Source organism: Rhodococcus sp. WB9 (assembly GCF_007558985.1).
GTDB classification, from domain to species: Bacteria; Actinomycetota; Actinomycetes; order Mycobacteriales; family Mycobacteriaceae; genus Rhodococcus_F; species Rhodococcus_F opacus.
Genome location: NZ_CP041769.1, coordinates 4,383,574 through 4,441,244 on the forward strand (window position 1 = coordinate 4,383,574; position 57,671 = coordinate 4,441,244).

44 protein-coding genes and 9 pseudogenes (2 of these 53 only partly in view) are annotated in these 57,671 nt (G+C 66.1%); 24 read left to right on the forward strand and 29 right to left on the reverse strand.

What is annotated here, in order from left to right; genetic code table 11:
* Positions 1-175: the beginning of a cyclase family protein gene (locus FND50_RS20230; RefSeq protein WP_144286860.1), read on the reverse strand. It extends 752 nt beyond the left edge of the window; only the first 175 of its 927 coding nucleotides appear in the window; its start codon is at positions 173-175; its stop codon lies off the left edge, out of view.
* A gap of 152 nt (positions 176-327) precedes the next feature.
* On the opposite strand from FND50_RS20230, the pseudogene FND50_RS20235 reads away from it, so the two are divergent.
* The 3 genes and pseudogenes from FND50_RS20235 to FND50_RS20245 all read left to right on the forward strand — a co-directional run bounded on the left by FND50_RS20235 (position 328) and on the right by FND50_RS20245 (position 3,466).
* Positions 328-1,264 (forward strand): annotated as a pseudogene (locus FND50_RS20235) (GlxA family transcriptional regulator).
* A 149-nt stretch (positions 1,265-1,413) separates the two neighbouring features.
* Positions 1,414-2,071, forward strand: a pseudogene (locus FND50_RS20240) (HD domain-containing protein).
* Between the two features lie 381 nt (positions 2,072-2,452).
* Positions 2,453-3,466 carry an alcohol dehydrogenase catalytic domain-containing protein gene (locus tag FND50_RS20245; protein ID WP_144286861.1) on the forward strand — a complete coding sequence of 338 codons (1,014 nt, stop codon included), beginning with the start codon at positions 2,453-2,455 and terminating at the stop codon, positions 3,464-3,466.
* A 30-nt stretch (positions 3,467-3,496) separates the two neighbouring features.
* Here FND50_RS20245 and FND50_RS20250 read toward each other — a convergent pair whose 3' ends face one another.
* Positions 3,497-3,928 carry a DUF5313 family protein gene (locus tag FND50_RS20250; RefSeq protein ID WP_037202753.1) on the reverse strand — a complete coding sequence of 144 codons (432 nt, stop codon included), beginning with the start codon at positions 3,926-3,928 and terminating at the stop codon, positions 3,497-3,499.
* Positions 3,929-3,978: 50 nt separating this feature from the next.
* Positions 3,979-4,455: a MarR family winged helix-turn-helix transcriptional regulator gene (locus FND50_RS20255; RefSeq protein ID WP_005571768.1), complete on the reverse strand. Its 477-nt coding sequence runs from the start codon at positions 4,453-4,455 to the stop codon at positions 3,979-3,981.
* Positions 4,456-4,527: 72 nt separating this feature from the next.
* Between FND50_RS20255 and FND50_RS20260 the strand changes: the two are divergent.
* Positions 4,528-5,202, forward strand: a pseudogene (locus FND50_RS20260) (nitrite/sulfite reductase); the annotation flags it as partial.
* Between the two features lie 76 nt (positions 5,203-5,278).
* Here the strand turns inward: FND50_RS20260 and FND50_RS20265 are convergent.
* From FND50_RS20265 to FND50_RS37820, 4 genes are all read right to left on the reverse strand, one after another.
* Entirely contained in the window at positions 5,279-5,605 is a 327-nt protein-coding gene (locus FND50_RS20265; protein ID WP_005571774.1) for an ANTAR domain-containing protein, read from the reverse strand.
* Between the two features lie 175 nt (positions 5,606-5,780).
* Positions 5,781-5,921 (reverse strand): hypothetical protein, encoded by a 141-nt coding sequence (locus FND50_RS36480; protein WP_260850552.1) that lies wholly within the window; start codon positions 5,919-5,921, stop codon positions 5,781-5,783.
* A complete protein-coding gene (locus tag FND50_RS36485) occupies positions 5,915-6,259 on the reverse strand; it encodes a class I SAM-dependent methyltransferase (protein WP_222105579.1) in 345 nt (114 codons plus the stop codon). Before FND50_RS36485 ends, FND50_RS36480 begins: the two co-directional genes overlap by 7 nt.
* On the reverse strand, positions 6,256-6,354 hold the full coding sequence (locus FND50_RS37820; protein WP_397492199.1) for a hypothetical protein: 99 nt from the start codon (positions 6,352-6,354) through the stop codon (positions 6,256-6,258). Before FND50_RS37820 ends, FND50_RS36485 begins: the two co-directional genes overlap by 4 nt.
* A 176-nt stretch (positions 6,355-6,530) precedes the next feature.
* Between FND50_RS37820 and FND50_RS20275 the strand changes: the two genes are divergently transcribed.
* Positions 6,531-6,989 carry a hypothetical protein gene (locus tag FND50_RS20275; RefSeq protein ID WP_144286862.1) on the forward strand — a complete coding sequence of 153 codons (459 nt, stop codon included), beginning with the start codon at positions 6,531-6,533 and terminating at the stop codon, positions 6,987-6,989.
* 50 nt (positions 6,990-7,039) lie between these two features.
* On the opposite strand, the gene uvrA is transcribed toward FND50_RS20275, so the two are convergent.
* The 6 genes and pseudogenes from uvrA to FND50_RS37825 all read right to left on the reverse strand — a co-directional run bounded on the left by uvrA (position 7,040) and on the right by FND50_RS37825 (position 15,189).
* Complete coding sequence (gene uvrA, locus FND50_RS20280; protein ID WP_144286863.1) at positions 7,040-9,577, reverse strand: excinuclease ABC subunit UvrA; 2,538 nt, start codon at positions 9,575-9,577, stop codon at positions 7,040-7,042.
* 123 nt (positions 9,578-9,700) lie between these two features.
* A complete protein-coding gene (locus FND50_RS20285) occupies positions 9,701-11,881 on the reverse strand; it encodes a thiamine pyrophosphate-dependent enzyme (protein WP_397494206.1) in 2,181 nt (726 codons plus the stop codon).
* Positions 11,882-11,983: 102 nt separating this feature from the next.
* Positions 11,984-13,150, reverse strand: a complete 1,167-nt coding sequence (locus FND50_RS20290; protein ID WP_144286865.1) for an FAD-binding oxidoreductase — start codon at positions 13,148-13,150, stop codon at positions 11,984-11,986.
* A gap of 157 nt (positions 13,151-13,307) precedes the next feature.
* Positions 13,308-14,447, reverse strand: a complete 1,140-nt coding sequence (locus FND50_RS20295) for a Glu/Leu/Phe/Val dehydrogenase (RefSeq protein WP_144286866.1) — start codon at positions 14,445-14,447, stop codon at positions 13,308-13,310.
* A 35-nt stretch (positions 14,448-14,482) separates the two neighbouring features.
* A pseudogene (locus tag FND50_RS20300) lies at positions 14,483-14,854 on the reverse strand (aldehyde dehydrogenase family protein); the annotation flags it as partial.
* Between the two features lie 65 nt (positions 14,855-14,919).
* The gene (locus FND50_RS37825; RefSeq protein ID WP_144286867.1) at positions 14,920-15,189 is read right to left on the reverse strand and encodes a transposase; all 270 of its coding nucleotides are present in this window, start codon (positions 15,187-15,189) and stop codon (positions 14,920-14,922) included.
* Between the two features lie 106 nt (positions 15,190-15,295).
* On the opposite strand from FND50_RS37825, the gene FND50_RS20310 reads away from it, so the two are divergent.
* On the forward strand, positions 15,296-16,297 hold the full coding sequence (locus FND50_RS20310; protein ID WP_186301091.1) for an alpha/beta fold hydrolase: 1,002 nt from the start codon (positions 15,296-15,298) through the stop codon (positions 16,295-16,297).
* 394 nt (positions 16,298-16,691) lie between these two features.
* Entirely contained in the window at positions 16,692-17,195 is a 504-nt protein-coding gene (locus FND50_RS20315; RefSeq protein ID WP_260850553.1) for a hypothetical protein, read from the forward strand.
* A 201-nt stretch (positions 17,196-17,396) separates the two neighbouring features.
* On the opposite strand, the gene FND50_RS20325 is transcribed toward FND50_RS20315, so the two are convergent.
* The 3 genes from FND50_RS20325 to FND50_RS20340 all read right to left on the reverse strand — a co-directional run bounded on the left by FND50_RS20325 (position 17,397) and on the right by FND50_RS20340 (position 20,657).
* Positions 17,397-18,617: an NAD(P)/FAD-dependent oxidoreductase gene (locus tag FND50_RS20325; protein ID WP_144286870.1), complete on the reverse strand. Its 1,221-nt coding sequence runs from the start codon at positions 18,615-18,617 to the stop codon at positions 17,397-17,399.
* A gap of 384 nt (positions 18,618-19,001) precedes the next feature.
* On the reverse strand, positions 19,002-20,156 hold the full coding sequence (locus tag FND50_RS20335) for a PIN domain-containing protein (RefSeq protein ID WP_260850554.1): 1,155 nt from the start codon (positions 20,154-20,156) through the stop codon (positions 19,002-19,004).
* Between the two features lie 45 nt (positions 20,157-20,201).
* Positions 20,202-20,657: a helix-turn-helix domain-containing protein gene (locus tag FND50_RS20340; RefSeq protein ID WP_186301093.1), complete on the reverse strand. Its 456-nt coding sequence runs from the start codon at positions 20,655-20,657 to the stop codon at positions 20,202-20,204.
* 685 nt (positions 20,658-21,342) lie between these two features.
* Between FND50_RS20340 and FND50_RS20345 the strand changes: the two genes are divergently transcribed.
* Positions 21,343-21,948, forward strand: coding sequence for a hypothetical protein (locus FND50_RS20345; protein WP_144286873.1), 606 nt, complete (start codon positions 21,343-21,345; stop codon positions 21,946-21,948).
* Between the two features lie 130 nt (positions 21,949-22,078).
* On the opposite strand, the pseudogene FND50_RS20350 reads toward FND50_RS20345, so the two are convergent.
* Both FND50_RS20350 and FND50_RS20355 read right to left on the reverse strand, forming a co-directional pair.
* Positions 22,079-22,911 (reverse strand): annotated as a pseudogene (locus tag FND50_RS20350) (NmrA/HSCARG family protein).
* 287 nt (positions 22,912-23,198) lie between these two features.
* Positions 23,199-24,812 (reverse strand): CdaR family transcriptional regulator, encoded by a 1,614-nt coding sequence (locus tag FND50_RS20355; protein ID WP_144286874.1) that lies wholly within the window; start codon positions 24,810-24,812, stop codon positions 23,199-23,201.
* 272 nt (positions 24,813-25,084) lie between these two features.
* On the opposite strand from FND50_RS20355, the gene pruA reads away from it, so the two are divergent.
* A complete protein-coding gene (gene pruA, locus FND50_RS20360; protein WP_144286875.1) occupies positions 25,085-26,740 on the forward strand; it encodes an L-glutamate gamma-semialdehyde dehydrogenase in 1,656 nt (551 codons plus the stop codon).
* A complete protein-coding gene (locus FND50_RS20365; RefSeq protein WP_144286876.1) occupies positions 26,740-27,720 on the forward strand; it encodes a proline dehydrogenase family protein in 981 nt (326 codons plus the stop codon). The genes pruA and FND50_RS20365 overlap by 1 nt, the downstream gene beginning before the upstream one ends.
* Before the next feature lie 288 nt (positions 27,721-28,008).
* Here FND50_RS20365 and FND50_RS20370 read toward each other — a convergent pair whose 3' ends face one another.
* Both FND50_RS20370 and FND50_RS36915 read right to left on the reverse strand, forming a co-directional pair.
* Positions 28,009-28,311 (reverse strand): hypothetical protein, encoded by a 303-nt coding sequence (locus tag FND50_RS20370; RefSeq protein ID WP_144286877.1) that lies wholly within the window; start codon positions 28,309-28,311, stop codon positions 28,009-28,011.
* A gap of 190 nt (positions 28,312-28,501) precedes the next feature.
* Complete coding sequence (locus tag FND50_RS36915) at positions 28,502-28,717, reverse strand: hypothetical protein (RefSeq protein ID WP_260850556.1); 216 nt, start codon at positions 28,715-28,717, stop codon at positions 28,502-28,504.
* 299 nt (positions 28,718-29,016) lie between these two features.
* Here FND50_RS36915 and FND50_RS20380 point away from each other — a divergent pair, with 299 nt between their 5' ends.
* Entirely contained in the window at positions 29,017-29,478 is a 462-nt protein-coding gene (locus tag FND50_RS20380; protein WP_144286878.1) for a MerR family transcriptional regulator, read from the forward strand.
* Positions 29,479-29,590: 112 nt separating this feature from the next.
* Positions 29,591-30,631: an NAD(P)-dependent alcohol dehydrogenase gene (locus tag FND50_RS20385; RefSeq protein ID WP_144286879.1), complete on the forward strand. Its 1,041-nt coding sequence runs from the start codon at positions 29,591-29,593 to the stop codon at positions 30,629-30,631.
* Between the two features lie 141 nt (positions 30,632-30,772).
* Here the strand turns inward: FND50_RS20385 and FND50_RS36195 are convergent.
* Positions 30,773-31,235: pseudogene (locus tag FND50_RS36195) on the reverse strand (zinc-binding dehydrogenase); the annotation flags it as partial.
* A 66-nt stretch (positions 31,236-31,301) separates the two neighbouring features.
* Positions 31,302-31,997: pseudogene (locus FND50_RS37605) on the reverse strand (transcriptional regulator); the annotation flags it as partial.
* An 87-nt stretch (positions 31,998-32,084) separates the two neighbouring features.
* On the opposite strand from FND50_RS37605, the gene FND50_RS20400 reads away from it, so the two are divergent.
* Positions 32,085-32,426 carry a nuclear transport factor 2 family protein gene (locus FND50_RS20400; RefSeq protein ID WP_144286880.1) on the forward strand — a complete coding sequence of 114 codons (342 nt, stop codon included), beginning with the start codon at positions 32,085-32,087 and terminating at the stop codon, positions 32,424-32,426.
* 28 nt (positions 32,427-32,454) lie between these two features.
* On the opposite strand, the pseudogene FND50_RS36925 reads toward FND50_RS20400, so the two are convergent.
* Positions 32,455-32,565 (reverse strand): annotated as a pseudogene (locus FND50_RS36925) (enoyl-CoA hydratase); the annotation flags it as partial.
* A gap of 493 nt (positions 32,566-33,058) precedes the next feature.
* Here FND50_RS36925 and FND50_RS20410 point away from each other — a divergent pair.
* The gene (locus FND50_RS20410; RefSeq protein ID WP_186301339.1) at positions 33,059-33,946 is read left to right on the forward strand and encodes a bifunctional 2-polyprenyl-6-hydroxyphenol methylase/3-demethylubiquinol 3-O-methyltransferase UbiG; all 888 of its coding nucleotides are present in this window, start codon (positions 33,059-33,061) and stop codon (positions 33,944-33,946) included.
* A gap of 125 nt (positions 33,947-34,071) precedes the next feature.
* Positions 34,072-34,497, forward strand: a complete 426-nt coding sequence (locus FND50_RS20415) for a YciI family protein (protein WP_144286881.1) — start codon at positions 34,072-34,074, stop codon at positions 34,495-34,497.
* Positions 34,498-35,035: 538 nt separating this feature from the next.
* On the opposite strand, the gene FND50_RS20420 is transcribed toward FND50_RS20415, so the two are convergent.
* A complete protein-coding gene (locus FND50_RS20420) occupies positions 35,036-35,641 on the reverse strand; it encodes a TetR/AcrR family transcriptional regulator (RefSeq protein WP_005560648.1) in 606 nt (201 codons plus the stop codon).
* A 113-nt stretch (positions 35,642-35,754) separates the two neighbouring features.
* Between FND50_RS20420 and FND50_RS20425 the strand changes: the two genes are divergently transcribed.
* Positions 35,755-36,528 (forward strand): SDR family NAD(P)-dependent oxidoreductase, encoded by a 774-nt coding sequence (locus FND50_RS20425; RefSeq protein WP_144286882.1) that lies wholly within the window; start codon positions 35,755-35,757, stop codon positions 36,526-36,528.
* 336 nt (positions 36,529-36,864) lie between these two features.
* On the opposite strand, the gene FND50_RS20430 is transcribed toward FND50_RS20425, so the two are convergent.
* Entirely contained in the window at positions 36,865-37,185 is a 321-nt protein-coding gene (locus tag FND50_RS20430; RefSeq protein ID WP_144286883.1) for a hypothetical protein, read from the reverse strand.
* 604 nt (positions 37,186-37,789) lie between these two features.
* Between FND50_RS20430 and gvpO the strand changes: the two genes are divergently transcribed.
* Positions 37,790-38,134: a gas vesicle protein GvpO gene (gene gvpO / locus FND50_RS20440; protein ID WP_144286884.1), complete on the forward strand. Its 345-nt coding sequence runs from the start codon at positions 37,790-37,792 to the stop codon at positions 38,132-38,134.
* Positions 38,135-38,387: 253 nt separating this feature from the next.
* Here the strand turns inward: gvpO and FND50_RS36200 are convergent, their stop codons facing one another.
* Positions 38,388-45,497 (reverse strand): non-ribosomal peptide synthetase, encoded by a 7,110-nt coding sequence (locus FND50_RS36200; protein WP_186301097.1) that lies wholly within the window; start codon positions 45,495-45,497, stop codon positions 38,388-38,390.
* 271 nt (positions 45,498-45,768) lie between these two features.
* On the opposite strand from FND50_RS36200, the gene FND50_RS20450 reads away from it, so the two are divergent.
* Positions 45,769-46,731 (forward strand): NAD(P)-dependent alcohol dehydrogenase, encoded by a 963-nt coding sequence (locus FND50_RS20450; protein ID WP_144286885.1) that lies wholly within the window; start codon positions 45,769-45,771, stop codon positions 46,729-46,731.
* Positions 46,732-46,817: 86 nt separating this feature from the next.
* Positions 46,818-47,192: an ANTAR domain-containing protein gene (locus FND50_RS20455; RefSeq protein ID WP_144286886.1), complete on the forward strand. Its 375-nt coding sequence runs from the start codon at positions 46,818-46,820 to the stop codon at positions 47,190-47,192.
* Positions 47,193-47,219: 27 nt separating this feature from the next.
* Here FND50_RS20455 and FND50_RS20460 read toward each other — a convergent pair whose 3' ends face one another.
* Positions 47,220-47,825 (reverse strand): TetR/AcrR family transcriptional regulator, encoded by a 606-nt coding sequence (locus FND50_RS20460; protein ID WP_144286887.1) that lies wholly within the window; start codon positions 47,823-47,825, stop codon positions 47,220-47,222.
* A gap of 254 nt (positions 47,826-48,079) precedes the next feature.
* On the opposite strand from FND50_RS20460, the gene FND50_RS20465 reads away from it, so the two are divergent.
* Together FND50_RS20465 and FND50_RS20470 are read left to right on the forward strand one after the other, a co-directional pair.
* Positions 48,080-49,030, forward strand: a complete 951-nt coding sequence (locus tag FND50_RS20465) for a metal-dependent hydrolase (protein ID WP_144286888.1) — start codon at positions 48,080-48,082, stop codon at positions 49,028-49,030.
* Positions 49,030-50,190: a hypothetical protein gene (locus FND50_RS20470; RefSeq protein ID WP_144286889.1), complete on the forward strand. Its 1,161-nt coding sequence runs from the start codon at positions 49,030-49,032 to the stop codon at positions 50,188-50,190. The genes FND50_RS20465 and FND50_RS20470 overlap by 1 nt, the downstream gene beginning before the upstream one ends.
* 88 nt (positions 50,191-50,278) lie before the next feature.
* On the opposite strand, the gene FND50_RS20475 is transcribed toward FND50_RS20470, so the two are convergent.
* Together FND50_RS20475 and FND50_RS20480 are read right to left on the reverse strand one after the other, a co-directional pair.
* Positions 50,279-51,736, reverse strand: coding sequence for a catalase (locus FND50_RS20475; protein WP_144286890.1), 1,458 nt, complete (start codon positions 51,734-51,736; stop codon positions 50,279-50,281).
* A gap of 113 nt (positions 51,737-51,849) precedes the next feature.
* Positions 51,850-53,474 (reverse strand): annotated as a pseudogene (locus FND50_RS20480) (sigma-54-dependent Fis family transcriptional regulator).
* Between the two features lie 365 nt (positions 53,475-53,839).
* Here FND50_RS20480 and FND50_RS20485 point away from each other — a divergent pair.
* The 3 genes from FND50_RS20485 to FND50_RS20495 form a co-directional block, all read left to right on the forward strand.
* Entirely contained in the window at positions 53,840-55,474 is a 1,635-nt protein-coding gene (locus FND50_RS20485) for a methane monooxygenase (protein WP_005264697.1), read from the forward strand.
* An 85-nt stretch (positions 55,475-55,559) separates the two neighbouring features.
* A complete protein-coding gene (locus FND50_RS20490) occupies positions 55,560-56,603 on the forward strand; it encodes a 2Fe-2S iron-sulfur cluster-binding protein (RefSeq protein ID WP_144286891.1) in 1,044 nt (347 codons plus the stop codon).
* A 50-nt stretch (positions 56,604-56,653) separates the two neighbouring features.
* A protein-coding gene (locus FND50_RS20495) for an aromatic/alkene monooxygenase hydroxylase subunit beta (RefSeq protein ID WP_144286892.1) crosses the window boundary here: on the forward strand, positions 56,654-57,671 show its 5' portion. Its footprint extends 89 nt past the window's final position; 1,018 of the gene's 1,107 nt are visible here — the first part of the coding sequence; its start codon is at positions 56,654-56,656; its stop codon lies beyond the right edge, outside the window.

Here is a 57,671-nt window from a genome sequence, read left to right on the forward strand (position 1 = left end):
CGTCGAGTGGGATGCCCAGTTCGAAGATCTTGCCGGTCCGAATCAGCGCCGCGGCAGCCGCCACACACTGGGGCGTGATGAGATTCGTGGTCCCCCGCTCGTCGTCGGCGCCCCAGCGACCCCAGTTGCTCACCCGTCGGCCCAACTCTCGCATATCGGATATGGACGTGGTCATCCTGCCTCCTCGGGCACTCGAACAAAGTATGACGTGACAGTCATGTCAACTATGCGAATTGTGACCTCCAGCACCCCCGGTGTCAACACCGGGCCTACCGAAGGGTCCGAGCAGGCGGGCCGTTGAAAGCATCAGGCGAGGAAGATGAGCTCATGGATGTGACCCACCGTGTCGGCGTGCTCGTGTTCGACGGCGTGAAGATGCTCGACGTCGCCGGTCCATCCGAGGTCTTCACGGAGGCCAATCGACTCGGCGCCACGTACGAGTTGGTGCTGTGCTCGGTCGGGGCGGTCGACGTGACCGCGTCCACCGGGATGCGGATTTCCGTCGATGTCGATGCCGCGGACACAGGTCGTCTGTCGACCGCGCTGGTGATGGGCGGCGACCGATTTCCGTCGACGCCGGTGAGCCCGGAACTCGCGGGTGCGGCCACCACTCTGGCCGCCAAGGCCGACCGGATGGCCTCGATCTGCACCGGTGCGTTCATCCTGGCGGCGGCCGGGCTCCTCGACGGTAGACGCGCGACCACGCACTGGCAGCACGCCGTCACCCTCGCGCGCGGATATCCCCGGATCACTGTGGAACCCGACGCAATCTTCGTCGAGGACGGCACCATCTTCTCCTCGGCAGGTGTCACCGCAGGCATCGACTTGGCCCTGGCTTTCGTCGAACGCGATCACGGCAACGACCTGGCACGAACCGCCGCCCAATCGCTCGTGGTGTTCCTGCAGCGACCGGGCGGTCAGTCCCAGTTCTCCCCCAGCCTGCGCGGGCCGCGGCCACGCACCGGACAGCTCCGCGAGGTGGTCGATGCCGTGGCCGCGGACCCCGCCGGTGACCACTCCATCACTCGGCTCGCCGCGCGCCAACGTCAGTCCCCGGCACCTGACCAGGCTGTTCCACGACGAGTTGGGTACCACACCGGCCAAGTACGTCGAACTGATCCGATTCGACACCGCAAAAGCCATGCTTGATGCAGGACACACCGTGACTTCCGCGGCGCAACACAGCGGATTCGGCAGCCCGGAGACGTTGCGACGCAGTTTCATCCAGCATCTCGGGGTCTCTCCACGGGCGTATCGGCAGTGATTTCACTCCACCCGCCGAAAGCAGCCGACAGGCCATGTCCCGATCTGTGCGGAAGGGTCCGAAATACCGGTTTTCGTCGCGGTCGACAATGTAACTGTGAAGTAGATCAGCCGCACCTGCCGACCAGAACTTCCGGAAGCGAGAAACGTATGACCGACACCATCGCAGGCATCGACATTCCCGACACCACCCTGGCTACCGAGGCAACGGAACTGGTGCGGGAGGCCGCGAACCCGTTGATCTACCACCACTCCCGGCGCGTACTCCTGTTCGGTTCACTCCGAGCGAGACACCAGAAACTCACGTCGATCCTGAACTCTCACGTTCGATCCTGAACTGTTGTACGTCGCGGCCATGTTCCACGACCTCGGCCTCACGACGAAATACCGGCGAACGGATCAGCGATTCGAGATCGACGGCGCCGACGAGGCCCGCAACTTCCTCCGCTCCCACGGAATCGGTGAAGACGCGGCAGACACGGTGTGGACGAGCATCGCACTCCACACCACTCCCGAGATTCCACTGCATACGGCCCCGGAGATCACGCTACTTACCCGCGTCGTCGAACTCGACGTGCTCGGAATCGGCTACGACGCCATCACCGACGCGGAACGCGCCGCCGTCGTTGCATCCCACCCGCGGCCGGACTTCAAGGACGAGATCCTCGCTGCCTTCACGGACGGACTCCACGATCGCCCGGACACCACATTCGGCAACGTGAAAGCCGATGTCCTGGCACACTTCGTTCCCGGCTTCGTCCGGGGTGACTTCGTGGGTGCGATCCTGAATTCCGCGTGGTCCGAATGACTTCCGTCGCTGCGCTCGACACTCGATGCGTCCGCACAGCCAGGCGCACGCGAAACCGTCAGCTCTCGGCGGTGCCGATTGCAATGATGAATTGCGCCGACTATCCATAGATTTCACGTGGTCTAGATTTGTCGGTCCGCCGAGGTGCAATGACTGACGAGTCCGCGGCAGCTCGCCTACTCGCTTCGCCTGTCCGTAACGCGCAATGCTCGTTCGACGACTTTCATCGGTCGTGCCGGCAGTTGTCCGATAGTCCAGCTTCGAGTCCGGCAGACTTAGCCGATGGGTCGGACCCCGTCAACCCTTGTCAGGAGCTCAGCTGAGGGGCTTGACTGAAACGTAGGTCTCGATCGCCCAAGATGACAGACAGGGAGGATGCATATGCCAACCCATCAGGCAGTTCACGTCCAGGCCCCCGGCGAACCGCTGACACTCGTCGACGTCGAAACAGGGTCGCCCCCGCGCGACCACGTACGTATCGCGGTGTCGGCGTGCGGAGTGTGCGGCACCGACCACGCCTTCGTCAACGGCGCGTTCCCGGACATGTCCTGGCCCCTGACACCTGGACACGAGATTGCCGGAACCATTGCCGAACTCGGCGACGGCGTCGACCACTACGCCGTCGGCGACCGTGTCGCTGTGGGTTGGTTCGGAGGGCACTGCAACCAGTGCATCCCCTGCCGCAAGGGCTCCTTCATTCATTGCGAGAAGTTGCAGGTGCCGAGCTGGCAGTACCCCGGCGGATACGCCGAGTCGGTGATCGTTCCAGCAAATGCGCTGGCCCGGATTCCGAACGAGCTGTCCTTCGCGGAAGCAGCACCCATGAGTTGCGCCGGGGTCACCACGTTCGACGCGCTGCGCAAAACCAGGGCCGTCCCGGGCGACCGCGTCGCCATCCTCGGCATCGGCGGACTCGGCCACCTCGGTGTGCAGTTCGCCCGGGCGATGGGTTTCGAGACGATCGCCATCGCCCGCGGCGCCGACAAAGGCGACGACGCCCGTCAGCTCGGCGCCCACCACTACATCGATTCCACCGCCGGCGACGTCAGCGAAGCGTTGCAGGCTCTCGGTGGCGTGTCCGTGGTTCTGGGGACCGCGGCGAACTCGAAAGCGATGGGTGATGTGGTCGGTGGGCTGCTTCCGCTCGGCGAACTCATGGTCGTCGGTGTCACGCCCGACCCACTGCCGATCAGTCCTCTACAGCTGATCACTCCCGGCGTCGATGTCACCGGCCACCCGTCCGGCACCGCCCGCGACGTCGAAGAGACGATGCACTTCGCGGTCCTGTCAGGCGTGCGCGCCCGAATCGAGGAACGGCACCTGACTCGAGCGGCGGAGGCCTATGCAGCGATGGAGGAAGGTCGGGCACGCTATCGCATGGTCCTCACCATGTGACCATTCTCGGCATCGGTTGATCGACTGTCTTCAGCGGGGTTCGTTGCCACTCCGCCGCTCGATGCCCCAGGTGCCGGAAGGTCCGTGGAGCTTCTCGTACGCCGCCTTTTCGGCGTCGTGACGGGACGCCTTCCTCGGGTTCTCCAGATCGGGCGGCAGTCCGTGCCTCTCGAGGCGTCGAGATCGGTTCTGCGCCATGTACGACACCGCGTAGAACACGGCGAGTAGCACTCCGAGCAGGACCATGGAGGCGCGCAGTCCGAGCGGTCCCGGGAACAGGAAGAACGCGGCGAAGACCGGAACGAACGGGACCATGCTGCGAATGAGGTGCCGAGGAACCGCCCAGTCACCGACCAGGTCGTTGCGGACCCAGTCCTGCATCGAGTCGGGAAGTTTGCGGCCTACCGCGTAGCCCAGCCACTGTATGGGGCCGGGCCGGGTTCGTTGCGTGTTTCGCGACATGACAACTACCTGTTCACGTTGCACTGAAGTCGAATTCGACATGATTGTCCTCATTGATCGAGCGCGCCCGCTCTGAGCGCAGCCTGATTGACGCGAGTGAGAACGTCGTGGAGTTCTTCGAGTTCGGCCAGGCCGACCCCGAGCTTCTCGATCACGGCGGGCGGAATCTTCTCGGCTTCCGCACGTAGCGCAGCACCGGCTTCGGTCAGCTCGACATCCAGTTGCCTCTCGTCGGCCCGGCTGCGGGTGCGCGTGATCAGTCCAGACGCCTCGAGGCGCTTCAGGAGCGGCGAGAGGGTGGGTGAATCGAGTTGCAGCGCGGTCCCGATCTCCTTGACCGCCATCGGGGCCTTTCCCCAGAGAGCGAGCATGACCAGATACTGCGGATGCGTCAGCCCCATCGGTTCGAGCAGGGGGCGGTAGACGGCGAGAACCGCCCGGTTCGCGATCGCGAGCGCGAAACATACCTGCCGGTCGAGAGCGAGTAGATCGTCGCCGGCCTTCTCCTGCTCAATGTCTGCGGTCATGCCACCAGGCTACCAGAATGATTCGTGCAATAACTAATATTGCACGAATCATTCTGGGGACAGTCGGCGATCCTCGGTATCCAGCGTCAGAAGAACGGTCTCAACGCCGTCGGGATCGCACCCGTCGTGGGCAGGGTCGGCGGCACCGCGCTGACCGACTTGGCACGAGCAGCGGAAGCATCCGGATCCCGGCGGGTCCGCATCACCCCGATGCAGAAACTCGTCATCCTCGATGTGCCCGACGAACAGGTCGGCTCACTTCGATCGAGTCTCGACGCTCTCGGGTTCCCGTCGAGCCAGTCACCGTGGCGACGGAGCACCATGGCCTGCACGGGCATCGAATTCTGCAAGTTCGCGATCGTCGAGACCAAGGCGCGAGCCGCCGCACTCATCACAGACGTCGAGAAGCGATTGGCCGACGTCCAGGATCAGCTGGAGCACCCGATCACAGTGCACCTCAATGGGTGCCCCAACTCCTGCGCCCGCATCCTGGTCGCCGACATCGGCCTCGAGGGCATGATCGTGACCGATGACGATTCCAACCAGGTCGAGGGATTCCAGGTTCATCTCGCCGGCCGCCTCGGGCTGGATACGAGCTTCGGGCGCAAATTGCGCAGCCACAAGCTTCCAGCCACCGAGGTGCCCGACTACGTCGAGCGGATCGTTCGACGGTACGTGGCCGACCGCGAGGGCTCCGAGAAATTCGCGGCCTGGGTCCAACGCGCCACTGAAGCCGATCTCGCATAATCGCGGCTGAGACCAGACCTCCCGGAGCGCCCGTCAGTCGAGGTCCGCTACTTGCCGGCGTCGGTGAGGGGTCGCGTCAACTCGCCTGCGCGTGTCGGCGGGGAGGAAGCTGGTTGACCAACTGCTCCCACTCTTCGAATCGGGCGGCTTCGGGCGAGCGCAGACGGGGCGAGGGTCCGGCGGCGAGGTCTACCAGGCTCCGGGCAGCGCCGAGGACGGTCAGATGATGACGCCGGGCGACGTCGAGGAGTTCGTCGAAAGCCTGGGCGTCACTGCAGCCGCGACCGGCGATCAGGATTCCCTTCGCCGTGCCGAGAAGTTCACGTCCGTCGGGACGCCTACGAGGGATCAGGCGTGTCGGGCCGGGAGTCGGAGTCAGTAGTTCGGTGCTGTCCTCGATCATTCCGCGATGCTCCTTCGCTCTCGTGCATCGACCGCCGACCCGCCGGTGTGCCGACGATCCAGTCCGGACGCAAAATGTGAGTCACGTCACTGTCGATGCCTCAACATTTCTAGCCGACGGCGCCGCGCCTGTCATCTAGACAAATGTCCAGCTGTGCCGTCACATGACAAAGCGCTCAGGTAATGGCCACCAACAGGTCTTCTCCATTCGACGGGCGCAGGCCGTCGGATCGATCGGCGAAGTAGCGCTCGGCGAGTGAAGTTCCCGCCACATGCTGCGCGGCGTCGAAGTCGGCCTCGCAGGCCAGGGTCAGCATTTCCGGCGGGGTGTAGAAACTGACGAACGGTGTTCCGGCCGCCCGCGCACCGCTCTCGGACGCCCGGAATCCGTGGCGATCGGCGTCGTCGAGAAGTTCGGTCGCAAAAGGAACGTCATCGCCGGCGTCGAGCCGGCAGCGAGACCGGCGAGCTGGCGCAGGGTGGCCGCGGTGGCGTCTTTCGTGAGGTACATCGTGACGCCGGTCGAGACGACGACCGCAGGCAGCCGAGAATCGAAGCCCGCTGCAGCCAGCCGCTCCGACCAGGACTCGCTCGCCTCGAAGTCGACCGGCACCAACCGCAGCCAGTCGGGAACGCCGAAGCCCAGCTCGATCAACCGGTTCCGCTTCCAGGCTTGGGGCCGGGTTGGTCGACCTCGAAGACCCGGATGCGGGAGGCGATCTCCGGCCTACGCTGGGCAAAGGTGCCCAAGCCCGCCCCCAGGATGACGTATCGGACGACACCGCGGCCTGCTGTCCGGTCCGTACGTCTGCTCGCCTGCCGTCGCCATGACGTTCTCGCTCCTCACGGTCAGTTCTCGAGCATCCGATGCCACGCCCAGCTAACGCCCGCCGTTCCCAGCGTATATGCCTCGTATGAAACGTTCAGTGAAGCGAGCCACCGGCCTGCTCACGGCTACAGCAGCCGCTCTCCTCGCGTTCGCAACACCTGCGCAGGCAGACTCCCCCACCCCCGTCTACTTCCGTGTGGGGAACTTCAACTGCTCGATCGCACCCGACGACCGCGTGGGATGCGATCTGCCACAACCATTGCCGATGGACTTCCCGATCCTCGGCGAGTTCGGACTGCCGTGGCTGGGACCCGTCCAGCACGTCGTCATCGACCTTCCCTGGCTTCCCGCTCACCCCACGTACCCGCCCGGCACCCCGTTCACCCTGCCCGGCGGCAACCCCGACATCTCCGAGGTGGCCGCCAGCCAGAGCATGTACCAGAAAACGATCACCCACGGGGGAACCACCTGTCTTGCAGGGTTCATGGGAGACGTCACCTGCACCGCCAAGGGACACAGCTTCGTCGTCACCGTCTACGGAATCCACGCCCACTGAACCGGTAGCACACGAACCGGATACCGACTTCGTCGCTCACATGCGCACCCTCACACGGCGAGATGCCGAGCGAGATAGGCTGCGGTGGCCGAGCCGGCCGTCTCGGCAACGACCGTCGGTGGTCCCGAGGCGATGATCCGGCCGCCGTTGTCTCCCCCGCCGGGCCCGAGATCGATCATCCAGTCCGCCGAGGCAATGACCGGCATGTCGTGTTCGACGAGTACGACGGTATTTCCCGCCGCGACGAGCCGTCGCAACACCACCATGAGGCGATCGACGTCGGCAGGGTGCAATCCGGTGGTCGGTTCGTCGAGTACGTAGAGCGTGTGCCCGGATCGGAGGCGCTGCAGCTCGTTGGCGAGTTTGACGCGTTGCGCCTCCCCGCCGGACAGGGTGGTGGCGGATTGGCCGAGCCGCAGATATCCGAGACCGACTTCGACAAGCATGTCAAGGCTTTTCGGCGCCGCCGGGACGTGACTCAGGAAAGCACGGGCGTCGTCGACCGTCATCGCGAGGACGTCGGCGATCGTCCGGCCTTCGACGAGGACCTCGAGGGTCTCCGCGTTGTACCGTGCGCCCGCGCAGGCCGGGCACGGTGCGGAGGCCTCGGGCAGAAACAGCATGCCGATGGTGATCGAACCGGCTCCCTCGCATTCCTCGCAACGGCCGCCACTGACATTGAATGAGAATCGGCCCGGACTGTATCCGCGTTCTCGGGCAACGGGGTGTGCGGCGAAGAGTTTCCGGATCACATCGAAGAGACCGGTGTAGGTGGCAAGATTCGAGCGCGGAGTTCGCCCGATCGGGGTCTGGTCCACGCGCACCAACCGGTTGATGTGTCCCAGCCCGTGAGCGGCCACGACCGTCGGCTCGGCGTTCTTCTCGCGCTCCTCGGCCAGTACGACCGTGGAGTCGTCGGCGTCTTCTCCCCCGGTGTCGGCGCCGGGTTCGCTGTCGACGCCGAGGTGTTGGGCGACGACGTCGGTCAGCACACGGCTCACCAGTGTGGATTTGCCCGATCCGGACACACCCGTGACCGCGGTGAGCACCCCGAGCGGGATTCGCACGGTCAGATCCCGCAGGTTGTGCATCGTGATGCCGGCGAGTTCGATCCACCTGCTCGGCGGTCCGGGCTCGGGGTAACTCTCGGCGGTTCCGAAAAGGTATCGGCGAGTCACGGATTCGGGGACGTGCGCGAGACCGTCCACCTCACCGCTGTAGAGCACCCGCCCACCGTGCTCCCCGGCTCCGGGACCGACGTCGACGATCCAATCTGCCGCGCGGACGACGTCGAGGTTGTGTTCGATGACGAAGACGGAGTTACCTGCCGCGCGTAGCCGCCGCACGGCGGTGACCAGCGCCTCGGTGTCGGCGGGATGCAGGCCCGCGGACTGTTCGTCGAGGACGTACAACACTCCGAACAGACCCGATTGCAGCTGGGTGGCCAGCCGCAGGCGCTGAAGTTCGCCCGGCGAGAGAGTGGTGGTCGAACGGGCGAGACTCAGGTATCCCAGCCCGAGCTCGGTCAGACCCGCGAGGCGGCCGCGAAGGTTGTCTACCAGCGCCGCGGATGCTCGTTCGGTTGCGTCGCTTGCGGCGGAATCGCGGGATACGACGACGGCGTCGAGGACCGAGGCCAGATCGGCCAGTGACAGTTCCGTGGCGTCGGCTATGTCCAGGCCGGCGAACCGGACGGCCAGCGCCTCGGGGCGCAGCCGTTTGCCGTTGCAGGCACTGCAGGGCCGGGACACCAGATATCGGGCGACCTTCGCCCGCTGGGTTGCGCTCTTCGTCGTCGCGTAGGTGTGCAGAACGTAGGTGCGGGCGCTCGAGAACGTTCTCTGGTAGTCGCGCACCATCTTGCCCGGGTCGCGCACGGGTGACACCGTGACCGTGGGTTGTTCCTCGGTCGTGAGGATCCACTCACGCTGGTCTTCCGGGAGCTCGGACCAGGGGCGGTCCACGTCGATACCGAGTGTGTCGAGGATGTCGCGGTAGTTCTTGCCCAGCCAGGCGCCGGGCCAGGCGGCGACGGCACCGCCGCGGATACTTCGGCTCGGGTCCGGCACCAGGGCATCGATATCGACGTCGTGGGTGCGTCCGAGTCCGTGGCAGGCTGGGCATCCGCCTTCGGGTGTGTTGGGCGAGAAGGCGTTCGAGTCGAGGACGGGGGCACCCGGCGGGTAGGTACCGACTCGGGAGAACAGCATCCGCAGCACGTTCGAGATATGGGTGAGGGTGCCGACCGACGATCGGGCGGAGGTGTGACCGCGGGCCTGCTGCAAGGCAACCGCTGGTGGAAGCCCGGTGATGTCCCCAACCCTGGGCGCTCCGATCTGATCCATCAGCCGGCGTGCGTACGGGGTGACGGACTCGAGGAACCGCCGTTGCGCTTCGGCGTAAATGGTGCCGAAGGCCAACGACGACTTGCCCGAACCCGAGACTCCGGTGAACGCGACGATGCAGTCCCGGGGAATGACCACATCGACGTGGGCGAGGTTGTGTTCGCTGGCGTCGAACACTGCGATGCCGTTGAAGTCCTGGGCACGTCGCGCTGCAGCCTGCGGTGCGGGATCGAAGGTGGGCACAACTGCTCCCGGTGTCGGTTCGTGCTCGGTTACGTCCCAGTCTTACTCGAGGGGTGGAACCATGTGTACTGGCGCCGCTCTCTCGGCGAGAGTCCGCCCCGGATTCCGGCCCGACCAATGCCATCAGCTCACCTGTGCCAACTTGATCGCCGCGGCCTCGATGGTGTCTTCGGAGAGCAGGACCTCGAGGGCGGCATCGCCGAGCGGGATGAAACTGTACTCACTGGCTACTCGCGCGAGACGACCGGTGAAACCGTCGTCGATCAGGGCGGTGACGACTCCCTCCGCCACGCCCCCGGAAGATCGGGTTTCGTCGACGACGAGCACGCGTCCGGTGGCGTTCGCCTCTCGGAGGATGTCGTGCACGGGTAGCGGTGCGAGCCACCGCATGTCCACCACACGCGCAGCGATGTGCGCCTTCTCGAGCCGGCGCGCGACCCGCAGACTCATCCGGACCCCGTTGCCGAACGTGACGATCGTCAGGTCGGTACCGTCACCGTACGTGCGGGCGGAGCCGATCGGCACGTGATTCTCGGCCCGCTTCACCGGATCCGGATACGCGGCCAGCCACTGCTCGTCACCGTCCTCGTACAGATCCCGGGTGTGATACAGCGCAATCGGTTCCAGATACACACACACCGCCCCCGCGGTCCGCGCGGCCGCCGCGCACGTGTGCATCATGGCCGCGGCGTCGTCGGGGCGAGCCGGGGAGGCCACGACGATGCCGGGGATGTCACGCAACGCGGCGACGGCATTGTCGTTGTGGAAATGCCCACCGAACCCCTTCTGATACCCGTACCCCGCGACCCGCACCACCATCGGATTGCGGTACTGACGGTCGGAGAAGAACTGCAACGTCGCACCCTCCCCGCGGATCTGATCGGCGGCATTGTGCAGATACGCCAGGTACTGGATCTCCGGGATCGGCAACAACCCGGACACCCCCGCGCCCAGCGCCAGTCCCAGGATTGCCTGCTCGTCGAGAAGCGTGTCGAACACGCGCGCCGACCCCGCCCCCTTCATCAAACCCCGCGTCACCCCGTAGACCCCGCCCTTGCGGGCGACGTCCTCACCGAACACCAGCGACTCGGGATACTCGATGAGAACATCGAGCAGGGCGCGGTTGAGCGAGAGGGCGAGAGTCAGTAGGCCCTCGTCTGCGGGCAGTGGGCTGCCGACGATCTGGGCGCGGCGGGCCGGGTAGGTCCGTCGTGGTTCGGCGGCCTTCGCCTCGTCGAGTCCCTCGGTCAGTGGCCGCATCACTGCGGCGGGAGTGTCGAGCTGCGGCAGCTCGCTGACTTCCTGCGCGAGCGCGGCTACCTCGGCGCGCTTGTTGTCGTAGAGCGCGAGGATGTCGTTGGGGCTCAGGTGCCCTCGCTCGATCAGCAGCTTCGCCGTGCACAGCAACGGATCCCGGTCGAAGTCTGCGATGATCTCGCTCGTGGTGCGATAGGCGGTCTCGAAGTCGGAGCCGGCGTGGCCCATCAATCGCACGGTGCGCAGGTGCAGGAAGGCCGGCTTGCGGTGCCTGCGAACCCAGTCGGCGGCATGCTTCGCGGTGGCGTAGGCCATCGGGAGGTCGGATCCATCGACCGTGAAGTACTCGAGACCTTCACGGTTGCCGAAGTTCGCGCAGATCCATCCCTTCGGCGTCTTGGTGCTGATGCCGATGCCGTTGTCTTCGCAGACGAACAACATCGGAAGCGGAAGTCCCTGGAAGGCCGAGTGGATGGCGGTGTTGATCGCCCCGATCGCGGTCGAGTGGTTCGCCGAGGCGTCGCCGAAACTGCATACCGCGATCGCGTCCTCGGGCCACGCGGAGAGCACGTTCAGTTTGGCGGCGCGGGCGATGGAGAAGGCGACGCCGACCGCGCGGGGCAGGTGAGATGCGATCGTCGAGGTCTGGGGAATGATATTGAGGTCGTGGCGGCCGAACACCTTGTGCCGGCCGCCGGACATCGGCTCCTCGGTGGCGGCGACGACGCCGAGAAGAACATCGCGCAGCGGGTTGCTGCCCCGGACCTGCCGGGCGCGTTCGAGGAAGAAACCACCGGAACGATAGTGCAGCAGTGCCGGATCGGTCGGGCGGAGGGCTCCCGCGACGACGGCGTTGCCTTCGTGCCCGGACGAGCCGATCGTGTAGAAGCCCTTGCCCTTCGCGCGAAGCCGTCGGGCAACCAGATCCAGGTGCCGACTGCCCAATTGAGAATCGAACAGGTCCAGGGTTTGCTGCACGGACAGCCTCGACGCTGCCTCGACGGGCTGGTCGTGATCGCTCGCTCCCGGACGTGTGGTGTCGGCCATCGCGGCGAAGGTGGTGGTGAAGTAGTCATCGATCTGTTCGGCCATGAATCCGGCTCCTGAGGGGCAGGTGATCGTCGTCTGCTGGGCGGTGCAACGGGTGGGTCAGACGATGTTTGTCTCGCCTGCGCCGATACCTGCCTGCGCGAAACGGTCCAGGGCGAACGAGCTGATGTCGTATCCGGGCTCTTTGCCGTGGTAGAGGTCGCGCACGATCTCACCGGTCGCCGGGCCCATCAGGAAGCCGTGGCCGGAGTATCCGGTGGCGATGAGCAGGCCCTCGACCTCGGTGGAGCGGTCGATGATCTGGTTGCGGTCGGGGGTGACCTCGTAGAGGCCGGCCCAACCGGTGCTGATGCCGTAGTCCAGTACGGCCGGCACCCGGGTCTCGGCGATGGCGCCCAGTCCCATCAGCCAGTCCTCGAGTTCGAACTTGAGGTTGAACCCCTCGCGCTCGTTCGGGTCGGACCAGCCCAGAAGCAGGCCTATGCCTTCCGGGTGGAAGTAGAAGTTCGACGGGAAGTCGATGGTCAGCGACGGCGAGGATGCGGGCAACTCGGACAGCGGCTCGGTGAAGGCGATCTGTCGACGGACGGGAACGACGGGGATGTTCACCCCGAGCATGTTGCCGATGCCGGCCGACCAGGCTCCGGCGGCGCAGACCACGGTGTCGGTCTTGATGCGTTCGTGTTCGGTCACGACTGCGGTAATGGTGCCGCCGGTGCTCTCGATGTCGGTGACCGCGCAGTGGCGGACGATGCGGGCGCCGTGTCGACGGGCAACGGCGGCGTATCCCATCACGACCGATTCGGGGGTGGCCTTGCCGTCTTGGGGTGACCAGGAGGCGGCGAGGAGTCCGTCCGTGCTGATGAGCGGCGAGATCTTCTGTGCTTCTTCGGGGGTGACCATGCGGCTCGCAACGCCGTGGCGGTTCTGCAGTGCGACGCTTTCGGTGAAGATGTCGACGTTGGCCTGGTCCGAGAGGAGATAGAGGTAGCCGTCGCGGCTGAAGTCGATCTCCTGGTGGTACTCCTGCGCGAATCGCGAATACACGTCGAGGCCGCGCAGACCGATCGCGATGTTGGCTTCGTTGCTGAAGGAGGCGCGAACACCGCCGGCGGCCTTGCACGTCGACCCGCTGGCCAACTCGTCCTTTTCCAGGAGGACGACATCGGAGACCCCCGATTCGGCGAGGTGGAACGCAATGCTGGCGCCGATGACGCCGCCGCCGATCACGACGACGGACGCCTGTTCGGGGAGTTCCTTGCTCATGTCGTCCTCTTCTTTCCTTCGAGAGTAGTGATGTAATGCCCTACCGGTTTCGGAGACACCCGACGAACGACCAGGTCGATGCATTTGCCTGAATGAATGGGGCGCGCCCGCTGACCGGAGTGGGCCACACAGTTGCGCGTGGTTGGTGCCGAACCTTCTAGAACGCGGCGGTTTGCGGGGCACGCCCGCGGAGCACCATGGCTTCGCGCACGCGCTCCTGGGCGGTGGTGCGGGCCACCTCGTGGGTGGTCCGCCCCTGCACCTTCGACGCGTCGAGGGTGTCGATGGTGCTGGCGCGCAGCTTGTTCGAGATGTTGTCGAACATGGCAGCCGGTTCGAGACGGATTCCGGAGTAGCGAGCGTCCATCGCCACGGCTGCGGCAACCACACCGCCGGCGTTGGCGATGAAATCCGGAACCACGGTCACGCCGCGGTCGAACAGCACCGACTGTGCCTCGGGGCTGCTCGGCAGGTTCGCGCCTTCGACGACGATCTTGGCCGGCAACGTCCGGGCGAGATCGGCGTCAATGACGTCCTGTAGCGCTGCCGGGATCAGGATGTCCGCGGTCACCGAGAGTTCTTCCCCGGCAGCGAGAGGCTTGGCGTCGGAGTAGTGGTCGACGAGTCCGTCACCGTACTGGTCACGCAGGTCGAGCAAGGTGGCGACGTCGAGCCCGTCCGGGTTGTGGATGCCGCCCTGCGAGGTGGACACAGCGACGACGGTGGCCCCGAGTTCGGCGACGCGCTTCGCGCTCGCCGCTCCGAAGCCCTGGATGGACACGCTCAGCGAACCGGTGGACAGGCCGAGAGCTTGCGCAGCGGCGTCCGCCGACTCCGCGACACCGTGGCCGGTGACCCCGAGCTGGTCGTACGGGAGCCCGCCGAGCGCGTGGGGGGTGCCCACCGCGCCGCCACGACCGCCGACCTCGTCGAGCATGATCGCGGCGTCCTTCTCGGTCAATCCCACATCGAGCCCGAAAACGTACTCGTCGGGGACCTCGTTGCGCAGTGCCCGGACGAAGGCACGCAGCACCGCTTCCTTGGAGGAGGCAGTCGGGTCGGCCCAGATGCCGGCTTTGGCGCCGCCGTAGAAGAGATCGACCCCCGCCCACTTCCAGGTCATGTTGCGGGCCAGCCTGGCGACCTCGCCGACACTGACCGTGGTGGACATGCGGGTGCCGCCCTTGCCCATTCCGCGGGCGGTGTTGTCGATCACCAGAACGCCGCGCATGCCGGTGCGTGCATCGGAGACACACACGACCTTCTCCGGGCCCCATTCGTCGATCAATTCGAACATCGTCGTTGCTCCTCGTGCGATTCGAAAGGGGGATGTCAGCCGAAGTTGACGCCCTGAGCCAGGGGCAGCTCGCGGGAGTAGTTGATGGTGTTGGTTGCCCGGCGCATGTAGGCGCGCCAAGCGTCCGAGCCGGATTCGCGGCCGCCGCCGGTGGTCTTCTCGCCGCCGAATGCGCCGCCGATCTCGGCGCCGGACGTGCCGATGTTGACGTTGACGATGCCGCAGTCCGAACCGTCGGCGGCGATGAACCGCTCGGCCTCACGCTGGTCGGTGGTGAAGATCGACGACGACAGGCCCTGCGGGACGTCGTTGTGCAGGGCGATCGCCTCCTCGAACGTGTTGTAGGTCAGCACGTAGAGGATCGGGGCGAAGGTTTCGTCCTTGACGATCTCGCTCTGGGCCGGCACTCCGCCCGGGCCAACCAACCACCCTTGCGCGCCATCGGATGGCGGTCGGCGCCGGCTCCGGAGGGTTATGTACGACCAGGGCGCTGCGGTGGGCAGGGCGTGGACGCGATGAGGGAAGGCGACCGCACCCTCAACTTCGCCATCCATGTCGTCGTGATGAGCCAAGCCAGGGTCCCCGGCAACGAGGGCGAGCCGGGACTGTCGGTGCGGTGCCGGTATACGCGAACGCGGGCTCGGTGGGGAAAACGATAGGGGTCACCGGTGCGGGCGAGGATGCGCCCAGCCATGATCGGTCCGACCCCGCGGATTGTTCTGCAGGGTCGAACCGTATTCATCGAGAACGGTCTATCGATTTCGGATCCGAGTCTCTACATGGACCGCGTTGAGCATCGTCGGCCCCATCGGGCGCCGAATATCATGGGAAAGGAAGGAGGGATCACCGTGCGATACGACGACTGGGGCGTCCGGTCGCAGCGGTGGGCGGGGTTGTGCAGCGTGTCGACGAGCGTGTGCGGCGTGCCCGTGCACTATGTCGGAGCGGAGCCCGCTTCGACCGCGCCTCCCGACGCACCAGTTCACCTGCTGGTGCCCCCGATGACCGGTGGTGCGAGCATGTGGATCGATCTCGTTCCTCACCTGCGCCAGCTCGGGCCGGTGATTTCCGTCGACCTCCCGGGGACGATCGTCGGCCACACCGGTGATCCGTATCGGCATGGGCCACGCGCGGACCTGGACGCTCGCTTCGTGTCGGCCTTCGTCCGGCAGCTCCGCCTCGAGAGCCGGGTGGTACTGCACGGCTGGTCGACGGGTGGCCTGGTGGCGGCGCTGGCCGCCACGATGATGCCCGAGAAGACTCGGGGAGTCGTCTTGGTGGCCCCAGCGCTGCCGTGGCGCCGGACGTCACCAGCCGAGGCGCTCGGGTGGCAGACACTGGGACGCCTCGTCGTCGCAGCCGGCCCGCCAATGACACGCGCGGTGCTGCGACTGGCGGGCCGGCGCATGCTGGATGCCAAGCGAACCGCGATCAACGACGCGGGCTCCATCTCGGGTGGCCGGACCGACCTCATCGGTGGAGACCCGGGCCGTGTCTCACGAGCGCAGGTCGACCTGTGGCTCGATGGCCTCGAGGCGGCCCGCGAGCAGCCGGAACGGCTCGCGGGCACAGCTGCGGCGTTCGCGTCGATCGTCAAGGCCATGTTCATCACGCAGAGACCGACGAACGAGGCACTCGATTCCGTGCGGGTGCCCGTACTTGTGCTGTGGGGAAGGGACGATCACGTTGTCGACCCCACGTCGCTCATGCAGCACGCCCGACGGCCGGGCTGGACACCCCGGCCCATCGATGACGTTGGCCACCTGCTTCCCGTCGAGGCGCCCGACCTCTACACGCAGGCAGTCTGCCAGTGGCTCGCCGTGATTCCCGGATTCGGACGCCCTGCGTAGAGGGGCATCTTCCCGACCCAGCAGAAAGGCCCGGCGGAGGCCAGTTCCCCGCCGGACGACGTCATCGCCCCAGATTCCGCCTGATTTCACCGGCGAGTTGCGCCGGTACCCGGACAAAAGGTGCGGGTCGGCGCTTGCCTCGCCGGCCCGCACCGGCACCGGCACCGGCACCGGCACCGATACAGAACGAACAACAACGCTCCCCCCGAGCACAACCGGGTCGGCGGATCGCCGCCGCAGCGAGCCGAGAGTGTCCAGGAAATCGGATGTTCCTGCCGTCGATGAAGTGCTCAGTGCGCGGTCGCCCCACCGCACACGCGTCAACGCGGTGCGCGCGGCGGCGAAGCCGCATAATTGAGGGTGCGAGGTGAGACCGTTGCGGCAGACACCCTGGTTGACGACGACGATATTCGTCGGGTCGGTTGTTCTCCTGCTCGCAGTCCACACCGGCGGCGGTGCGTCGAGCGAACCCGACACGGAAGCGACGCGCAGGCTCGACCCCGCCGGGCCGGTACTCACCCTCACTCCGCCTCGCGGGCAACCGGGTGACCGGATCCAGTACCACGCGGCGAATCTTCCGACCTGCGGCGGACCGTGGGCGGTGGAGTTAGGCGATCGTGTCCTGGGTGAGACCCGCCAGGTCGGCAGCGTCGCCGACTTCCGCTCGGCGGTGCCGAACCGCGGCAGTCGCGGTTTCCAGGTGGCCGGGCTGCGGTGCCTGCCGATCCCGTCGATGGTGGTGCAGACGACGTTCGAGGTGCTCCCGGTGACACGTTCGTCGGAGCCGACCACTACCTGGATACTGCCGCCACCACCAGAGCTACCGACGCGGACGAAGAGACCCACACCGACGACCCCCACCACCACGCCCACAGCTCCTGCTGACGCGGGGCGGTAGCGGCGGCGGCCGTAGCCGGAACGGCGGCGCCTGCGGAAGCTGCGCCGCTCGAACCGACGTCGTTCACGGGTCCCTTACAGCGGCGGGGCCGCGTGCTCGCCCGTACCAGCCCAGGTCGAACGTCACCCACCGCTGCCAGGTCTCCTGGAGGACGTCCTCGGCGTCGGTTGGCGAGCCCAGCATCCCCATCCACCTCCCCGCTCATGCCAGTCTGCTCGGCTTGGACAGCGATCGACCGTGCTCAGCCTGGACCCGCTGCCGCCGGGAGCCGTCGTTGACCGGCCACGCGTGCGACCCGGGCTTTCGCGCCTCGTCCGCCAGCTGCTTGACGGGACTCGCTGCCGCGGCTTCCTTGAGCTTCGCACCGAGGCGGCCCCGCAGGTGAAGCCGCATCGCGGTGTCATCCCAGTGTGCGAGCTGGAAAACGCCGTCCTTACGCCCCAGGCTGACGCACATGGCGGCGATCCCCTTGCCGAAGTCTGCGGGCCGTTCCCCCGTTATCCGGCTGAGCACCGTGTCAGCGGCATGCGAGCCAAGAGGAAGCGCCGCTTGGCAACTCATTCGCAACGGCAGGTTCGACGGGGCCGCGGCATCACCGGTCGCGACGATGCGTTCGTTGTCCACGCTGGTCAGCGTCTCGTCGGTGAGGAGACGGCCCATGGCGTCGGTGCTCAGCCCGCTGCGGCCGGCCAAGTCCGGAACGCCGAAGCCGGCGGTCCAGATCGTCACCGTGCTCGGGAGCACACGGCCGCCGCTGAGCTCCACGGCGTCACGTGTCACCGCGGCCACCGTCGCACCGGGGCCGTCGATCACGGCCACACCAAGATTGGACAACCCCCTGGCCACCGAGCGTCGGCCCCGCGGGTGCAGGTACGGGCCGAGCCGGTCGCCGCAGACCAGAGTCACAGTGCGCCCGAGCTCCGCGAGCTCGGCTGCCGTCTCGATGCCGAGCGGACCGCCACCGACGACCGTCACCGGCGCCGTCATGGGGGCGTCCTCGAGGACCGACCGAAGCCGCTGCGCCTCCTCCAGGCTGGCGGTCGGATGGGCGAACTCGGCCGCTCCGGGTACGCCGGCCGGGTCGGCGCTGCCACTGCCGACGGCGTAGATCAGGTAGTCGTATCCGACGGTCTCGCCGGTCTCCAGCTTCACGCCGCGCTCGGCAGCATCGATCCTCGTCACGCTGTCCACCAACAACCGGATGCCTCCGGCCAGCACGTCGGAGTAGTCGACCACCGCGTCGTCGGACCCGCCCACCAACTGGTGCAGACGGACCCGCTCGACGAAACACGGACGTGGATTGATCACCGTCACCGCCACATCGTCGCGCTTGGTGAGGCGATTCGCCGCCATCACGCCGGCGTACCCGCCGCCAACCACGACCACATCGATCTTTCCGGGGCGCACAGAGTTCGCATTCATGATGTCTCCTCGAGATTGGGGTCGCACATAAGACACCGCCCGCTCCACCGTTGTGACAGCACAGGACCCACGCCCCCCACATCGGGCGTCGGCGCTCCCGAAAACCAGACGTGACCTGCTAGCGATCAGTCAACGACAAGGCTCTGCGGCGGCGAAGGAGATTGTCGGCGGGGCAGTCGGCCGCGCCGTCAAGGGACAGAAACCTCGGGGCCGCCGGATCGCCGAGTGTGTGCCACAGTTCAGGTGATGGTGGAGCCGAGCTGATAGGCCGCACTGTCGATCGGACCGGACAACCCGGGATGCGACAACGGCAGCGACAACGCCGGCAGCGTAGGGAAGGCGTCGGTAGCGCGTTCGGTGACCGCGATACAGACGCTGCCGGAATCAGGCCCTGGCGGCAGGGTCCTCCTCAGACCCCAGGTTCCGCACCAGCCACCGATCGCCGACGAGATGCATCAGGATCGGAAACACCGGCCGGGGAATGTTCGGCTCCCACACACCGCTCTCGAGCGTCGACATCTCGTGCACATAGAGCACCTCCACACCGGGGCCGACGATCCTTGTGCCGGTACCGATCCCCCACCTCGCCGGATCCGGCAGCATCGCCCGGAACGACCGCACGTGCACACGCTCGAAATGCACCCACAGCGGATGCTCCGGCGCCGGCACCGCGAGGGCCGAAGCGACCGCCTCTCCCTCCCAACCGTCAATCGTCATCTGATAATGGTTGTCCTGCACCCATCGCCAGGCGAGGACCGCCCGGAAGTCCGGATCCACGTTCGGCCACACCGACAGCAGATCCCCGTCCACGCATATCGACATCAAGAACGTCCACGCCGCACTCACCAGCCGCGTATGCCCGAGGAACCGCAACAATTCCGCCGGATCCATTGCACGAAGCTCGAGGTAGGCCTCCCGCATCTCGGCCGGCACGGCGCTGATCTGTTCGTCGGTCAACTCCGGAAGGGAGGACGCCGCCGGCACCGTACCAGCGTCGGGAACCTCGCCCCGGGCGACGAGCAATGCCCGGACGGCGTCGACGAACCGCGGCGTCAGCCGCTCCAGCGACGCCAACAACTCCCCGACCGTGCGCGGCGGGAACATAGTGCGGTTCACCAGTACGTGCAGGCACTCGAACAATGCGTCCGGGTCCAGATCGAGTTGATCGCAGAGGAATTCGTCGGGATGGATCGCTTCGACGTCGAACGGATCGAGGGCCGCCTGCGGGAAATCCGCCAGGGTGGCGGTCACGATCACACCCGCACCGGAGCGTACAGCCGCAGCCAGGACGTGCCGGTCCTTCGGCTCGGTGGTCATCGCCGGGATCAGTTCCCGGTAGCCACGTGACTCCTCCTCCGCGAAGGGAAATGCTCTGCGCATCTGCTGCACTCGCCGCGCCGCCTGCTCCGGCGGCTTCCCGAACCGCTCGCCGGACAGGTTGCGCTCGACCTCGTCGAGCAGATCCGGCGTCCACACCGGCCGGAACACCTCGGCATCGGCCAGGGTGAGCAGCAGATTGCTCAGGGTCTGGGGAAGCATGACACATCCGTCCAGAACCACCCGAAAGACAGCCATAGGGCGACCTCACCCCGGATCGGCGGGTCGAGACACGAAGCCGTCAGTGGCGTCGCCGGGGTCCGGGGTTTCCTCGTGCGCCATCTCCTCGAACACCTGGCCGCGGCGCGCACGCTCGCGCCGTTGGAATTCGAGCACGTCCGCCAACTCCACCCGCCGATGACGGCCGGGCGAGGTGTACGGGATCTTCCCCGCCTCCAGCAGCCGCACCAAGGTCGGCCGGGTGATGCCCAACAGTTCCGCGGCCTCCTGCGTCGTCAACACGGTGCGATGTGGCTCCACCGTCACAGCCTGCCCCTGATCCAGGGCGGTGACCGCGTCGACGAGCAACCCCCGAACACTGTCCGGCAGCGGCACGGACTCCTCCGGGGTCGAGATCGACACCTGCTCTTGACCAGCGAGAACGGCCCTCAGCGCGGCGAGAAGATCCCGATCGTCGGCGACCGGCAACACCGTGTGGCTCATCCCAGCACCCATACCCCACCATAAAACGAAAAAAACGAACACACAATGCCGGTGGAATCGTTCGGGGACGGTGGGTGACGGGCACCCGACCGCGCCGCGCAAAGTCGGCCGCACCGTGGACCCGTGCAGCTAGATCGACGGATTCCGTCATCGTGTTTGTTTCACAGCAGGGCTGACGCCGGGCCGCCATCGGCGTCCTGGCGTGGGTAGTCGGACGCTGTTCCGGGTAACCGGACCGCAGGCGACGACGCGGGTAGCCGGTGACGGTGGCTGACGTCGAACCAGCAGAAGGATCGCGGTGCATTCGACCTACCGGATGCGTCTGACCGAGAGGGTGTACAGATCGTGCCTCGCATCGAAGAAGAAGGCCCCTGTAGCGGCAGCGGCCCTGAGTTCGGATCGGAAGACGATCCGATTCGGTGGCCGGATCCGAGTCCGTTGGACCTGTGGTGGCAACGGGTGATGTCCGAAAGCCTCCGCCGGTCCCGGGGACCGGGGACCCGGCCGGTGGTCCCGCCCCTGTCGAGGGACTCCCGGAATCGAGATCTCCGTCCGCACGCGAGTTAGACCGATCGGACCCGACCCCAGATCAAGTCCGTTGGGGGGCGTTCGGCAGCGCCGGTATAGAACTCCTCAGCGGCAGCAGCCCAGTCTCCTGACCCTTCCACCCGAACATAGAGGCCTCATGAACATCATCACCGCACTCCCCCTGGCCATACTGCGCGCGCAGTACACCATCGTGCGCTACCCGCTGCGCCTGGTCGACGAACAGGTAATCGCACACCTGGCACCCGCAGCACCGGCCCGACGGCTGTACCGGGGCAGCCTCAGCCTGCTCGATTGTGCCGTCGGCACCGTTCTCGGTCACCAGGACCGAGCCCACGATGCCGCAGACACCGCACCCCGCGTCACCCTGGTCTCCGGGACTGCATCCGACACCGATCACGATCCCAGCGCACCGGATACCGCTGCAGCTGACGCCGAGACCGCCCCTCGGTCCGCGACCGTCGAGAACGCCGAACTGAACGAGAAGGCGGCCCACCAACTCGACACCGACTTACTCGCCGAGCACCTCGAAGACATCGAGACGCAATATCAACTCGAGCACCCCCCGACCACCGGCACAGCCGAGCCGACGACCGACACCGTCATCACCCAGCTCGAGGACGCCGCGAGCACCGAACCCGACACGACACTGTCCGGAGAACTGGCCGACCGCGTAGCCGAACTCGCTCGCGCCGAGACCCCGCCGCCGGGCACCCGAACAACACCGACCGGCAAGCGTCACTAACGAGCGCGATTGCCACCAGCAGCGACGACCCACTCGTCTTCGGGGTTCGGATGCCGGCACCGTCCCGAACTGCACCCGATGGTCGACCACTTCGACACCGAACTCGTCGACCACTTGCTTTCCGCAGACGTCACGCCAACTGGGCGGCCCAATCGGCGAAGCTCTGCCACCCCACCTCGGGGTAGAGACGACCTAGTTCGCCGATCTTCGCGTCGTACCCGGTGTCGGTAAGGAAGCGGAACATAGCGCGCATGTCCGGCGATGCGATGGCGTCCGCGTCGGACGAATGGGCGTGAACCGGCGTGCCCAGCACGTTACTGAGCACCCCGGCCATCCGACGTGGCGTCGGATCATCCGACGCCAGGTCGATTCTTGTCCGGACGAATCGATCCGGATCGTCGAACACGAGCGCGACGAACCGACCGAGGTCCCGGCGCGACAACTGCTGCAGCGGGGTATCGACTGGCAGAGGCAGATCGAGCCGGCCTCGACGGATGCCATCGAGGCCACCGAGCAAGTTGTCATAAAAGTAGGTCGGCCCGACGATCGTGTACGGAAGGGATGATTCTCGCAGCAACGACTCGGTCGCAGCCTTCGTGTCGAAATGTGGGATCCCAGTGCTCTTGTCTGCGTCCGCCACCGAAGAAAACACCACGTGTGGAACACCGGAATCACTGAACGCGCCGACAAGCGCGGCACCCTGAGCGATCTCCGCTTCCGGGCCGTCTTCGAAAGGCGTGGTCATGGCAAACACGCCCGCGCACCCATCTACGGCAGACGCGATCGCCGCCCGATCGGTGATGTCGGCCACGGCAATGTCGACGCCTCGCAGGCGCAACGCGTCTGAGCGAGAAGAGCTTCGACGGACAGAGCTCGAACCTCCCGCCCTCGTTCGAGCAGCGCGTCGACGACGGCGCCTCCTTGACCACCCGTCGCTCCGACGACTGCATACGGCTCACTCATGGGCACAACACCTCTCCTTGTCGACCGCGCCAGCGTACTCGCAGGCTCCGTCCGCCCACCAAGACGTGTGTCCCTCTGCGCTGCCATCAGGGGGCCGACGGATGACAGCGAGCGACCCTCGGATGGGAGACGAAACGGCACGATCACGAGATCGCATGGAACCAGACGATGAAACTCGACAGATGTCGAAAACTCTCGTTACGGAAATCCGTTCGGGACTCCGCCATGTTCGCTGCACGACCCGTCGAGGACATCGACGAACTACCGTGGATCGGTCCGCACTGCGATCAGCGGAGGGTGGGGCGGTTCTGTCCGGCGGGACGCCGCAAGAGCGCAAGCTGGATTTCGATGAGCAGCCGATCTGATGCGTCCTGCAGATTGACGCCAACGATCTCTTCGACGCGCCGGATACGGTAGCGCAACGTATTTGGATGCACCTGCAGGACGGCGGCAGCGTTGCGCACGTCCCCATGCTCGGCAAGGTACGCCTCGGCACTCTCGCGCAGATTCGAAGCGTGCTTGTCGTCGTATTCGACGAGGGCATCGAGCCGCGGATCACGCAGCTCGCTGTTTCCCCCGACGAGGTCGAGGATCTCGCCGAGCAACACCGCAGTACGGGATTCGGCGAGCGTGGTGACCCGTCCCTCGGGGTAAGTCGCGGCGGTCCCGTCAAGGACCCGATCGACCTCGGTCCGGGCTCCGGCAACCTGTCCGAGACCCGAAACGGGGATAGCGATCGCGGCACGCAGGAGTATCGACCGCTTCTGCTCGAGTTGCTCGACCAACTGGCGGGTCCACGTCGCGATGATATTCGCCGACTTGTAACGAGGAAACAGGACGTAGGCGCGGTGGCCGATCATCGTGGACACCGAGTCACGTCGGAGCGCGCTCGCATGCAGACTGATCATGCTGCCTACACTGGTGACAATCTCCGACGGCGGTTCGGGCTCTCCTGCGGTCACGGCAAATCCGACCACTGCGGCCGATCCTGAATCCGGCAGGTTCAGGGCGCTGGCCACCGATGGGGCATCCACCCCTCCCCCGCGCGCGCCGAACAACCGTTGAATCAGCACGCTCTCCGTCGAAGGAGCATTGAGACTGCGGGAAATGATCCGCGCAGCGATCGCGGAGGCGCCCCGCAGTACGTCGGCGGCGTTATCGGTGAACGGGGCATACCCTTGTTGCACCCAGATCGATCCGAGCAGCCGGGGCGCGGCCGAGCCGTCCTCAACGGTTTGACGGATGCTCACCACTAATCGTCGCTTCGTGCCGAGCTCGTCGTGTGCCGGGACGTCGACGACCTCATCGCTCTCACGCAGCCGGTCGTAGACACCCCATTCCTGCATCGCCTTCAGGTAGTCGCGCGGGCCGATCCTGCCGAGGATCGACAGCGTCCGCAATTCGTCGGCCGCTTCGTCCGACGCCGAGTACGCGAGCACGCGCGCTTGCGCATCTTCGATCGAGACCATCCCGCCGGCGTTCTGCGCGATGGCCTGTGCGAGGCCGAACAGGTCCGTGTCAACGGCCAGCAACTCTGAGTCACCCAGCCTGTCGTACTGCTGCCGGGAGCGGTCGAGCATGCGCTGAATGAGGGGGAAAACGTGGCCCCACCGGGCCTTCGGGTGTACGGCGACCAGTGCGACGCCGGCGCTGCGCGCCGCGGACTGCAGAGCGGTCGACGATGCCGCCGACTTCGACAACACCGCGCGCGGCCTTTGGTCGGGGGCTCGTAGCGCGACCTCCTCGAACCACCGCACGGCTTCGGCCTTCCTCACGCCGACGTGTAGGTAGAGATCTGGCGACGGTGACTCGACCTCTACCGACAAATCGGAGCTGTCGACCAGGGCGACGGAAGAGATGGCGACCGAATCCCCCGCGGGCGCCTCTATCAACTCGACCACGGACGTATCAAGTGCGGCGAGAAGTTCACGCAGGGTGATAGTTTCGCTCGATTCCGCTTCTCGGCCTGCTTTGGCGACGGCACGTTTACGAGACGACACGGCTGGTCTCCCTGTCCAAATAGATTGATCCGAAGGATGCGATTGGCCGATCATACAATCTCAAGCCTGACTATTCGTCTGACTGGCTGATAGTTTTCCGTGGGTGTTGGTGTTGACTACGGGTAGTGCTTTGCAGCGGCTCCGTCGCCGCCATACCCCTCGTAGGAGGTTTCATGGACGCCATCACCACCACCCCGCAGCCAGTCAACGAGCCGGGGGGCTCCTTCGCCCCGGGCAGCCCGGAGCGGGTGCGACTGCAGGCGAAGCTGGCAGAGCTGGGGTCCAACCCCACCGAGATCCACAACGTCATCGGCGGTGCGCACCGGCGAAACAACGGCCCCGCGATCGACGTCGTCCAGCCGCACCGGCACGCCGCCGTGCTGGGCACCTTCACCAATGCCGGCGCCCAGGACATCCAGGACGCCGTCACCGCCGCCACCGCCGCTGCCCCGGGCTGGCGGGCACTATCGTTCGAGGACCGCGCCGCGGTTTTCCTCCGTGCGGCCGACCTGCTGTCCGGACCGTGGCGTGAAACCCTCGCCGCCGCAACGATGCTCGGTCAGTCCAAGACCGCGTACCAGGCGGAGATCGACAGTCCGTGCGAGCTGATCGACTTCTGGCGGTTCAACGTCCAGTTCGCCCGGCAGATCCTCGCCGACCAGCCGATCTCCTCCCCCGGCGTGTGGAACAAGCTCGAATACCGCTCCCTCGAGGGCTTCGTCTACGCGATCACCCCGTTCAACTTCACCGCCATCGCCGGCAACCTGCCCACCGCCCCCGCCCTGATGGGCAACACCGTGGTGTGGAAGCCGTCGCAGACCCAGGCCGTCGCCGCGTATTGGACGATGAAACTGCTCGAGGCCGCGGGGCTGCCCCCGGGTGTGATCAACCTCGTCAACGGCGCCGGCGCCGAGGTCTCGGACGTCGTTCTCGCCGACCCCCGCCTGGCCGGGATCCACTTCACCGGGTCCACCGCCACGTTCCAGCACCTGTGGCGTCAGGTCGGCAACAACATCGCCAACTACAACTCCTACCCGCGCCTGGTCGGCGAGACCGGCGGCAAGGACTTCGTCCTCGCCCACAGCTCCGCGAACCCCGACACCCTGACCACCGCGCTGCTGCGCGGCGCGTTCGACTACCAGGGTCAGAAATGCTCCGCGGCCTCCCGCGCGTTCGTCCCGAAGTCGGTGTGGGCGAAGATGGGCGACAACTTCATCGAGAAGGCGTCGACGCTGAAATACGGGGATGTCACCGATTTCTCGAACTTCGGTGGCGCCGTCATCGACCAGCGGGCCTTCGACCGCAACGCCGACGCCATCGCCCGCGCCAAGGCCACCCCCAGCCTGACCATCGCTGCCGGCGGCCACGTCGACGACAGCATCGGGTACTTCGTCGACCCCACCGTGCTGCTCGGCGACGACCCCACCGACGAGGCCTTCCGCACCGAATACTTCGGACCGATCCTGTCGGTGCACGTCTACGACGACTCCGCAGCCGGGTCGTTCGAGAAGGTCCTCGACCTGGTCGACAAGGGGTCCGCCTATGCGCTGACCGGGTCGATCATCGCCGACGACCGCACCGCGATCGCCCAGGCGACCGACGACCTGCGATTCGCAGCCGGCAACTTCTACATCAACGACAAGCCCACCGGCGCCGTCGTCGGACAACAACCCTTCGGAGGAGCACGCGCCTCGGGCACCAACGACAAGGCCGGCTCCCCGCAGAACCTGCTCCGCTGGGCCTCCGCCCGCACCATCAAGGAAACATTCGTCCCGGCCACCGACCACCGCTACCCGCACCAGGGCGCCGACACCTCCGAGAACATCTGATGGCGGCCGCCGACCTGCTGCGGCCCGCCCTCCTCGCCGCAGCCCGCTCCCCTCGCATGGAACGGACCATCAGCAAGGTCCCGGTGACCCGCAATCTCGTCGACCGGTTCGTCGCCGGTGAAACCGAGAGCCAAGCGATCACCGCGACCACCGCAATCCTCGACTCCGGCCGATACATCACCATCGACTACCTCGGTGAGGACACCACCGATCTCACGCAAGCGAACAACACGGTGTCCCACTACCTGGTTTTGCTGTCGAACCTGTCAGCCCTCGCGACCTGCGGGGGCACTCCGGCGACCTTCCCGCCGTCGCCGGTGCGCACCATCGAGGTATCGCTGAAACTGTCTGCCCTGGGCCAATCCCTGGCCCGAGACGGGCACAAGGTTGCCCTCGAGAACGCGCACAAGATCTGCACCGCTGCGGAGGAAGCCGGCGCGTGGGTGACCGTCGACGCCGAGGACCACACCGCCACCGACTCGACCCTGTCGATCGTGCGCGAACTACGCGAGGACTTCCCCACCCTCGGCACCGTGCTGCAGGCGTACCTGAAGCGCACCGAGGCGGACTGCGAGGACATGTCCGGCCCCGGATCGCGAATCCGGCTGTGCAAGGGCGCGTACAAGGAACCCGCATCTGTTGCCCATCAAGAAAAGACCGCGGTCGACGACTCATACCTGCGGTGCCTGCGGCTCCTGATGAACGGCCAGGGCTACCCGATGGTCGCCTCTCACGACCCGGACATGCTCAGCGCGGCGATGCAATACGCCGAAGCGAAGGGCCGGGCGGCAGACGAGTTCGAACTGCAGATGCTCTACGGCATCCGCGATTCCGAACAACTTCGGCTGGTCGGCGAACAGAAGCAGGTACGTACCTACCTGCCCTACGGTGAACAGTGGTACGGCTACTTCATGCGCCGCCTCGCCGAACGCCCCGCCAACCTCGCCTTCTTCCTCCGCTCGCTGGCATCACGCAACTAGCCGTGAAGGACACCGGATCCCGGCTCGACCCCCGGTCGGGCCGGGATCCCCACTCGCCCCCGCCCACAACCAGGTACGGACACCGACCGATCGTCGGCTGACCGTGCAGGCGGCGGGCACCGGCGGTATCCACTGGGTTCGCAGACGAGGGTGAGCACAGCCATCCGCACAGATCGCTTCTTTCAGGAATGAACACACGACGACGTCCCTCTCGACGACAGTGTCCCGCACCGGCATCGATGCGGGACACTCGCTCTCCCGGGAGCAGGGGAAGGGAAGACCTGTGGCCTATCCGCGTGACAGTCCGGGCTGAGTCTGGATCTGTCCGGGGCCACCCTTGAATCCGCCGGCCTTGCCCACGGTCCATTCACCGTCCGCACCGCAGACCAGGGCACCATTGCGATCACCGGGCTTGCCGTACGTCACTGTCTCGTTTCCGTTCGAGTCCGTGTTCACGATCGGACACTGCCCACCGGTGGGACCGTTCGGGCCGATCGGCTCGGCATGAGCGATGGACGCCGACCCGAAGGCGCTCAGGATCGGAAGAGCGGCGAAAGCGGCGGTGGCAAAGGTTCGTCGGGCGTTGATCATTCAGTTTCTCCAGAGTGTCGGGGTAGTGTTTCGGTGACAGGTACAACTCTGCCCACTCCCGTGCCCGATCTGAAGCAACCCCAGGGGTCCGTTCGCCAACCCCAGGAGGGGACGTACTCCACCCCGACGTACTCACGACAGGAAGAGGTCCCACCAATCGGTGAGGGCCTCAAACCTTGGTTGTAGGTAGTCAACCTCGTCCGAGCTCCTCGTGCGAGTCACCGTTGATGCCCGGTAGCGAAGACGGGTGGCCGCCACGCTCCTCGATGACTGCGGGTTTCCGTGCGTACCCGCTGCCGTCTTCGGGCATGGGCCCACGTTCGACGTCCCCGCACGTAGGTCTCCCCGAACGGGTCGTCGCCCGGGACTGCCCGGCGGTGTAGTACCAGGCGGTCAGCTCGGCCATCGTCCGATCGTGCACGCTCGAGCAGCACTTCTCGGCGAGCGGTCGCGGGGCGACGTCTCAACCGCACCTCCTGCACCATCCGGCTGACCTCCGGTTGCGTGACGGCCAGGTTTCGCGATCACCCGGTGCGGCACCTGATTGTCCGTCGCGTGCGCCACCGCACGAAGAACGAAGGTCGCGAGGGCGTGACGTGGAGCGGTCTTGTGAGCGTGTTCGTCGGGGTGCGCTGATCTGCGGTGCAACGGTGTGACGCAGCCAACCTTTGACTTCAAGTACTTGAAGTTCATAGCGTCGATGACGTGAGTGCACACACCACCCGACGTAACTACACGATCAAGGACGCGGCCGCTCTGACCGGACTTCCGGCCAGCACGCTGCGCTACTACGAGTCGGTCGGGGTGATCGCGCCGATCAGCCGTGGGGAGAGCAATAAGCACCGCGTCTACGACGAGGACGACCTGGGCCAGCTGTTGGCAATCGCGTGCCTGGCAGCGACCGGGATGTCGGTCAACGACATGAAGGAGTACGTCGCCAACGGGCAACTCGGGGCCGCGGCCGCCGCCGCGCAGATCGAGTTGCTGACCGAACGCCGGCAGCAACTTGCCCGCGAGGCCCAGCAGATCGCACTCCGTCAACGCTACGTCGACCTCAAGATCGACTACTGGCACGCGATCGACGCCGGCGACGAGCCCCGCGCCGCGCTCCTCGCGGCCGAGGCGAGCGCACTGGCCGACCAACTCCACAACACCAAGAGGCGATAACCCACCCAACACCCCCCGGTGCGCGCCCCTCGACCGATGCGCCACCGGTCACTCAGCCATGTCCTGCTCACTACCGAATTGACCACCCAAGAAGGAAGAAGGAAGATCTGCCATGCGAGTCAACGCGTACGCCGCCCCCGCCGCCGGCCAGCCGCTGGTCCCCACCACCATCGAGCGCCGCGACGTCGGCTCCCACGACGTCCTCATCGAGATCCAGTACGCCGGCATCTGCCACTCGGACATTCACACCGTCAACGGCGACTGGGGTCCGCAACCCTTCCCGGTCGTGCCCGGTCACGAAATCGTCGGCATCGTCGCCGAGGTCGGCACCGACGTCACACGCCACAAAGTCGGTGACCGCGTCGGCGTCGGCTGCCTGGTCAACTCCTGCGGTGACTGCACGAACTGCCAGGGCGGCGACGAGCAGTACTGCGTCAACGGCATGGTCCCCACCTACGCCGGCGTCGACCGCGACGGCACCACCACCCAGGGCGGCTACTCCACCCACGTCGTCGTCGACGCCGACTACGTCCTGTCCGTCCCACAGAGCCTGGACCCGGCCGCCGCAGCTCCCCTGCTGTGCGCCGGCATCACCACCTACGCCCCGCTGCGCCGCTGGGGTGCCGGCCCCGGCAAAAAGGTCGCCATCGTCGGCCTCGGCGGCCTCGGGCACATGGCCGTCAAGATCGCCCACGCCCTCGGTGCCGAGGTCACCGTGCTCTCCCAAACACTGAAGAAGCAAGAGGACGGCCTGCGCCTCGGCGCCGACGCCTACTACGCCACCTCCGACCCCGACACCTTCGAGCAGCTCGCCGGCCGATTCGACCTCATCATCAACACGGTCAGCGCCAGCATCGACCCCAACGCCTACCTCGGCCTCCTCGCGATCGACGGCACCCTCGTCAACGTCGGCGCCCCAGCCGAGCCACTCAGCCTCAACGTGATGTCGCTGATCGGCGGCCGCCGCAACTTCGCCGGATCGATGATCGGCGGCATCGCCCTGACCCAGGAAATGCTCGACTTCTGCGCCGACCACGGCATCGGATCCGAAGTCGAGGTCATCCCGGCCGACCGGATCAACCAGGCGTACGAGCGGGTCCTCGCCTCGGACGTCCGATACCGGTTCGTCATCGACACCGCCAGCCTGAACTGACCCCACCGTGAATACCCGCCGCAGACCGGCGAGCGTCTGAATACAGGGACCAGTGCGCGGAACCCACGAGCCCACGGAGTGAGTAGACCGTCCGATGTGCGACTCCTTCCGGCTGAAGGGAACCGCACCTGCGCTTGTGGATCAGAGGGTGAGCAGCACTTTGGTCGCGCGGCGCTCATCCATCGCTTCGTAGCCTCGGCGGCCTGTTCGAGAGGCAGGGTCAGGTCGAAGACCTCACCCGGGTCGATCTGACCGTTGATGATGAGCTCGATCAGTTCGGGGAGGAACCGGCGTACCGGTGCGGGGCCACCGTGCAGGTGCACACCGGAGAAGAACAGCTCCATGCCGGGGAGTTCGACTTCGTGGGGGACGCCTACGTAGCCGACGTGACCGCCGGAGCGGGTCGATCGGATGGCTTGCATCATCGATTCCTGGGTGCCGACGGGTTCGATGACCGAGTGGGCGCCGAGGCCCTCGGTGAGCTCTTTGATCTTCGCGACGCCGTCGTCGCCGCGCTCGGTGACGATGTCGGTGGCACCGAACTTTCGGGCCAGGCTTGACGGTCGGGGTGTCTGCTCCTGGCGATAATGCGTTGCGCGCCGACCCATCGGCGACGCAGCACCTCGGCGGTGCCGTGGTCAGCGGGCAGGAACGCTTCGAGGTGCAGCTCGGCGAGCGTCACGTCGGAGGCGGTCGCGAACGACGTGAGCGTTGTGATGAGCCGGAGGTCGCCATCGGCCGAGCCCAGTTCCAACGGCACCGCGAAGCCGAGCACGTCGGCCTCCTCGGGCAGCGGCGGAAGGCAGGACTCGAGCTCGGCGAGAAGCGCCTCCAACGCCGGGTCGGGGCTCTGCGCCAGCTGAGCCCGTAGGTGCTCGGTGATGTGCCGGCCCCACTCCGGCAGGTTGCGCACCCGGGGCGCGTTCCCATCGGGGTGCAGGGCCAGGCGGAACACGTCGACCGGTGGTGCGAGCAACGCGGGGTCGACGCCTTCGCGGAACACCTCGAACGCCCGGTTGGCGGTGACGAGGATGCCGTGCGGCCGCACGACCATCGCCGGGTACGGGAGATGCCCGTCGAGAATCGTCTCCAGCGCCTGTTGAACTGGGCGCCGCGCCTCGTCGTCGAGCGGTGACTCCGGGAACGCCGGGGCGAAGCCGGCAGCGAGGAGCAGCTCGTTGCGCTCCCGTAGCGTGAGCTCCATCGACTCCGCCAGGCGCAACACCATGCCCCGACCCGGGCGGGAGCGGCCCTGTTCGGTGAAGCTCACGTGCCGCTGGGTGGTGCCCGCCCGAAGCGCGAGATCCAGCTGGCTCATCCGGCGGGCCGTGTGCCAGCGCCGGAACTCACTCGGGAACCGCGTCATCACCGATCAATTTTCGCGCACCCCGGGGGTCGATGCCATTCCTTCCAGGGAGTTGCCAGCAGTGACTCCGCGGCAGACGATACGGTCATGACCGACACAGCAGCAGTCATCGATCACTACAACGCCGCGTTCCTCGAACGGGCACCCGACAAGCTCGTCGACCTCATCGCCCCCGACTGCGTGTTGGAGGGCACCGGCCCGGAGCCCGACGGCAACCGATGGACGGGTTACGACGAATGCCTCGCGGGCTGGCAGGGATTGGCCTCCGACCCCGCCATCGGGTTCACGGTCGAGCACGTCGACATCGACGGCGACCGAGCCGTCATCCGCTGGAGGATCACCGGCACCGAGAACTTTCGGGGCGTGAATCTCATGCGCGTCCGGGACGGGAAGATCGTCGAGGCGCTCGGGTACGGCAAGCGGCCCTAGCAAGCTGTGTCGAGCCGCCGGGTGGCGCCCAGTTCCGGGCGGTTGCGGCGTCGATCGCCTCCTCGGTGAACGCCATCTCGCTGGCCCGGGCCAGTCCGACGGCCCGCGGCAGCAGCCACGCCCCTCCGTCGCCGGGAATGTCCGTCCTTGACGAACCTTTATGTGGTTTCCAGGGTGGTTCTTGGACAGGATGATTCGCACGTCCACGAGCACGATGCCGGCGTCCGATGCGATCACGGGGTTGATGTCGAGCGGTGACGATGTCGCCGACCCGGACGAGGAAGCGGGCCAGCGCCGGGTAGCCGTCGAGCGTGTGAGAGGCGATGGTCTCGTCGATCATCTCGTGGGCCTCGAGGTCGGTGAACGGGGCGGCCGCCTTCCAGTGGGACTGTCCGGACTGTTCCTCGAGTTTCGAGGACGTCCCGTGTCCCTGTACGTGGCGTTCGCCGCTTGTCGCGGGTCCGCCGGAATGTCTTGCACTTCACATCGACGACTACCTCGACATCGAGCAGGCCCCACCCCCCCATGACACTGTGCGTGTCAGGATCGCAGCAGAAACCAATCCAGACCAATTCTTGCCGGTCCGGCAAGAACTCTCGCCGAAAACGTCGGTGTTATTGCACTGTGTGGGTATGGAAAAAGCGGGCGAGGTCACCGAGGTCAAGACGACATCACGTGAGGCGGACGAGTGGGATGCGCGCTACACCGAGCGGGATCGCGTGTGGAGCGGAGAACCCAACGGCGCCCTGGTTGACGAGATGACGGGCGCACGGCCGGGACGCGCCCTGGACGTCGGCTGCGGTGAAGGCGCCGACGCGCTCTGGCTCGCCCGCCAGGGATGGGCCGTCACCGCGCTGGACGTCTCCCAGGTCGCCCTCGACCGAGCAAAGGCCCACGCCGACAGCGAGACCACAGACATCACCTGGGTGCTGAGCGGACTGCTCGATGCCGACTTGCCCGCGGGTGGTTTCGACCTGGTCTCCGCCCAGTACCCCGCCTTGCGCAGTACCCCCGACCGTGCCGCCGAACGTGCGCTGGTCTCCGCCGTCGCACCGGGCGGCATCTTGCTGGTTGTGCACCACGACATACGCGACGCGGATGCGGCGCGCGAGCACGGCTTCGATCCCGATGATTGGGTCACACCCGGTGATGTGGCGGCGCTACTCGATGACAGCTGGCACATCGACGTCAACGAGGTGCGGGAGCGTTCGATCAGTGGCGGCGCGGGAGCACACCACACCCGCGACGTGGTTCTACGGGCCCACAGGCGGCCCCGCCGTAGCCCTTCTATCGGGCATCCTACTGTCGGTGGTTCTCTCGACGCCGACGCAGGATCAGACAGTAAAACCACGACGGGAACAGCTGCGCCCGCTTCGGTGCCCAATGGTCGCGCCCACCCTCACGATCGCGCCCGCTACTGGGACCACCGACAGGCGCGGTGGGTCAAGCATCACGCCGACCCGACCCGACCCGAGACTAGGGGCCATCATCACCGGGTTGGACGAGACGCCCACCCCTAGCCGGATTGTGGCCCGACAGAGAAGATGGTCAGGAAATGTCGCCGTGGGATGTCGAGAACCCGCGCGCGGCTTCGTCCCCGGAGTGAAACGGCCACAATGGGCCGCACCGCACCAAGGAGAACATGATGGCCAAGTACCTACTGCTCAAGCACTACCGTGGCGCGCCCGCATCGATCAACGACGTGCCCATGGACCAATGGACGCCGGAGGAAATCTCGGCCCACGTGCAGTACATGAACGACTTCGCCGCCCGGCTCGAGGGCACCGGAGAGTTCGTCGACAGCCAGGCACTCTCCGCGGAGGGCGCGTTCGTCCGCAACGACGGCGAGGGGCGACCGCCGGTCACCGACGGTCCGTTCGCGGAGACCAAGGACCTGATCGCCGGCTGGATGGTGATCGACGTCGAGAGCCACGAGCGGGCGCTCCAACTGGCCGGCGAACTGTCCGCGGCCCCGGGGGCGGGTGGGAAACCCATCCACGAATGGCTCGAGGTGCGCCCCTTCCTGACCGCAGCTCCGACCACTACGGAATGTGGTTTTCACCAGGGGTGATGACACGTCCCCCGAAACTCTGTTCGCAGTGCCGGGGACGCTCGAACAAGCAGACTGTCTAGTGCGTGGGCAAGAGTGGGCTGGAGTCGGCGACCCCGCGGATGCACAGGATGAGCCGGAGGCGGTCACCCTTCTCGGGGTTGGTGCCTCCGGTTTTTCTGTCTCGACAGCCGCTCGGCGGTCATCCGTTCCTTCAGCCCCCGGAGGGCGCGTTGCTTCGGCGTCTGCTCTGGTTCGGGCTCGTCGACGACTGGCCAGAAGGTTGCACGCCCGAGCACGATGTCCGGGTGCACGACCAGCTCGGGCGGCCTTGTCGTCGGTGAACAGTCCCCTCTCGACCCCCTCAGTCTTCAGTGACGTCCCTCACCGGCCAAGTTCACCTCGAACCGCATCCGCTTCCAACTCACCGGTCCACGGTAGGCACGAGCACCCAAAGTCACTGAAAAGCAATAATATTCAGAAATAGCCCTACCTGCTCACAAACTGTGCCGCTCGGCACAGGGGTCACGCGGCCCAGCAGTTGAGCAAACCCAGCCGATCAGCAGGTAGCGCCGGGCGATCCCGGGCCCCGAAGGTAGTCGATCAGCGTGTCGAGGACGGCTTCGAGATCCTCGACACTGCCCGTCGACCGCAGGACCTGCACCCCACCCTGAATTCCCGCGATGAACGCGGACGCGGTACGCGGCGCATCCAGTTCCGCCCGGATCTGCCCTGCCGCCTGCATCGCCTCGATCCCGGCCACGACGTGGGTCCGCCACTGTGCCAGCAGTGTTCGGACCACTTCGTAGGCCCCCGGCGTTCCGCCCGCCTGGGCCAGCAGCGACCCGAGCGGACAATGCGCTCCCTGGGCGCGGTAGCGGGTGACCAACGCATCCCGCCACCTCAGCCACGCCGCCCACGACGTCAGCGCGCCGAGGTGCGGTTGCTGATCGTCGAGAACCCGGCCCGCCTCGTAGACGGCGACGGCGAGCAGCAATTCGTCCTTGCCGCCCGGAAAATAGTGGAACAGCTGCCCCTTGCTGGTTCCGGTGATCGCGCGGATGTCGTCGAGCGTGACCTGACCGGGCTCACCACCCCGAAGATGAGTCGCGGCACCCTCGACGATGCGCTGTCTGGTCGCGAGCCCCTTCGCAGTGATCGGCATATGCCGACGGTAACGCAATTCTGGACCGGCAAACCCTCCACTACTCCATTGGCAGCGATCACACCCCACTTTCTGGACTTGTGGGTCCAAAAAATAGGTCCTACGGTCGGGACATGACCAATCACTTCACCGGCAACCGACTGCAGGGCCGCACCGCCCTCGTCACCGGATCGACCTCCACCATCGGGCGCGCAATCGCCGTCGCCTTCGCCGCCGAAGGCGCCCACGTGATCGTCTCCGGTCGCGACGGGGCACGCGGGGACGAGGCCATCGCCGCGATCCAGGCGACGGGAGGCCGCGCGGACTTCCTCGCCGCAGACCTCGACGGCACCTCCGCCACCAGCCACGCCCTCGCCGAGCAGGTGCTGCGCCTGACCGGCGGGCACCTCGACATCCTGGTCAACAACGCGGGCATCTTCCCGGCCTCCGGCACGATGACCGTCGACGACGACATCGTCGACCGCATCTACGCCGTGAACGTCAAGGCACCCATCTTCCTGGTGCAAGCCCTGGCCCCACACATGACCGAGAGCGGTGGCGGCGTCGTAATCAACCTCGGCTCGTGGGTGGCCCGCCTCGGAATCCCACACGGCCCCGTCTACGCCTCGTCCAAGGCCGCGATCGAGAGCCTGACCCGATCCTGGGCCGCCGAATTCGGCCCACGGGGCCTGCGCGTCAACGCCGTCTCCCCCGGCGTCATCCGCCCCGCCGGACCCGCCGGCGACTCCCCGGCCGACACCCTGATGCACTCCACACCCGCCGGCCGGCCCGGCACCGCCGAAGACATCGCCGACGCCGTGCTCTACCTCGCCTCCGACGACGCCCGCTTCGTACACGGGACAGTCCTCGACGTCGACGGCGGACGCGTCGGAGTCAACACCGTGTAATGCCCGCGGCACAAACCGAACACCGGCGCGACACGCACGACGATGGCGTGAATGCTGCCGATGAAAAGACGATGCTGAAGTTCGCACAGATGTGGCAGCCCTGTGGCGGAGCGGATGAGCAGATCCTGTCCGAATTCGTTGTGACAGAAGCGTCGTATTACGTCAAGCTGCGCCAATACGATCCCCCGCTGGTGCCGCGACTGGACCTGAGAAAGTTCCGGCGCATCTGTACATGCGGACTGAACGAGCACCCCGTCGAGCGGGACGTCCTGGGTCGTCTTCACGAACTACGGCGACCGTCTCATTCCAAGGACCTCGGTGCCTCGCGGCGGAGTCTCAGTCGCCGATGTAGCCGGTCTCGGGATTGATCTGACCGAGGAAATCGCGGATCGACTCGCGATGCTCGTCAATTGTGTTCGGCTGCAGCGTAGAGGGAGTGTTCGCTCGATCCTGAATGCTCGAAAAGGCTACGCGTTGAAAGCTGGAGAAACCGTACCCCTTGTTCGGTCCGGATACCCAGTCGTAGTCGCAGGCGCCTGGTTCGCCTGGGCGGAGCCTCACAGTGAAAACCTCGCCGTCGACCGTCAACGCGAACGGCCCATCATCAGCCATCGGTCGACTGTCACCTGCAGGTGCGTCGTGATCCTCAGTACCCATGAACGCATCCTCACATGCGGCGGGCTTGCCGGATCGGACCTCCTCGGACTCCTTCGGCGGCTGTGTCGCTCGGGCCTCCCACCTCAGGCATCGCCAGGGCCCCGACGGTACATTCTTGTTCGATGAAGCCGGCCCATTTCGCGGGCAAATCGACTCCCCGGCCCACCTCGAACTCCACCGGCTGATTCCCGTCGAGCGACTTGTACCCGCTGCCCTGAGCCATGGTCGTTCACTCCCTGCAGCCGGCGGGCCGGCGCCTCCCACCGAGGGCCGATCGCGAACACCCGACCGTCTTGTTACTCCGGATGGCCGGAGGCCGGAACTCAATTGGTCGCGGTGTCCTCGATCCGGAGGATGTCAGAAGAGAGCACCCTGTGTGTAGGGGGGCAATGGTGCTGCAGTCGCCTCGGCACGCAAGCGCGGGTCGTACTTCGACGACCCACATTGAGCAGTGCCGGGCATCTGCACGCTCCGGCACTTGCACCAACGGTCGGTTCGCCGCCGAAGTCGGCGCCCACGCCCCTGGTGTCCGGCCACCAATCAGAGAAGAATTTGTATATGCCCAGCTCACACCGACGCTCCGGAGGAGAAGGAGATGGTTGGGATGGCCGACGAACATCCCCCGCCCGTGTCGGCAGCGGCGGCCGCTGCGGCCGCGTTGCGTGACATCGCAGATGTGATCGGAAAGGAATCGGAGAACGCGACGGCGGTGCTGCCGACCGAGGAGGGCTGGTCGGTGGAAGTGGAGGTGGTCGACGACCGGCACATACCCCCATCGGCGGACATGCTCGCACTCTACGAGGTGGTGCTGGACCTCGATGGAGAATTGCTGTCGTACCGGAGGACTCGCCGGTACCGGCGCGGCTCCGCCATCGAGGTGGCAGACGAAGCGCTTCCCGTCGACGAAGATGACGACCCCCACCGTGACGGAAGCGACGGTGCCCGGTGACAGGTGCCGGTGGGAGTTCGCGCCCGCACACCGCAGGTCCTCGGCGCTCACGTCGGTGCGCGTGTCGACGAGGAACTGTCAGGAGGGCGAGTGTCGTGGAGAGCATGAGAACACACCACCCCGATGGTCGGCAGGTGCGCCGACAGCCGTGGTCGATGCTCCCAACCACGAGTAGCGGAATCCGCCGGCAACAAGCGAATCCACGCGTAACTCACGGAATTCATCACCCGGCGCGCCGGCCGGGCGTGGGCGCCTAGGACCGGGCGAGCCGGCGGTCCGCGAGCGCAACGTGCTGTGCGAGGACGGGGCCGATGCCGGCGAGCGCTTCCGGACTCGTCATCTGCTGGTGCGTTACGGGAACGGCGTGTTCGAGGATCTCGCCGCTGATGTGCGGCCTCCACGCGGAGACGCCGGTGGATGCCTCCACGGAATCTGCCGCACCGAAGTACAACAGATCGAGACCGCTCGGTGTGGACGGGCGGTGCGCGAGGGCGAGGTCGACCGTCTGTGTGAACACCCGGTGGACGGAGTCGAGGTCGTCCACGGTCACACCAGCGAACAGTCCGCCGGTGCGACGCAATACTTCCACGGCACGATCCGTGGTCGCCGCCGCATTCTCGTCGCCCGGGACCACCGCGCCGAGCTCCGCCAGAAGTGCTGCCACGGTGGGCTTCTCCGTCGTATGACCGAATCCTTCGGCCAGGTGTGTGTCGAGCATCGCGAGGGTGGCCACCTCCTCGCCGACACCCGTGAGCTGCACCGCCATCTCATGGGCGATCTGACCGCCGACCGAGTAGCCGACCAGGTGATACGGACCGTCCGGTTGCACCGAGCGGATCCGTTGGACGTACCGGGCGGCGAGATCCTGCAAGGAGTCGACACGCAGGTCCGGATCGGTCAGCGCCGGGGATTGCAGCCCGTACACCGGACGGTCGCCGAGATACTGCACCAGTCCGGTGAAGCACCAGGCCAACCCGATCGCGGGGTGGATGCAGAACACCGGGTTGCCGGTTCCGGTGGTACGCAGCGGCAGCAGGACGTCGAGCGACCGGTCGGCGGCATCCTCCGCCCGGGAGTCCTCTGGCGCCGTGGCGATCATGTGCGCCAGGGCTTCCGGCGTCGGATGGGTGAAGATCCACTGCACCGGCACGGCGCGCGCGGACGATTCGGCAATCCGCGCGATCACGCTCGTCGCGGTGAGCGACGTGCCGCCGAGCGTGAAGTAGTTGTCGTCGAGGCCGACCCGATCGAGTCCGAGCCCCTCGGCGAACGCGGCGGCCACTACCTCCTCGGTCGCGTTGCGCGGCGCCCGGTACGCGGCGCGCACCGCGGTGAAGTCGGGCTCCGGCAGGGCGGCGCGGTCGAGTTTCCCGTTCGCGGTGACCGGCACGGCGTCGAGCACGGTCACGGTCGCGGGGACCATGTGCGGGGCCAACCGCGCGCGTGCGTGCGCCAGGACCGCGGAGGTGTCGAGTAGCGAACCCGCAGCGGGGACGACGTAGCCGGCCAGCCGGTCGCCGCTGGTGTTCACGACGGCACGATCGATACCGGGGTATCCGAGGAGAGCCGATTCGATTTCGCCGAGTTCGATCCGGAAACCACGAATCTTCACCTGAAAATCCGAGCGACCCACATACTCGAGCACCGGCCCACCCACCGACCGCCGCCACCGCACCACATCCCCCGTCCGATACATCCGCTGCCCCGGCCCACCGAACGGATCCGCAACAAACCGCCCCGCCGTCAACCCCGACCGATTCCGATACCCCCGCGCCAGCGCCGGACCCGACAAATACAACTCCCCCGCCGCCCCGAACGGCACCGGCCGCAACCGCCCATCCAGAACCAATTCACCGAACCCACGAACCGGACCACCCACCGTGACCGACTCCCCCACCACCAAACCACCGCTCGCATTCGACATGATCGTCGCCTCCGTCGGCCCATACGCATTGAACATCCGCCGACCCGGAGCCCACCGCGCAACCAACTCAGGCGGGCACGCCTCACCCGCCACCACCAAAGCACCCAACGCCCCCACCGCAGCCGGATCAACCGACGACAACGCCGTCGGCGTCAACACCGCATGCGTCACCGACTCCCCCACCAAAATCCGCGCCAACTCCTCCCCACCGTAAACCGTCGGAGGAACCACCACCAACCGCGCACCCAACCCCAACGCCCACACCAACTCGAACACCGACGCATCGAAACTCGGTGACGCACAATGCAACACCCGAGCACCCACACACACCCCGAAACCCGAACGCTGCGCAGCCACCACATTCGCCAAACCCCGATGCGTCACCACCACACCCTTCGGCACACCCGTCGACCCCGACGTATAAATCACATACGCAGCCTGACCCACCCGCACCGACGCACCCCGATCCACATCGGTCACCACCCCCGCCGACACCGACAACAACCGCGACACCGTCACCGCATCGTCGAGCACCACCCACCGCACCGAACCCGGCAACCGATCCCGAAAATGCGAAAGCGTCACCCCCACAACCACACCCGAATCCACCACCATGTGCTCCACACGACCCGCCGGATACTGCGGATCCACCGGCAAAAACGCCGCCCCCGTCTTCGCCACCGCCCACACCGACAACACCGACTCGACCGACCGCGCCACCGCCACAGCCACCACCGACTCCGCACCCACCCCCGCCTCGAGCAACACCCGCGCCAACCGATTCGACGCCTCATCCAACTCCCGATACGTCACACTCCGACCCTCACACACCACCGCAACCGCACCCGGATCCGCAACCACCGACGCCGCCAACAACTCCGGCAACGTCACCTCCGACACCGACACCTCACCCACCACCGGTGTCAAACACTCCAACTCCGCCACACCGATCACGGCGATGTCACCGATCGGGCGGTCCGGCGACGCCGTGACCGCGTCGAGGATGCGGACGAACTGGTCTGCGAAACCGCGCACGGTGCTCGCGTCCAGGATGTCGGTGGCGAAACCGAATGCCGCAGACATTCCGGCAGGTTCGCCGGCTGCGTCGACGTTCTCACTCAGGGTCAGATAGAGGTCGCATTTGGCGACCTCGACACCGGCGTCGACGACCTCGACGGTCAGTTCGGGCAGTTCGAGGCGGCCCTCCTCGGTGTTCTGGAACTCGAGCAGCACCTGGAACAGCGGGGTGTGTGCGGTCGACCGCACCGGGTCGACCGCCTGCACCACCCGGTCGAACGGCACCTCCGCGTGCCCGAACGCCCCGAGATCGGTCTCGCGGACGTCCGCCATCAGATCGGTGAAGGAGCGCTCGGGTGCGACGCGGGTCCGCAGCACCACGGTGTTGACGAACATGCCGACCATCTCGTCCAGTGCCGCGTCGCCGCGACCGGCGACGGGCGTGCCCACCGCGAGGTCCGTCTCGCCGCTCAGCCGGCCGAGCAGGACGGCGAGTGCGGCGTGCGCGACCATGAACAGCGTCGAATCGTGACCCCGGGCGAGGTCGGACAGCTTCTTGTGAAGGTCCGCGCCGATCGCGAACGCCACGGTGGCGCCGTGTGAGGACCGCTGCAGCGGACGCCGGCGGTCGGTCGGCAGCTCGAGCAGCTCGGGCATCCCGTCGAGGGTCCGGCGCCAGTAGTCCAGCTGCGCCGAGATCGGCGAGTCCGGGTCGGTGTCGCCGCCCAGGGTGCGGCGTTGCCACAGCGCGAAGTCCGCGTACTGCATCGGCATCGGCGCCCATCCGGGCGGGCGTCCGTGCGTACGCGCGGTGTACGCGACCATCACGTCGCGGGCGAGCGGCGCCATCGACGAGCCGTCCGCCGCGATATGGTGAAGCACCAGGACCACCACGTGCTGATCCGGACCGATCCGCAGTACCGCGATGCGCATCGGGACGTCGCGACTCACGTTGAATTCTGCCGACGCCAGAGTCACCAGCTCGGTGCGCATCGCAGCCTCGTCGGACACGGTGACCGGGGTGAGGTCGACGGTCACCCGATCCGCGGGCAGCACCACCTGATGCGGGCCGTCAGCGGACCCCGGATAGACGGTGCGGAGCGGCTCGTGCCGTTCGACGACGTCGCCGAACGCGGCGCGCAGAGCGTCGATGTCGAGTTCCCCGGTCAGGCGCAGCGCGATCGGAACGTTGTAGGCGGGCGAGGTCGTGTCGACCTGGTTGACGATCCACATCCGCTGCTGTGCGAGGGAGAGGGGCACCCGGTCGGGGCGCGGGCCCGCCGTGAGGGCGGGACGCGCCGCGGTGCGGCGATCCGCGGCAGCGGCGCGGGCGGCGAGCCCCGCCACCGTGGGCGACTCGAACAGCTCCCGGACCCCCAAGCCGACACCCAGGGCGGAGTTGATGCGGGCGACGGCGCGGGTCGCGCTCAGCGAATTACCGCCCAGGTCGAAGAAGTTGTCGTCCAGCCCCGCCCGGCCGAGTCCCAGCACCTCGGCAAAGACGTCTGCCACGGTGTGCTCGGCCGAATTGGTCGACGCACGGAACACGGTGCGTACGATCGCGAAATCCGGGGTCGGCAGACCCTGCCGGTCCAGCTTGCCCACCGGGGTGAGGGGCAGCTCGTCGAGGATCACGATCGTCGCGGGAACCATGTGGGCGGGCACGGAGCCGCGCACGTGGTCGGTCAGTTCGGCGACGTCGGGTTCGCCGTCACCGGACGGCAGGACGTAGGACACCAGGACGGTGTCGCCGGACGGGGCGGCGCGGCCGAGGGTCACCGCGAACGCGACGCGGGGATGCCGGGTCAGCGCCGCGTCGATTTCGCCGAGTTCGATCCGGAAACCACGAATCTTCACCTGAAAATCCGAGCGACCCACATACTCGAGCACCGGCCCACCCACCGACCGCCGCCACCGCACCACATCCCCCGTCCGATACATCCGCTGCCCCGGCCCACCGAACGGATCCGCAACAAACCGCCCCGCCGTCAACCCCGACCGATTCCGATACCCCCGCGCCAGCGCCGGACCCGACAAATACAACTCCCCCGCCGCCCCGAACGGCACCGGCCGCAACCGCCCATCCAGAACCAATTCACCGAACCCACGAACCGGACCACCCACCGTGACCGACTCCCCCACCACCAAACCACCGCTCGCATTCGACATGATCGTCGCCTCCGTCGGCCCATACGCATTGAACATCCGCCGACCCGGAGCCCACCGCGCAACCAACTCAGGCGGGCACGCCTCACCCGCCACCACCAAAGCACCCAACGCCCCCACCGCAGCCGGATCAACCGACGACAACGCCGTCGGCGTCAACACCGCATGCGTCACCGACTCCCCCACCAAAATCCGCGCCAACTCCTCCCCACCGTAAACCGTCGGAGGAACCACCACCAACCGCGCACCCAACCCCAACGCCCACACCAACTCGAACACCGACGCATCGAAACTCGGTGACGCACAATGCAACACCCGAGCACCCACACACACCCCGAAACCCGAACGCTGCGCAGCCACCACATTCGCCAAACCCCGATGCGTCACCACCACACCCTTCGGCACACCCGTCGACCCCGACGTATAAATCACATACGCAGCCTGACCCACCCGCACCGACGCACCCCGATCCACATCGGTCACCACCCCCGCCGACACCGACAACAACCGCGACACCGTCACCGCATCGTCGAGCACCACCCACCGCACCGAACCCGGCAACCGATCCCGAAAATGCGAAAGCGTCACCCCCACAACCACACCCGAATCCACCACCATGTGCTCCACACGACCCGCCGGATACTGCGGATCCACCGGCAAAAACGCCGCCCCCGTCTTCGCCACCGCCCACACCGACAACACCGACTCGACCGACCGCGCCACCGCCACAGCCACCACCGACTCCGCACCCACCCCCGCCTCGAGCAACACCCGCGCCAACCGATTCGACGCCTCATCCAACTCCCGATACGTCACACTCCGACCCTCACACACCACCGCAACCGCACCCGGATCCGCAACCACCGACGCCGCCAACAACTCCGGCAACGTCACCTCCGACACCGACACCTCACCCACCACCGGTGTCAAACACTCCAACTCCGCCACACCGATCACCGCAAGCGGAGTGCCGGGGTCGGCGGCGAGCAGTTCGTCGATCAATTCGACGACGCCGGCGTGATGCGACTGCAGGTCGTCGTCGCGGTAGCGGTACGGGTTGGCCTCGAACTCGACAATCGTCGACGCCGGGGTGCCGCTCCGGTACACGTTGACGGACAGGTCCGGGACGGGACCGGTGGTGAGGATCCGGAAGTCTCCGGTCAGCGACCCGAAGGTGAGATCCTGATCGAAGAGCATCACGTTGATCATCGGTCCCGAGATCCTGCGGGCCTCGGCGGACACGCCGAGCTCGCGCAGAATGTCCTCGACGTTGCCGCGCTGGTGCCGCATTGCTCCCATCAGTTCGTGCTGGACCCGGGTCACGAGGTCGCCGACGGTGTCGTCGGGTCGGACCTGCACCCGCAGGGGTGCGACGTTGGCGAGCATTCCGCCGGATCGGCGCAGTACAGCGGTGGTGCGTGCGGACAGCGGAATGTCCACGAGCACGTCCTGCCGTCCCGTCCGCCGCGAGAGATAGCAGGCGAAGGCGGCGATCAACGCGGCCGCTGCCGTCGCGCCCGGCCGGCCGTCGGTGTCCTCGAGCCGTGTGACGGTATCGGCGGACAGCGCCGTGCGCACGGTGAGACTGTGGGCCGCAGGCGGAGCCTCGACGTCGGTCAGGGAGGCGCCGTTCGTGCGTGTGTGGAGACGTTCGGCCCAGTAGTCGCCGTCGGACGAGAACCGGTGGGATGCCCGGTACTCCTCTTCGAGGCGGTGCAGGGTGTGCAGGTCCGCTGCACGGTTCGGTTGAAGCTCGAGGCCCTGGACTGCCGCGGTATACAGGGCGGCGACACGATTGACCATCGTCATCGCCGCGTATCCGTCGAGGGCGACGTGGTGGATCCTGCTGTACCACAGGTGCCGCTCGTCACCCACCCGCAGCAGCGACGATTCGCACAGATAGTCGTGCTCGAAATCGACTCGTGCCGTGTAGTTCTCCTGCATCCACGCCTCGGCGGCGGCCATCGGGTCGGATGCACCGCGGAAGTCGACGATTCCCATGGCCGCGTCGGCCGGTGGGTCGACGACCTGGTGCGGCTCACCGTCGACGTCGACCAGACGCAGGAACACGGACTCGTATTCGTGGCCGGCGACGAGTGCTACCTCGCGGAACACATCGACGTCCAGCGGCCCGCGGATGTCGACGTACTGCGCAATGCAGATCGGCACCTCCGGGGCGAGCTGCTGCGCAAACCACAGCCCGTGCTGCGCCGCGGACAGCGGGAACGGATCGGATCGATGCTCTCGGTAGTTCACTCGTGCAGCGTGTTCCATCAAATCACCAACCAGTGTGCTTGCGCCGCTGGGTTGACGGCGGGACGCTCGGTCCTTCTGGACAGGGGGGGAGCCGGATATACCGACGCCACTACAGTCCCGCGGATCGCCGTGCGCGAAAACACACCCTAGGTGTGCGGTGTCGACACCCTGACCGCCCGCACAACCCCACGACGAGGATGCCGGAGAACTATGCTTGGCCGTGAGCTTGTTCGAGGCGCGACGACCTGGAACGCCGCCGAGGAGGTCCGCGATGAAGGCGATCATCCACACCCGGTTCGGCGGACCCGACGTACTCGAACTAGCGCAGGTCCCGAAACCGACGCCCAAGGACGGCGAAGTCCTGATAAAAGTCCACGCGACGACGGTGACTACAGCCGAATGCAAGATGCGGCGGGGCGAACCGCTCTGGGGCCGTTTCATCCTCGGGCTGCGAAAACCACGAAGGAAACTGCGGACCCTGGGCCTCGAGCTTGCCGGAGAGATCGAGGCCGTCGGCAAGGGCGTGCACAGGTTCCAGCCGGGCGATCAGGTATTCGGTTTCACCGGTTTCGATATCGGCGCCTACGCCGAGTACAAGTGCCTGCCGGAAACCGCCTCGCTCGCACTCAAGCCGGTCGACAAGACCTACGAAGAGGCCGCCGCCGCCGTCGACGGCGCCACCACCGCACTGTTCTTCCTCCAGGACAAGGCGAAGGTGCGAACCGCGCAGAAGGTCCTGGTCAACGGCGCCTCCGGCAGCGTCGGCACCTACGCGGTGCAACTCGCCAAGTCCTTCGGCGCGGAGGTCACCGGCGTGTGCGGTCCGCGCAACATGGAGATGGTGAAGTCCCTGGGCGCCGACAAGGTCATCGACTACACCAAAGAGGACTTCACCGAAAACACCGAGGCATATGACGTCGTCTTCGACACGGTGGGCAGGAACTCGTTCGCTCGGTGCAAGGGCTCGCTCACCGAGAACGGGTGCTACGTTCCCACATCCGGGCTGAACAACTACGTGCTGTCACTCTGGACGTCGCTCCGAGGCGGTAGGAAAGTCGTCACCGGTATGTCCGTCCGCAAGAACGACGCATTGGCGTACATCAAGCAGCTCCTCGAAGCGGACACATTGCGGGTCGTCATCGACCGCAGCTATCCCCTGGAACGCATCGTCGAGGCGCATCGGTACGTCGACACCGGACACAAGAGGGGCAACGTCGTCATCACCGTGGCCTAGACGCGCCCACACGAACCATCACTCGGGTACGCACGTTTACGAGACCGCGACCTGGGGGAATCTCGTAGACAAAAGGACGATGCCACATGTTGAAATCCGATACCCCGAACCCCCCGCGACCCACCCGAAGCTTCCTCGACCGGCGCCACGGGCCGTCCGACCGTGAACTCCTGACCACCGCGAAAGCAGTTCTGATCACCAGCCGCGGCTACAGCGATGCCCAGGCCTTCGACGAACTGCTCGACGTGGCACGACGGCACCACCTCTCCGTGCAGGGCGCCGCCCGGTGCCTGATCGACCTCACCAGCAACACCCGGCACCTCACCAGTCGCCGTCCGGGCTCGTTCCCCGAATGGGAAGGACTCCGCGGACAGCCGCCGGGGCACCACCGACCTTCGCGGCGAATAGCCAGCCTGCACGGGCGACACCATCCCCACCTCGCAACCCAGATACGACCGTGACCAGTCTCGGCAGATCGCCGTTGGTCGCTACGCCGGACTGCGCGGGACGGCGACCGTTGATCCCACCCACCGTCGCAGATACGCACGCAGTTCGTCCTGGCTGCGCGGCGGGTTTCCGGGCGAGATGAAGAACGACTGCATCGTCCGCAGCTGATATTCGACGAGCTCACGCAGGGCCGGCTCATCGTAGCCGTGCCGCTCCCAGTCGACGTCGAAGCGCCTGATCATCGTCATTCCGAACAAAAGGGCTTCATCGGACGTGATTCCCGCGGTGTGGGAGTGAGAGCCGGACAGCATGAGGCCGAGCTGCGGTACGCGGGGCGCTTCGTTGAGCGTGTAGATCACGGCCTCGACCACAGCTTCTGCGGGATCCTCGATACCCACGAGGTGTTCTGCGAGGCGGTCGAGGAATCCGTCGACAGCGGCGATGGCGGCGGCCCGTAAGAGGGCGTCGGTGCTGGGAAAGTACCGGTACACCGTCTGACGGATGACGCCGAGGGATTCCGCAACGTCGGCGATGCTGATCGCCGTATCTTTCCGGCTGATGAGCTCGACTGCGGCGGTGACGATTCGCCGGGACGCTTCTTCGTCACTTTCAGGCGGACTGCCACCCCACCCACGCCTGCCAGCCACTGTCTTTTCCCTACCTCTCACAACGCGGGGCCCGAACGTCGCGCAAGGGCTGTCGGCGCACCTCCCGACCTGGACTCAGAGGTTACCGCGAACGCATAACCCTCCGACTCGAAGGCCTGCTTCGCAGAAGTCTCCAAGGAACCGTCGAAACGTAATCATACAATCAGTTCGATGTGTGTATGTTATTAATCACTTGGGTCTCTACCCACCCAGAGGCTGCAGCCCACTCATGCCGCACGAGACGAGGTATCCACATGACCGACCTGCACCCCAGAAAGATGGATTTCGCGTTCGACGAACAGGACGTCCCGTTCCTCTGGAACCCCGACAACCCGGCCTGGTCGAGCATGTCGAATGCGATCTCGTTCCTGGCCGTCGGCTTCGAGAAGATGATCGTCAAGGCGATCATGCAGGCCAAACCGCGGATGACCGATCCCGAGATCGCAGAAGAGGCCATGGCGTTCATGCGTCAGGAGGGTCACCACTCGACCGCCCATCGCCAGCACGTCAAAGCCCTGATCAAGCGATACCCGGGGCTCCAGAACAGCCTCGACGCGGTGATCGGCGAGTACGACCTCCTCACCGAGGCAACCACTCTGAACTACCGACTCGCCTACACCGCGGACCTGGAGGCGACTTTCACGCCGGTATTCAAACTGATGCTCGACAACGACGCGACCCTCTTCCGGCCGGGAGACGACCGGGTCGCCTCCCTGTTCATCTGGCACTTCGTCGAGGAGGTCGAACACCGAAGTTCGGCGATGATCATCTTCAATTCCCTTGTCGGGGAAGAGCTGTACCGGATGCGGATGGCTCCGTCGATCTTCGCACACGTGATGAAGGTGATGCGGATCGCCTGCGCCGGTTTCAACCAGCACGTGCCGATCAAGGAGCGGAAGGTCGATTCGATGTCGATGTTCGCCACGCACCGGACGAAGCAGAAACTGCTCACGGTGTTCGCGCCCTACCTGAGCAAGGGCGTCATGCCGCGTGCGTTCGACGACCTCCCGCGCGGTGAACAGCTGACCGCCCTCGCCGGCATCGTCCGTAGTCAGATGCCGAAGCACGACCCCACGCACGAAAAACTGCCCGCGCTCGCCGACGAGTGGTTCATCCGATACGACGCAGGCTACGACTGCACCCGCTGGTACACCGCAGAGTCGCGCACACGCCGGACCGATCCCGTCGCGGCGGTGGTCGACTGATGGCCGATCTCTGTTCGCCCACCTTCGACCAACTCTCGACTGCGCTCGGATTCTCGTGCGCCGAGGCGGGCGGACTCGTCGAGGTCCGTAGCCCCTTGGCGCTGGAGAACTGGACCCTGCCGGTCCTCGAGCTCACCATCGTGCTCGGGTCGGTGTTCGCGCTCGTATTCGCGATCCTGCGCTGGCGCCGCAACGGCGATCCGACCAATCTGGTGCTCTGGTTCGGGGCCACCGCGTACCTGTTCGTCATCGAGCCACCGCTGTACTTTCCGGCGGCGTTCGGAATCGAGGAGCACGTGGACACGATGTTCGCGCACAACGTGTTCACCGTGGACTTCCTGTGGGGCCGGTTGCCGCTGTACATCATCGCGATCTATCCGCTGATGGCCACGCTCGCCTTCGAGCTTGTCCGGATGCTCGGCGTCTTCCGGAAGTACGGGATACTCGTCGGCGCGGTCTGCGTGGGCTTCGTGCACCACGCGTTCTACGAAATCTTCGACCAGCTCGGACCGCAGCTGAGATGGTGGGAATGGTCGACCACCAACCCGGTCAACCAGCCCATGTTCGACTCGGTCCCACTGCCGAGCGTGGTGGTGTTCGCGGCCCTGTGGCCGATGTCGCTGGCCCTGTGCGTTCAGTTCTTCGTGGGGCGCTACGCCGACAAGGGACGGGACTTCACCGGGCTCGAGCTGGTGTGGCGCACGATCGTGATCGGTCTCCTGGCATCGGCGGGCACGTTCATCCTCCCGATCCCGGCGACGGTCCTCGGAATGGAGAGCACCACGGTCCGTGGAATTCTCTACGCGACCGAACTGATGGTCGTCGTGCTCGTCGCGATCCCGATCCTGGTCCGGCAATGGTCGCGGCTGCGGCGGGGGACGTCGGACGTTCCCCCCTACTCGAACGATTTCGTCCGTGTCTACAGCGTGGTGTACCTCGCCGTGATGGGCATTCTGTGGGTGACCGCGCTCCCCAGCTACTTCGGCGCTGTCGACGGCATCACGAGCAATGGCGACCCCATCGGAAATCTCTGGTACACCATCGCCTGCTTCGCGATTGCGATTCTGTGCGTCGCCGCCACCTTCACGGTGCCTCGGGGCCCCGCTGACGGCCGCAGCCCGATCTCCGGTGAGGGTGCGGTGCCGAACGCGGTCCGATAGGCGCGACGACGGGAGCGACTGGTCGGCCGGTGCGACCCCACCCGTGACCTGGCGGTGATGCGCAGATCACGGGCTGGGATGTCGCGAACTACAAGGCGCCGAGGGCTTCACAGGCCTTTCGCACGCCTTCACCGTAGGCGGGGTCGGCTTGGGTGCAGTTGGCGATGTGGCGCTCGATGACGGCAGCCGACGCTCCGGTGATGGCACGAGCGGTGTTCTCGAACAGCACTGTCTGCTGGTCGGCAGTCATGCTGCGGAAGAGGTTGCCGGGCTGTTCGAAGTAGTTGTCGTCGTCTGCTCGGTAGTCGAACCGGTCGGCGACCACGCCGACTTCGAGTGGCGGTTCGGCGTAGCCGCGCTGGTCGGCGAATCGGCCGTGCGAGTTGGGTTCGATGCTCGGGACGCTGCCCTGGTTGCCGTCGACGCGCATGACGCCGTCACGGTGGAACGAATTGACGTGGGTTGCCCCTCTGGGACTGTTGACCGGAATCTGGTGGTGGTTGACGCCGAGCCGGTAGCGGGCGGCGTCGCCGTACGAAAACAGCCGGCCCTGCAGCATGCGGTCCGGGGAGAAGCCGATGCCGGGAACGATGTTCGCCGGGGAGAACGCGGCCTGCTCGACGTCGGCGTGGTAGTTCTCCGGGTTGCGGTCGAGCTCGAGTTCCCCGACCTCGATGAGGGGATAGTCCTTCTTGGACCACACCTTGGTGAGGTCGAACGGATGGTAGCGGTAGGTCTGGGCGTCGGCTTCCGGCATGATCTGCACGAAAAGGGTCCACTTCGGGTAATTGCCCTCCTCGATTGCATTGAAGAGGTCGCGCTGCGCCGACTCGCGATCGCCGGCGACGACGACGGCGGCCTCTTCGTCAGTGAGATTCTTGATGCCTTGCTGAGTGCGGAAGTGGAACTTCACCCAGGAGCGTTCCCCGGCCTCGTTGACGAACGAGAAGGTGTGTGAACCGAATCCGTGCATATGCCGGTAGCCATCGGGGATGCCGCGGTCGGACATCACGATGGTGATCTGGTGCAGCGCCTCCGGGAGATTGGTCCAGAAGTCCCAGTTGTTCTCCGCCGACCGGAGGTTGGTCTTCGGATCGCGCTTGACCGCGTGGTTGAGGTCGGGGAACTTGAGGGGGTCGCGGAAGAAGAAGACGGGGGTGTTGTTGCCGACGACGTCCCAGTTGCCTTGCTCGGTGTAGAAGCGGACGGCGAATCCGCGGATGTCGCGTTCGGCGTCGGCGGCGCCGCGCTCGCCGGCGACCGTGGAGAAACGCAGGAAGACCTCGGTCTGCTTGCCGATCTCCGAGAATACGGCGGCGTTGGTGTGTGCGGTGATGTCGTGGGTGACGCGGAAGGTGCCGAACGCGGCCGAACCTTTGGCGTGCATGCGGCGTTCGGGGATGACTTCACGGTCGAAATGCGCGAGCTTCTCGAGAAGCCAGACATCGTGCAGGAGCATCGGACCGCGTGCGCCGGCGGTGAGGCTGTTCTGGTTGTCGGGTACCGGCGCACCGGCGACTGTGGTGAGTCCGTTCGGGTTGGTCATCGATTTCTCCTGTCTGACACCCGAGGCTGGGCGGGTGAATGTGGTTCGGCGAGAGCATTCCTCGAGGGAGAGCGCAGCGATGTCTCAATCTGACATTCCAGGGGTACGGTCGGTCAGAGCACGATGCCGAATTCGCGGATCTTGCGGTAGATCGTCGCTCGGGACATGCCGATGGCGGCGGCAGCGGCGGTCTTGTCGCCGCCATGAAGCGCGAGCGCGTCCACGATCGCGTCCCGAGCGCCTGCATCCTGGTCAACGTTCGGCGTGTGGTGGAACGGCATGCGGGAGGCAGGGTGTCGATCTCGACGACACCGGACCGTTGCCGCCGGTAGGTGTCCTCGAGAGCCTTCTTCAGCTGGGTGACGTTTCCGCGCCACGCCAGACGCGCGAGCTGATTCGAGGCGGCCGGAGACAGGGTGAGGCCGGTGGCCCCCAGGGTGTCGAGCAGGCTGCGCACAAGATCGGGAATATCGTCCAGGTGGTGCCGCAGGGGTGGCACCGTGACCGATTTGGGGAACATGCGCAGCAGTGGAGTGGTGTCGGTCGAGTCCTGGGGATACCGGGTGAGCACCACCCACGGTCTGCGAGGTGGCTCCTGCGTCTGGGGGCCCTGCAGTAGGTCCGCAAGTGCGGCGAGATGAGTGTCGTTCAGGGCGTGTGCGTGCAGTATTGCCAGGTCGGATCCGCTGTCGAGTTCGTCGGAGGCCTCGGTCAGGAGGTCGTCGCCGAGTGCGGTGGCGTCGAGTACGGCGAGTCCGCGGTCCGGTACGAGTTGGTGCGCCGCTCGGATCAGGGCGGTCTTGCCGACGCCGGGTTCTCCGTCGAGGACCAGCCAGTCCTGTCGCCGGCAGGCGTCGACGACCGCCTGGACCGTGTGCCGCCAGAGCGGGCTGGCACCGGCAATCGCGGGCGGGGTGGGTACATTCGCCTTCGGAGCGGAAAGGCGCAGCGAAGCAACCTGTTTCGTGATCCGAACGACGCCTCCTGCCAGCCGGCTACCGGTGAATGTCGGCTCGTAACTCAGGCGTGCGACCGTTCCGCTGGGCAGGTCGGTGAGGATCGTGACCGGTGTCGCTTGACCGCCGATGTCTCGGGTGCGTTCGAGAATCGCCATCTGGTCAGGTGAGTCGAATTGTTGCCGGGCCAGCGAGTTCATCATCACGACCTCGTCACCGACAGCGACGACGGGTCGGCTGGAGCGCCGGCATGCGGACCGGTACGCACTGAAGATCGCCCGGTCCAGTTCGGTTGCGTCGTCGAGCATGCGCTCACGAAGGCGCCTTGCGGCGAGTGTCGCGAAGGATAGCAACAGGGTGTTGGAATTCTGCGCGGCGGTGGTCAGGTCCACGACACCGAGAATCGCCCCGGTGATGGGGTGTGTCACCGGCGCTCCCGCGCAGGAGAAGGACCGCAGCGGACCACTGAAGTGCTGGCCTCCGTCCACGAGGAGAGGTCGGCCGACCTCGAGCGCGGTGCCGATTCCATTGGTGCCGACCTGGGTCTCCGCGTAGCGAAAGCCCGGGGCGAGGTCGACTCGGTCGAGTGCGGTGAACAAGGCGCTGTCGCCGCCGGTGCGGGAGAGCACGATGCCGTTCACATCGGTGAGAATCAGTGATACCGGCTCATTTTCGATGGCGGCGGTCAAATCGGACAGTACGGATCGGGCGGCACGCTCGAGCACCGTGTCGGTGGTCATGCGCTCGACATACGCGGCGGCGGGACGATCGTCGTCTCCCAACGCCTGCCGAGATCGCGACCAGGATACTTGGAGCCAATTACTCAGACGTAGGTAGTCCGATCCTGCAGGCGAACTCGAGGCCGGAGCCCCCTCGGAGTCCGAGTCCGAGTTCGACTTCGGCGTCGTGCGGTGGTGTGACGTGCTGGCGGGCTGTGGGGTCACTCGCTCTGGTCTCCTGGTTCGGCTGATCGACGGCTGCGTGGGTCTGCCGCGGCGCGGGGCAAGTGTAGGCAGCCACCACCCACCCGGAAGTGACCTGCGTCTCACACTGAGACGGATGAGAGCTGGATCACGGGGTTCAATCAATTTCCACAACGTCCCCCCACAGCCGGCACCCGGCCGGCTCACGATCCAGGAGGCGCACATTGAGTAGGCAAAGCCTGACAAAGGCCCACGCGAAGATCACCGAACTGTCATGGGATCCGACATTCGCAACCCCGGCCACCCGGTTCGGCACCGACTACACCTTCGAGAAGGCTCCGAAGAAGGATCCTCTCAAACAGATCATGCGGTCCTACTTCCCGATGGAGGAAGAGAAGGACAACCGCGTGTACGGCGCCATGGACGGTGCCATCCGCGGCAACATGTTCCGCCAGGTGCAGCAGCGGTGGCTCGAGTGGCAGAAGCTGTTCCTGTCGATCATTCCGTTCCCGGAGATCTCGGCCGCCCGAGCGATGCCGATGGCCATCGACGCCGTCCCCAACCCGGAAATCCACAACGGGCTGGCGGTGCAGATGATCGACGAGGTTCGTCACTCGACGATCCAGATGAACCTCAAGAAGCTGTACATGAACAACTACATCGATCCCGCCGGTTTCGACATGACCGAGAAGGCGTTCGCGAACAACTACGCGGGCACCATCGGCAGGCAGTTCGGTGAAGGGTTCATCACCGGCGACGCGATCACCGCGGCGAACATCTACCTGACCGTGGTCGCCGAGACGGCGTTCACCAACACCCTGTTCGTAGCCATGCCCGACGAGGCGGCCGCCAACGGCGACTACCTTCTGCCGACGGTCTTCCACTCGGTGCAGTCGGACGAGTCGCGGCACATCTCCAACGGCTACTCGATCCTTCTGATGGCACTCGCCGACGAGCGCAACCGTCCACTGCTCGAACGTGACCTGCGGTACGCGTGGTGGAACAACCACTGCGTCGTCGACGCCGCGATCGGCACCTTCATCGAGTACGGCACGAAGGACCGCCGCAAGGACCGGGAAAGTTACGCCGAGATGTGGCGTCGATGGATCTACGACGACTACTACCGCAGCTACCTCATCCCGCTCGAGAAGTACGGGCTGACGATCCCGCACGACCTGGTCGAGGAGGCCTGGAAGCGGATCACCGACAAGGGCTACGTCCACGAGGTGGCCCGGTTCTTCGCCACCGGATGGCCGGTGAACTACTGGCGGATCGACGCGATGACCGACAAGGACTTCGAGTGGTTCGAGCACAAGTACCCGGGCTGGTACTCGAAGTACGGCAAGTGGTGGGAGGAGTACAACCGGCTCGCCTACCCCGGCCGCAACAAGCCGATCGCGTTCGAGGAGGTCGGGTACCAGTACCCGCACCGGTGCTGGACCTGCATGGTTCCCGCCCTCATCCGTGAGGACATGGTCGTGGAGAAGGTCGACGAGCAGTGGCGGACCTACTGCTCGGAAACCTGCTACTGGACCGACGCCGTCGCGTTCCGCAGCGAGTACCAGGGCCGGCCGACCCCGAACATGGGCCGGCTCACCGGATTCCGGGAGTGGGAAACCCTGCATCACGGCAAGGACCTCGCCGACATCGTCTCCGATCTCGGCTACGTCCGCGACGACGGCAAGACCCTGGTCGGCCAGCCGCACCTCGATCTGGACGATCCGAAGAAGATGTGGACTCTCGACGACGTGCGGGGCAACACCTTCCAGAGCCCGAACGTGCTCTTGAACGAGATGTCCGAAGCCGAACGCAACGCGCACATCGCCGCGTACCGCGCCGGCGGCACAGTTCCGGCCTGATATCAGGCTCGGTGGGTGGCGCCGCGGCCACTCCGGCGCCACCCACCGCTTCACCATTCATTTTCACGAGTCCAGGAGAGACCCCGTGGCCGACAAGCACCGTATCAACTTCGAGCCCGTCGACATCGAGATGGAAGTCGGCGAAGACGAGTACATCCTCGATGCCGCGTTCCGGCAGGGCATCCACCTGATGCACGGCTGCCGCGAGGGACGCTGCTCGGCTTGCAAATCCTTTGTCCTCGACGGCGATATCCAGATGGAGGACTACTCGACGTTTGCGTGCAACGACGCCGAGGTCGACGAGGGACACGTCCTGCTCTGCCGCTCGACTGCATACAGCGACTGCACCATCGAGCTGCTCAATTTCGACGAGGACGAACTTCTCGGCGGTGTCCCCATCCAGGATGTGCGCACTCGGGTGACCGGGATCGAGCCGATGACCAAGGACATCGTGTCGCTCCGGTTGGCGCCGGTCGAACCGGCAGGATACGAATTCAAACCCGGTCAGTACTCCGACCTGCACATCCCAGGCACCGAGGAGCATCGGTCCTTCTCCATGGCGACGACCCGATCGACGCCGGGGCATGTCGAGTTCCTCATCAAGAAATACCCCGGTGGCAAGTTCGCCGGGCTGCTCGAGGACGGGATCTCGGTGGGTGACGAGATCGCCCTGACCGGACCGTACGGGTCGTTCACCATCAAGGAAGGCCATGTCCTGCCGATGGTCTTCATCGGCGGCGGCGCGGGAATGGCTCCGCTTCTGTCGCTGCTGCGGCACATGGGCGAGACGGGCAACACCCGGCAGGTGCACTTCTACTACGGTGCCCGCACCCCGCAGGACCTGTTCTACGTCGACGAGATCCTCGAACTCGGACGAGGACTGACGAATTTCACGTTCGTGGCCTGCCTCTCGGAATCGATGGACCCGCTGCCCGTGGGTGCGATCGCCGTCGAGGACGGCAACGTCACCGACGTCGTCGGCCGCCGTGAACCGGACATCGGCCGGGCCGAGGTGTACCTGTGCGGGCCGCCGCCGATGGTCGACGCCGCCCTGGAACTGCTCGAGGCGAACGACACACCGAAAGACCAGATCTTCTACGACAAGTTCACCAGCTCCGCCTTCGAGTAGACGTCCTGGGAAACCACCTTCCTGCTTCACCGACAGAACTGAGAAACGAGATGACCGCAACCGCCGAGTCCAAGCAACGCAGCTTCCCGAAGATCGAGTTCACCGACTCCGAAGCCGGTGCGCTGGAGTTCCCCAGCTCCCGCAGCCGCAGCTTCACCTACTACACGCCGGCCAAGAAGCGGTCGACGATGTACGAGGACGTGACCGTCGACGTGCAGCCCGATCCCGACCGCCACCTCTCCCAGGGCTGGATCTACGGCTTCGGTGACGGTCCCGGCGGCTATCCGCAGGAGTGGACGGCCGCGAAGTCGTCGAACTGGCACGCCTTCCTCGATCCGAACGAGGAATGGGACCAAACCATCTACCGCAACAACTCCAAGGTGGTCCACCAGGTGGAGTTGTGCCTGTCCAACGCCAAGCGTGCCCGGGTCTACGACGGCTGGAACACCCCGTGGCTGACGTTCATCTCCCGCAACCTGGGGGCGTGGATGCACGCCGAGAACGGGTTGGCGCTGCACGTGTTCACCTCCATCCAGCGATCCTGCCCGACGAACATGATCAACACCGCCGTCGCGGTGAACGCCGCCCACAAGATGCGCTTCGCCCAGGACCTGGCCCTGTTCAACCTGGACCTGTCCGAGGCCACCGAGAACTTCGACGGCACCGCCCACCAGGGGGTCTGGCAGTCCGCGCCCGAGTGGCAGCCCACCCGCGAGGTCGTCGAGCGGCTCACCGCAGTTCCCGACTGGTGTGAGCTGCTGTTCGGCTCGAACATCGTCTTCGAACAGCTGGTCGGCACCCTGTTCCGCAGCGAACTGGTCATGCAGATCGCCGCCGGCAACGGTGACTACATCACGCCCACCATCGTGGGCACCGGCGAACACGACTACGACCGCGACCTCGCCTACACCCGCAACCTGTTCCGGTTGCTCACCCGGGACCCCGAGCACGGGGAGGCGAACAAGGAGCTGTTCGGCACCTGGCTCGCCATCTGGGTGCCACGGTGCCTCGACGCCGCCCGGGCGCTGCAGCCGATCTGGTCGCAGCCGGCCGACAAGGCGATCACCT

Bases quoted from the DNA above. Each gene is read 5' to 3' on its own strand.
- FND50_RS20245 (WP_144286861.1), top strand. From the start codon at position 2,453: ATGCCAACCCATCAGGCAGTTCACGTCCAGGCCCCCGGCGAACCGCTG.
- FND50_RS20250 (WP_037202753.1), bottom strand. From the start codon at position 3,928: ATGTCGCGAAACACGCAACGAACCCGGCCCGGCCCCATACAGTGGCTG.
- FND50_RS20255 (WP_005571768.1), bottom strand. From the start codon at position 4,455: ATGACCGCAGACATTGAGCAGGAGAAGGCCGGCGACGATCTACTCGCT.
- FND50_RS20265 (WP_005571774.1), bottom strand. From the start codon at position 5,605: ATGATCGAGGACAGCACCGAACTACTGACTCCGACTCCCGGCCCGACA.
- FND50_RS36480 (WP_260850552.1), bottom strand. From the start codon at position 5,921: ATGCTGACCCTGGCCTGCGAGGCCGACTTCGACGCCGCGCAGCATGTG.
- FND50_RS20285 (WP_397494206.1), bottom strand. From the start codon at position 11,881: ATGGCCGACACCACACGTCCGGGAGCGAGCGATCACGACCAGCCCGTC.
- FND50_RS20290 (WP_144286865.1), bottom strand. From the start codon at position 13,150: ATGAGCAAGGAACTCCCCGAACAGGCGTCCGTCGTCGTGATCGGCGGC.
- FND50_RS20295 (WP_144286866.1), bottom strand. From the start codon at position 14,447: ATGTTCGAATTGATCGACGAATGGGGCCCGGAGAAGGTCGTGTGTGTC.
- FND50_RS37825 (WP_144286867.1), bottom strand. From the start codon at position 15,189: ATGAATACGGTTCGACCCTGCAGAACAATCCGCGGGGTCGGACCGATC.
- FND50_RS20325 (WP_144286870.1), bottom strand. From the start codon at position 18,617: ATGAATGCGAACTCTGTGCGCCCCGGAAAGATCGATGTGGTCGTGGTT.
- FND50_RS20335 (WP_260850554.1), bottom strand. From the start codon at position 20,156: ATGCTTCCCCAGACCCTGAGCAATCTGCTGCTCACCCTGGCCGATGCC.
- FND50_RS20340 (WP_186301093.1), bottom strand. From the start codon at position 20,657: ATGAGCCACACGGTGTTGCCGGTCGCCGACGATCGGGATCTTCTCGCC.
- FND50_RS20345 (WP_144286873.1), top strand. From the start codon at position 21,343: ATGAACATCATCACCGCACTCCCCCTGGCCATACTGCGCGCGCAGTAC.
- pruA (WP_144286875.1), top strand. From the start codon at position 25,085: ATGGACGCCATCACCACCACCCCGCAGCCAGTCAACGAGCCGGGGGGC.
- FND50_RS20365 (WP_144286876.1), top strand. From the start codon at position 26,740: ATGGCGGCCGCCGACCTGCTGCGGCCCGCCCTCCTCGCCGCAGCCCGC.
- FND50_RS20370 (WP_144286877.1), bottom strand. From the start codon at position 28,311: ATGATCAACGCCCGACGAACCTTTGCCACCGCCGCTTTCGCCGCTCTT.
- FND50_RS36915 (WP_260850556.1), bottom strand. From the start codon at position 28,717: ATGGCCGAGCTGACCGCCTGGTACTACACCGCCGGGCAGTCCCGGGCG.
- FND50_RS20385 (WP_144286879.1), top strand. From the start codon at position 29,591: ATGCGAGTCAACGCGTACGCCGCCCCCGCCGCCGGCCAGCCGCTGGTC.
- FND50_RS20400 (WP_144286880.1), top strand. From the start codon at position 32,085: ATGACCGACACAGCAGCAGTCATCGATCACTACAACGCCGCGTTCCTC.
- FND50_RS20410 (WP_186301339.1), top strand. From the start codon at position 33,059: ATGGAAAAAGCGGGCGAGGTCACCGAGGTCAAGACGACATCACGTGAG.
- FND50_RS20415 (WP_144286881.1), top strand. From the start codon at position 34,072: ATGGCCAAGTACCTACTGCTCAAGCACTACCGTGGCGCGCCCGCATCG.
- FND50_RS20420 (WP_005560648.1), bottom strand. From the start codon at position 35,641: ATGCCGATCACTGCGAAGGGGCTCGCGACCAGACAGCGCATCGTCGAG.
- FND50_RS20425 (WP_144286882.1), top strand. From the start codon at position 35,755: ATGACCAATCACTTCACCGGCAACCGACTGCAGGGCCGCACCGCCCTC.
- FND50_RS20430 (WP_144286883.1), bottom strand. From the start codon at position 37,185: ATGGGTACTGAGGATCACGACGCACCTGCAGGTGACAGTCGACCGATG.
- gvpO (WP_144286884.1), top strand. From the start codon at position 37,790: ATGGCCGACGAACATCCCCCGCCCGTGTCGGCAGCGGCGGCCGCTGCG.
- FND50_RS20450 (WP_144286885.1), top strand. From the start codon at position 45,769: ATGAAGGCGATCATCCACACCCGGTTCGGCGGACCCGACGTACTCGAA.
- FND50_RS20455 (WP_144286886.1), top strand. From the start codon at position 46,818: ATGTTGAAATCCGATACCCCGAACCCCCCGCGACCCACCCGAAGCTTC.
- FND50_RS20465 (WP_144286888.1), top strand. From the start codon at position 48,080: ATGACCGACCTGCACCCCAGAAAGATGGATTTCGCGTTCGACGAACAG.
- FND50_RS20470 (WP_144286889.1), top strand. From the start codon at position 49,030: ATGGCCGATCTCTGTTCGCCCACCTTCGACCAACTCTCGACTGCGCTC.
- FND50_RS20475 (WP_144286890.1), bottom strand. From the start codon at position 51,736: ATGACCAACCCGAACGGACTCACCACAGTCGCCGGTGCGCCGGTACCC.